Annotated in this window: 53 protein-coding genes and 1 riboswitch (1 of these 54 only partly in view); of the genes, 44 read left to right on the forward strand and 9 right to left on the reverse strand. The window is 33.2% G+C overall.

The window, feature by feature from the left end; all coding sequences use genetic code 11:
• The 3 genes in view from LJ207_RS03430 to LJ207_RS03440 are tightly spaced (at most 33 nt apart) and all read left to right on the forward strand, a layout consistent with a single transcriptional unit that may run on beyond the window.
• Positions 1-280, forward strand: partial view of a lysylphosphatidylglycerol synthase transmembrane domain-containing protein gene (locus LJ207_RS03430; protein ID WP_229344095.1) — the 3' portion only. 680 nt of this gene lie to the left of the window's left edge; the window shows 280 of its 960 coding nt (coding positions 681-960); its start codon lies beyond the left edge, outside the window; its stop codon occupies positions 278-280.
• Positions 281-313: 33 nt separating this feature from the next.
• Entirely contained in the window at positions 314-565 is a 252-nt protein-coding gene (locus LJ207_RS03435; protein WP_229344097.1) for a FeoA family protein, read from the forward strand.
• Positions 552-2,276, forward strand: coding sequence for a ferrous iron transporter B (locus LJ207_RS03440; protein WP_229344098.1), 1,725 nt, complete (start codon positions 552-554; stop codon positions 2,274-2,276). The genes LJ207_RS03435 and LJ207_RS03440 overlap by 14 nt, the downstream gene beginning before the upstream one ends.
• Before the next feature lie 93 nt (positions 2,277-2,369).
• Here the strand turns inward: LJ207_RS03440 and LJ207_RS03445 are convergent, their stop codons facing one another.
• The 4 genes from LJ207_RS03445 to LJ207_RS03460 are packed head-to-tail and all read right to left on the reverse strand — an operon-like array spanning position 2,370 to position 5,162.
• Entirely contained in the window at positions 2,370-2,609 is a 240-nt protein-coding gene (locus tag LJ207_RS03445) for a thioredoxin family protein (RefSeq protein WP_229344100.1), read from the reverse strand.
• A 34-nt stretch (positions 2,610-2,643) separates the two neighbouring features.
• A complete protein-coding gene (locus tag LJ207_RS03450) occupies positions 2,644-3,813 on the reverse strand; it encodes a permease (RefSeq protein ID WP_229344102.1) in 1,170 nt (389 codons plus the stop codon).
• Between the two features lie 24 nt (positions 3,814-3,837).
• Positions 3,838-4,794 (reverse strand): permease, encoded by a 957-nt coding sequence (locus LJ207_RS03455; protein WP_229344104.1) that lies wholly within the window; start codon positions 4,792-4,794, stop codon positions 3,838-3,840.
• Positions 4,791-5,162, reverse strand: a complete 372-nt coding sequence (locus tag LJ207_RS03460) for an ArsR/SmtB family transcription factor (protein ID WP_229344106.1) — start codon at positions 5,160-5,162, stop codon at positions 4,791-4,793. The genes LJ207_RS03455 and LJ207_RS03460 overlap by 4 nt, the downstream gene beginning before the upstream one ends.
• A gap of 302 nt (positions 5,163-5,464) precedes the next feature.
• Positions 5,465-5,574: riboswitch (SAM riboswitch) on the forward strand.
• Positions 5,575-5,659: 85 nt separating this feature from the next.
• Here LJ207_RS03460 and LJ207_RS03465 point away from each other — a divergent pair.
• The 9 genes from LJ207_RS03465 to LJ207_RS03505 all read left to right on the forward strand — a co-directional run bounded on the left by LJ207_RS03465 (position 5,660) and on the right by LJ207_RS03505 (position 14,403).
• Positions 5,660-6,682 (forward strand): methionine ABC transporter ATP-binding protein, encoded by a 1,023-nt coding sequence (locus tag LJ207_RS03465; RefSeq protein ID WP_229344107.1) that lies wholly within the window; start codon positions 5,660-5,662, stop codon positions 6,680-6,682.
• Positions 6,675-7,346 (forward strand): methionine ABC transporter permease, encoded by a 672-nt coding sequence (locus tag LJ207_RS03470; RefSeq protein WP_229344109.1) that lies wholly within the window; start codon positions 6,675-6,677, stop codon positions 7,344-7,346. The genes LJ207_RS03465 and LJ207_RS03470 overlap by 8 nt, the downstream gene beginning before the upstream one ends.
• Positions 7,347-7,402: 56 nt before the next feature.
• On the forward strand, positions 7,403-8,257 hold the full coding sequence (locus LJ207_RS03475; RefSeq protein WP_229344111.1) for a MetQ/NlpA family ABC transporter substrate-binding protein: 855 nt from the start codon (positions 7,403-7,405) through the stop codon (positions 8,255-8,257).
• A 161-nt stretch (positions 8,258-8,418) separates the two neighbouring features.
• The gene (locus tag LJ207_RS03480) at positions 8,419-8,721 is read left to right on the forward strand and encodes a YkvA family protein (protein ID WP_229344113.1); all 303 of its coding nucleotides are present in this window, start codon (positions 8,419-8,421) and stop codon (positions 8,719-8,721) included.
• A gap of 108 nt (positions 8,722-8,829) precedes the next feature.
• Positions 8,830-10,452 (forward strand): alkaline phosphatase family protein, encoded by a 1,623-nt coding sequence (locus tag LJ207_RS03485; protein ID WP_229344115.1) that lies wholly within the window; start codon positions 8,830-8,832, stop codon positions 10,450-10,452.
• 548 nt (positions 10,453-11,000) lie between these two features.
• Positions 11,001-12,884 (forward strand): S-layer homology domain-containing protein, encoded by a 1,884-nt coding sequence (locus LJ207_RS03490; RefSeq protein WP_229344116.1) that lies wholly within the window; start codon positions 11,001-11,003, stop codon positions 12,882-12,884.
• 161 nt (positions 12,885-13,045) lie between these two features.
• Positions 13,046-13,627: a TetR/AcrR family transcriptional regulator gene (locus LJ207_RS03495; protein WP_229344118.1), complete on the forward strand. Its 582-nt coding sequence runs from the start codon at positions 13,046-13,048 to the stop codon at positions 13,625-13,627.
• Between the two features lie 34 nt (positions 13,628-13,661).
• The gene (locus tag LJ207_RS03500; RefSeq protein WP_229344119.1) at positions 13,662-14,150 is read left to right on the forward strand and encodes a ferritin family protein; all 489 of its coding nucleotides are present in this window, start codon (positions 13,662-13,664) and stop codon (positions 14,148-14,150) included.
• A complete protein-coding gene (locus tag LJ207_RS03505) occupies positions 14,137-14,403 on the forward strand; it encodes a GIY-YIG nuclease family protein (RefSeq protein WP_229344121.1) in 267 nt (88 codons plus the stop codon). The genes LJ207_RS03500 and LJ207_RS03505 overlap by 14 nt, the downstream gene beginning before the upstream one ends.
• Here the strand turns inward: LJ207_RS03505 and murB are convergent.
• A complete protein-coding gene (gene murB, locus LJ207_RS03510; protein WP_229344122.1) occupies positions 14,400-15,326 on the reverse strand; it encodes a UDP-N-acetylmuramate dehydrogenase in 927 nt (308 codons plus the stop codon). The genes LJ207_RS03505 and murB overlap by 4 nt on opposite strands.
• Before the next feature lie 140 nt (positions 15,327-15,466).
• Between murB and LJ207_RS03515 the strand changes: the two genes are divergently transcribed.
• Positions 15,467-16,396 (forward strand): ParB/RepB/Spo0J family partition protein, encoded by a 930-nt coding sequence (locus LJ207_RS03515; RefSeq protein WP_229344125.1) that lies wholly within the window; start codon positions 15,467-15,469, stop codon positions 16,394-16,396.
• A gap of 65 nt (positions 16,397-16,461) precedes the next feature.
• On the opposite strand, the gene LJ207_RS03520 is transcribed toward LJ207_RS03515, so the two are convergent.
• On the reverse strand, positions 16,462-17,340 hold the full coding sequence (locus LJ207_RS03520) for a LysR family transcriptional regulator (protein WP_229344127.1): 879 nt from the start codon (positions 17,338-17,340) through the stop codon (positions 16,462-16,464).
• A gap of 182 nt (positions 17,341-17,522) precedes the next feature.
• Here LJ207_RS03520 and LJ207_RS03525 point away from each other — a divergent pair, with 182 nt between their 5' ends.
• A complete protein-coding gene (locus LJ207_RS03525; protein ID WP_229344128.1) occupies positions 17,523-21,332 on the forward strand; it encodes a phosphoribosylformylglycinamidine synthase in 3,810 nt (1,269 codons plus the stop codon).
• 71 nt (positions 21,333-21,403) lie between these two features.
• Here the strand turns inward: LJ207_RS03525 and thiI are convergent, their stop codons facing one another.
• Positions 21,404-22,612 carry a tRNA uracil 4-sulfurtransferase ThiI gene (gene thiI, locus LJ207_RS03530; RefSeq protein WP_229344130.1) on the reverse strand — a complete coding sequence of 403 codons (1,209 nt, stop codon included), beginning with the start codon at positions 22,610-22,612 and terminating at the stop codon, positions 21,404-21,406.
• 34 nt (positions 22,613-22,646) lie between these two features.
• Positions 22,647-23,795, reverse strand: a complete 1,149-nt coding sequence (locus tag LJ207_RS03535) for a cysteine desulfurase family protein (protein WP_229344131.1) — start codon at positions 23,793-23,795, stop codon at positions 22,647-22,649.
• A 150-nt stretch (positions 23,796-23,945) separates the two neighbouring features.
• Here LJ207_RS03535 and LJ207_RS03540 point away from each other — a divergent pair, with 150 nt between their 5' ends.
• From LJ207_RS03540 to LJ207_RS03615, 16 genes are all read left to right on the forward strand, one after another.
• Positions 23,946-24,713 (forward strand): TatD family hydrolase, encoded by a 768-nt coding sequence (locus LJ207_RS03540; RefSeq protein ID WP_229344133.1) that lies wholly within the window; start codon positions 23,946-23,948, stop codon positions 24,711-24,713.
• A 26-nt stretch (positions 24,714-24,739) separates the two neighbouring features.
• Positions 24,740-25,636 (forward strand): Gfo/Idh/MocA family protein, encoded by an 897-nt coding sequence (locus tag LJ207_RS03545; RefSeq protein WP_229344134.1) that lies wholly within the window; start codon positions 24,740-24,742, stop codon positions 25,634-25,636.
• Between the two features lie 74 nt (positions 25,637-25,710).
• A complete protein-coding gene (gene rsmA, locus LJ207_RS03550; RefSeq protein WP_229344136.1) occupies positions 25,711-26,592 on the forward strand; it encodes a 16S rRNA (adenine(1518)-N(6)/adenine(1519)-N(6))-dimethyltransferase RsmA in 882 nt (293 codons plus the stop codon).
• Between the two features lie 22 nt (positions 26,593-26,614).
• Positions 26,615-27,091 (forward strand): ribonuclease H-like YkuK family protein, encoded by a 477-nt coding sequence (locus LJ207_RS03555; RefSeq protein WP_229344138.1) that lies wholly within the window; start codon positions 26,615-26,617, stop codon positions 27,089-27,091.
• 96 nt (positions 27,092-27,187) lie between these two features.
• On the forward strand, positions 27,188-27,442 hold the full coding sequence (locus LJ207_RS03560) for a Veg family protein (RefSeq protein ID WP_013406501.1): 255 nt from the start codon (positions 27,188-27,190) through the stop codon (positions 27,440-27,442).
• Positions 27,443-27,627: 185 nt separating this feature from the next.
• Positions 27,628-29,331, forward strand: a complete 1,704-nt coding sequence (locus LJ207_RS03565) for a Na/Pi cotransporter family protein (RefSeq protein WP_229344139.1) — start codon at positions 27,628-27,630, stop codon at positions 29,329-29,331.
• Positions 29,332-29,465: 134 nt separating this feature from the next.
• On the forward strand, positions 29,466-30,167 hold the full coding sequence (locus LJ207_RS03570; protein WP_255666706.1) for a response regulator transcription factor: 702 nt from the start codon (positions 29,466-29,468) through the stop codon (positions 30,165-30,167).
• Positions 30,139-31,920: a two-component system histidine kinase PnpS gene (gene pnpS / locus LJ207_RS03575; protein ID WP_229344141.1), complete on the forward strand. Its 1,782-nt coding sequence runs from the start codon at positions 30,139-30,141 to the stop codon at positions 31,918-31,920. Before LJ207_RS03570 ends, pnpS begins: the two co-directional genes overlap by 29 nt.
• Before the next feature lie 143 nt (positions 31,921-32,063).
• On the forward strand, positions 32,064-32,957 hold the full coding sequence (locus tag LJ207_RS03580) for a PstS family phosphate ABC transporter substrate-binding protein (RefSeq protein WP_229344143.1): 894 nt from the start codon (positions 32,064-32,066) through the stop codon (positions 32,955-32,957).
• 111 nt (positions 32,958-33,068) lie between these two features.
• Entirely contained in the window at positions 33,069-33,947 is an 879-nt protein-coding gene (pstC, locus tag LJ207_RS03585; protein ID WP_229344144.1) for a phosphate ABC transporter permease subunit PstC, read from the forward strand.
• Positions 33,948-34,799 carry a phosphate ABC transporter permease PstA gene (pstA, locus tag LJ207_RS03590; RefSeq protein ID WP_229344146.1) on the forward strand — a complete coding sequence of 284 codons (852 nt, stop codon included), beginning with the start codon at positions 33,948-33,950 and terminating at the stop codon, positions 34,797-34,799. It begins immediately after the preceding gene.
• Positions 34,800-34,814: 15 nt separating this feature from the next.
• Positions 34,815-35,576, forward strand: coding sequence for a phosphate ABC transporter ATP-binding protein PstB (gene pstB, locus LJ207_RS03595; RefSeq protein WP_229344147.1), 762 nt, complete (start codon positions 34,815-34,817; stop codon positions 35,574-35,576).
• Positions 35,577-35,608: 32 nt separating this feature from the next.
• A complete protein-coding gene (gene phoU, locus LJ207_RS03600) occupies positions 35,609-36,259 on the forward strand; it encodes a phosphate signaling complex protein PhoU (RefSeq protein WP_229344149.1) in 651 nt (216 codons plus the stop codon).
• Between the two features lie 143 nt (positions 36,260-36,402).
• The gene (locus LJ207_RS03605; RefSeq protein WP_229344151.1) at positions 36,403-38,130 is read left to right on the forward strand and encodes an ABC transporter ATP-binding protein; all 1,728 of its coding nucleotides are present in this window, start codon (positions 36,403-36,405) and stop codon (positions 38,128-38,130) included.
• Between the two features lie 24 nt (positions 38,131-38,154).
• Positions 38,155-38,580 (forward strand): PspC domain-containing protein, encoded by a 426-nt coding sequence (locus tag LJ207_RS03610; protein WP_229344152.1) that lies wholly within the window; start codon positions 38,155-38,157, stop codon positions 38,578-38,580.
• Positions 38,570-38,881: a LiaI-LiaF-like domain-containing protein gene (locus tag LJ207_RS03615; RefSeq protein ID WP_229344154.1), complete on the forward strand. Its 312-nt coding sequence runs from the start codon at positions 38,570-38,572 to the stop codon at positions 38,879-38,881. Before LJ207_RS03610 ends, LJ207_RS03615 begins: the two co-directional genes overlap by 11 nt.
• Before the next feature lies 1 nt (position 38,882).
• Here the strand turns inward: LJ207_RS03615 and LJ207_RS03620 are convergent, their stop codons facing one another.
• On the reverse strand, positions 38,883-39,398 hold the full coding sequence (locus LJ207_RS03620) for a biotin transporter BioY (RefSeq protein WP_229344156.1): 516 nt from the start codon (positions 39,396-39,398) through the stop codon (positions 38,883-38,885).
• A gap of 171 nt (positions 39,399-39,569) precedes the next feature.
• Here LJ207_RS03620 and ispE point away from each other — a divergent pair, with 171 nt between their 5' ends.
• From ispE to LJ207_RS03690, 14 genes are all read left to right on the forward strand, one after another.
• The gene (gene ispE, locus LJ207_RS03625) at positions 39,570-40,430 is read left to right on the forward strand and encodes a 4-(cytidine 5'-diphospho)-2-C-methyl-D-erythritol kinase (protein ID WP_229344158.1); all 861 of its coding nucleotides are present in this window, start codon (positions 39,570-39,572) and stop codon (positions 40,428-40,430) included.
• A 98-nt stretch (positions 40,431-40,528) separates the two neighbouring features.
• Positions 40,529-40,945, forward strand: coding sequence for a MerR family transcriptional regulator (locus tag LJ207_RS03630; RefSeq protein WP_229344159.1), 417 nt, complete (start codon positions 40,529-40,531; stop codon positions 40,943-40,945).
• Positions 40,929-42,260: a type I glutamate--ammonia ligase gene (gene glnA, locus LJ207_RS03635; RefSeq protein WP_229344161.1), complete on the forward strand. Its 1,332-nt coding sequence runs from the start codon at positions 40,929-40,931 to the stop codon at positions 42,258-42,260. Before LJ207_RS03630 ends, glnA begins: the two co-directional genes overlap by 17 nt.
• Positions 42,261-42,283: 23 nt before the next feature.
• Positions 42,284-42,820 (forward strand): ECF transporter S component, encoded by a 537-nt coding sequence (locus LJ207_RS03640; protein ID WP_229344162.1) that lies wholly within the window; start codon positions 42,284-42,286, stop codon positions 42,818-42,820.
• Positions 42,821-42,824: 4 nt separating this feature from the next.
• Positions 42,825-43,817 carry an AIR synthase family protein gene (locus tag LJ207_RS03645; RefSeq protein WP_229344164.1) on the forward strand — a complete coding sequence of 331 codons (993 nt, stop codon included), beginning with the start codon at positions 42,825-42,827 and terminating at the stop codon, positions 43,815-43,817.
• Between the two features lie 59 nt (positions 43,818-43,876).
• Complete coding sequence (locus tag LJ207_RS03650) at positions 43,877-44,152, forward strand: SpoVG family protein (protein WP_229344165.1); 276 nt, start codon at positions 43,877-43,879, stop codon at positions 44,150-44,152.
• Between the two features lie 235 nt (positions 44,153-44,387).
• Positions 44,388-45,758, forward strand: coding sequence for a bifunctional UDP-N-acetylglucosamine diphosphorylase/glucosamine-1-phosphate N-acetyltransferase GlmU (gene glmU / locus LJ207_RS03655; protein ID WP_229344167.1), 1,371 nt, complete (start codon positions 44,388-44,390; stop codon positions 45,756-45,758).
• 22 nt (positions 45,759-45,780) lie between these two features.
• Entirely contained in the window at positions 45,781-46,722 is a 942-nt protein-coding gene (locus LJ207_RS03660) for a ribose-phosphate diphosphokinase (RefSeq protein ID WP_229344169.1), read from the forward strand.
• A 150-nt stretch (positions 46,723-46,872) separates the two neighbouring features.
• Positions 46,873-47,553 carry a 50S ribosomal protein L25 gene (locus LJ207_RS03665; RefSeq protein WP_229344170.1) on the forward strand — a complete coding sequence of 227 codons (681 nt, stop codon included), beginning with the start codon at positions 46,873-46,875 and terminating at the stop codon, positions 47,551-47,553.
• Positions 47,554-47,616: 63 nt separating this feature from the next.
• Positions 47,617-48,174, forward strand: coding sequence for an aminoacyl-tRNA hydrolase (pth, locus tag LJ207_RS03670; RefSeq protein ID WP_229344172.1), 558 nt, complete (start codon positions 47,617-47,619; stop codon positions 48,172-48,174).
• Positions 48,175-48,240: 66 nt separating this feature from the next.
• Complete coding sequence (gene mfd / locus LJ207_RS03675) at positions 48,241-51,735, forward strand: transcription-repair coupling factor (protein WP_229344174.1); 3,495 nt, start codon at positions 48,241-48,243, stop codon at positions 51,733-51,735.
• Positions 51,736-51,811: 76 nt separating this feature from the next.
• Entirely contained in the window at positions 51,812-53,437 is a 1,626-nt protein-coding gene (locus LJ207_RS03680; RefSeq protein WP_229344176.1) for a putative polysaccharide biosynthesis protein, read from the forward strand.
• Positions 53,438-53,489: 52 nt separating this feature from the next.
• Positions 53,490-54,335 (forward strand): nucleoside triphosphate pyrophosphohydrolase, encoded by an 846-nt coding sequence (gene mazG / locus LJ207_RS03685; RefSeq protein WP_229344178.1) that lies wholly within the window; start codon positions 53,490-53,492, stop codon positions 54,333-54,335.
• Positions 54,336-54,356: 21 nt separating this feature from the next.
• The gene (locus LJ207_RS03690; RefSeq protein ID WP_229344179.1) at positions 54,357-55,484 is read left to right on the forward strand and encodes a D-alanyl-D-alanine carboxypeptidase family protein; all 1,128 of its coding nucleotides are present in this window, start codon (positions 54,357-54,359) and stop codon (positions 55,482-55,484) included.
• The last annotated feature ends 674 nt before the right edge of the window (positions 55,485-56,158 follow it).

A 56,158-nucleotide genomic window follows, 5' to 3' on the forward strand; every position in this document is an offset into this window, starting at 1 on the left:
TAATTATTTAGCTTATGATATCAGTCCCTTTGTAATTATAACTGCTACCTTTTTAGCTTATTTGATAGCTTTATTACCTGTTTCACCTGGTGGTTTAGGAAGCTTTGAAGCAGTTATGGCTCTGATTTTAACTCAAGCTGATATTTCCTATACAGAAGGACTTACAATTGCTTTAATACTTAGGTTTGCTACCTTTTGGTTTCCCTTATTATTATCAAGCTTAGCTTCAATTAATTTATCCAGGTATCTATTTTTCAATAAAAAAGAATCTTTAATATAAATGACTTAGAAAATATATGGAGGAGTGAATAATATGCCACTTAATAATGATTTATCATTAAAAAATTTCCCCAAAAATTCTGAAGCTGAAATCTTGCATGTTCCCAAACATTCTCTTTTAGCCCCTTTAGGTTTAAGAAAGGGTAAAAAAATTAAGATCTTAAGTTCTCAGGCCTTCAATGGTCCTTTAGTTGTTGAAATTGAGGGAAGACAGATAGCAGTTGCTAAAGATATTGCTGCAAAGATATTGGTTAGACATGAGGTATCAGCACATGCCGCAATTTGAAAATAAAGAGAATAAAGTTTTATTAATGGGACCACCCAATGTGGGGAAAAGTGTGATTTTTAATCACCTTACAGGTCTTGATTCTGCAATAGCAAATTATTCTGGTACAACTGTAGATTATAAGGAAGGTAGGATCACTTATAGAGATGATGATATCTACTTAATTGATGTACCAGGCACCTATACCCTTGATTCGAGTAATGAGGCAGAACAAGTTGCTGTTGATATGCTAAATAAAGGTGCATCATTATTAGTGATTGTGCTTGATGCTAATAATATTGAAAGCAGTATATATTTACTCCTGCAAATTTTAGAAATGGGTATTCCTGCTATCGCAGTATTAAATAGAATTGATTTATTAGAAGAAAAAGGTTATAGTTTTGCTGCAGAAGCTTTTGCAGAAGAATTAAAGATAGATATTATAGAAACCGTAGCTGTTAAGGAATTTGGCTTGGCAGAATTAAAAAATAAGATTAGCGAAAAAATCCAAATTGAAAATCAAAAAAAATTACCAAAAAAGATTAAAGCTAGTTGGAAAAATGCGGAAAGATTAAGCGCTAAATATTTAAAGCAAAAGTCTAAAAAAGCAAAAAACAAAAGAGAAGAATTGGGAGATAAACTTTCTTCACCCTGGCCGGGTATACCCCTGGCTCTATTAATTTTAGCAGTTATCTTTGCTATAGTCGTAGGAATTGGGATGGGATTAAGGCAGTATGTCTTATTACCATTTTTTAGAGGACTGGTTTTCCCTCAGATCTATAGATTAGTTACTATGTTTACCACTGAAGGTATAATCAGAAATATTTTAGTTGGTGAATATGGCTTTTTAATCAAAGGTTTAGAATGGCCTTTTGCCCTTGTGCTTCCTTATGTATTATCATTTTATACTGCTCTTAGTTTATTGGAGGACAGTGGATATATGCCGCGTTTGGCTGTTCTGCTTGATGGGTTGTTTAATAAGATTGGTCTAACAGGAGGCAATATTATTCCTCTGCTTTTAGGCTATGGTTGTGCTATACCTGGTATAGCAGCTACAAGAGCTTTAGCAACCCGCAAGGAGAGAATAACAGTTGCTGCTTTGATTTCTTTAGCTGTTCCCTGTATTTCTCAGACTGGAGCTTTGATTTCACTTTTAGCTGAAGAATCGATTTTGGTTATGTTTTTAGTATTTCTTGTTTCATTTCTTGCTATTATAGGTGCTGCTATCATCATGGATAAAAGTATTGAAGGTAAAAATGAACCTTTGGTCTTGGAAATCCCACCTCTTTTAATACCTGAACCTAAGATGATTTTGAGAAAGGTCTGGCTCAGATTAAAGATGTATATCAGTGATGGAGCATTAATGATGATCTATGCTATTGCTGCAGCAGCTTTACTTTATGAACTTGGTATTTTAGAACAAATAGGACGATTATTTCAACCGATTATAGAACACTGGTTGTTAATGCCTTCTGAAGCTTCTGTGCCCCTCATTTTAGGTGTGGTAAGGCGTGAATTAGCTGTATTACCATTATTGGAGATGGGTTTAAATTCTGTACAGCTTTTTGTTGGTGCAGTAGTTGCTCTTTTTTATGTGCCCTGTATAGCAGTTTTAGCAATGTTAGCCCGTGAATTTTCTTTTATTTTTGCTACAAAAATATTCCTCTTCACCATAGGTTTTTCCTTTTTTATTGGAGGGATATTTGCTAGACTTGGTTTCTTATTCATATAATAAATATAATCATATTAAAGTATAAAGACCTTAGAAGCATTTTTTGCCTCTAAGGTCTTTTAATTCTTTATTTAAATTTAAAGTTTTAGTAATTTAATTATTGGCTTTGATTAAATCTATGATCTCTTCTACATTGGCAACTCTACCTTTGATTTTTACTTCTCCATCAATACCTATAGCAGGTGTTGTCATAATTCCTGCTTCAATGATATCCTGCATATCTTCTACCTTAATGATTTCTGCTTCTACACCTGTTTGCTCTAAAGCTTTTTTGGCGTTTTTAGTTAAGTTAACACAATTTCTACATCCAGGTCCATAAATTCTAATTTCCATTTTTAAACCACTCCTTATAATATATTTTAATTAATTAAAGCACAAGATTACCATATACCATACCGGTAAAAGTAGCCATGACTACAACAATTCCAACAAAGACTAAAGTTTTTTTGGTTCCGATTACACTTCTGATTACAAGCATATTGGGTAAACTTAAAGCAGGTCCAGCTAGTAATAATGCCAGAGCAGGTCCCTGGCCCATACCTGAGTTTAACAAGCCCTGTAAAATAGGAATTTCAGTTAAAGTAGCAAAATACATAAATGCACCTAAAATTGAAGCCGTAAAGTTAGCTAAAAGAGAGTTTCCACCTACTAAGGCAGCTATCCATTCTTGAGGTATTAAACCAGCATCACTGCCTGGTGCACCCATCAAGAATCCAGCAATTAAGACACCTCCAAATAAAAGTGGGGCTATTTGTTCGGCAAAACTCCAGGTCTCATCAAGCCAGCTGTTTAGCTCATCTTTCTCAAACCAAGTATAAAGTTCTAAAGCTAAGATTAGAGATAAAACTGCTACAGCTGGCCATTTTATTTGATAAACTAAATTCCAGAAAGCAGATGCTCCTTCAGGTTGAGTCCAGGTTGCAAAAATTAAAATCAAAATCATAGTAATAAAATAAATGATGTTTTGCAAACCCGAACGGGGAAGATCCTGACCATCTTCTTGAACAAAATCTTCTAATCTTTTTTGGTCTGAGTCTCTAAAGATTGCTGCCATTAAAAGTCCTATAATCAAGGCGAAAAAAACCGCCCCAATTGCTCTAGCCAGACCTAACTGCCAGCCTAAAACGCGGGCCGTTAAAATAATTGCTAAAACATTGATCGCTGGCCCAGAAAAAAGAAAGGCTACTGCAGGCCCAATTCCTGCTCCTCTTTTATAAATTCCAGCAAATAAAGGTAATACAGTACAGGAACAGACAGCTAATATCGCACCTGAAACCGAAGCAACAGAATAAGAAATCCACTTTTTAGTTTTACCACCAAAATATTTAATTATGGAATCTTTAGAGATAAAATTTGCTATTGCACCTGCGATAAAAAAAGCTGGTATTAAACAAAATAAAACATGTTCACGAGCATAATACTGCAGCATTTCTATAGCTTCGATTACTGCCCTCTGCAGCTGCTCGGTCTGAAAAGGTATTAAATAAATCATCGCGAAAACGCTGATATAGAGAATTATTTTTTTTGATTTAGACATCTATATCCCTCCAAAGCTAATAACTTATATTATATTAACCAAGAAATTAAACATATAACCTACTCCGATTATTGAAACACCAACTACTGTAACAAAAACCGTCAAAAGTTTTGGCTTAATAACTTTACGTAAAATAATCATTGCTGGTATGGATAAAGCTGTGGTAGCCATCATAAAACTGAGAGCAGTACCAATAGCGACTCCCTTTCCAATTAATGCTTGAGCTATAGGGATAGTACCTACCACATTTGCATAAAGAGGTATCCCTATTCCCACAGCTGCAATTACAGCTAATGGATTATCTGCTCCTGCATATTGGCTTAATAAATCTGCAGGGGCATAGCCATGAATAAAGGCTCCAATACCTATTCCAATAATTACATACTTCCAGACCCTACTCACTATTTCTGTAACCTGTGCTTTAGCATAACTGATTCTTTTTTCCCAGCTTAATTCTTCAACTTTAGTTTCACCTGCCTGAATTTGATAAACATATTCTTCAACTTGATCCTCCAGGCCGAGCTTTCCAATCACTAGTCCACCAATAATTCCGACTAAAATACCACTAAGCAGATAAATAGAAGCTATTTGCCAGCCGAAAAGCGAAAACAGCATTACCAATGCTACCTGATTTACTATTGGTGAGGTGATTAGAAAAGAAAAAGTTATTCCCAGTGGTATACCTGATTCAACAAAACCAATAAAAATTGGAACTGAAGAACAGGAACAAAATGGGGTAACAACTCCTAACAAAGAAGCTAATATATTACCTGTAACTTTTTTGCGCTTACTTAATAATAGCTTAGTTTTTTCTGGTGGAAAATAACTGCGGATTATAGATATAACAAAAATCATTACACTAAGCAAGAAAATTATCTTGATAGTATCATAGAAGAAAAAATGAACTGAGCTACCAAGTCTTGTTGCAGAATCAAGTCCCATGAGGTTATAAACAAGCAATTCAGCAAATCTATTTATCAATTACAACAACTCCCTTTTTCACCATTCGTATTAGCAATTACTTCAGCAGCTGAAAGGTTATTGAGCTTTTCTTCTAGCTCTGTTAACTTTAATTCTTTAAGTGAGCTTGAATTTAAAGCTATTAACTCAGCAAGATATTGATCATATTTTTTTCTATTTATAGAATAATATGTCCATTTGCTGCTCTGTCGTTCATTTAATAAGTCTAATTCTTTAAAGTATGATAAATGTTGTGAAATACTAGATTGAGATTTAGACAATAGTTCCTGGAGCTGACAGACACAATAAGGATCTCCCAGCAGCAATTTTAAAATTTTAAGTCTATTTTCATCAGCTATACATTTTAAAAAAAGCAGTAAATTTTTCATTTTTGATCACCTTTTATATTTATTGATATTATTATTGGCTAATATTAGTATATAGTTATATATTTCTCATGTCAAGCTTATAAATAAATTTTTCTATCAATATAATTAAATCATTACCATTATAGCTGATATAACAAAGATATCTACTTTTAATATATTGTAATTTAAAACGAATTATATTTTTTTATTCCATAAGTATTAATTAATATATTTTAATATACAAATAGATTTTAATAAAAAGAAACTTGACAGAATTAAAATTGAGTGATAAACTTCTAATTAAATTAATAAAAAATAATATTTATTCATCAAGAGTGGCGGAGGGAATGGCCCTGTGATGCCCGGCAACCTACTTAAAGACTGAAGTAAGGTGCTAATTCCAGCATTCCAAATAGGGAATGATAGATGAGAGGCAAATCTAATCCTCTCATGAGGATTTTTTTAATGTAAACTGCTCTTGATAATGAGCAGTTATTATTATTTTAAGGGTGATAGATGTGATTAAAATAGAAAACTTGAGCAAACATTATTATACAGAACAGGGAAACATAGAAGCAATCAATGAACTAAATTTAGAAGTTAGTGATGGGGAGATATTCGGTATAATTGGTCCCAGTGGAGCTGGTAAAAGCACCTTGATCAGAATGCTGAATCTCTTAGAAGATCCCACAGCTGGCTCAATTATGGTTAATGATGTTAATTTAACAGATTTAAGTTCTTTGAATTTGAGACAGGCCAGACAAAAAATTGGAATGATCTTTCAGCATTTTAATTTGTTATCTTCCCGGACAGTTTTAAAAAATGTAAGCTTTCCTTTAGAAATCGCTGGAGTTTCGAAAAAGAAAAGAATTAAAAAGGCCAAAGAATTAATTGATTTAGTAGGCCTGGCTGATAGAGCTGATCATTATCCAGCTCAACTTTCTGGTGGACAAAAGCAGAGGGTAGGTATTGCCAGAGCTCTGGCCAATGATCCCGACCTTTTATTATCTGATGAGGCTACTTCTTCTTTAGATCCGGAAAGCACCAAATCTATTTTAGATTTATTAGCTAAAATAAGGGAAGAATTAAATTTAACTATTATTTTAATTACTCATGAGATGGGTGTTATAAAAGATATATGTGACCGGGTTGCTGTAATAGAAGAGGGAAGAATTATAGAACAGGGTTCAGTGCTTGATATTTTTGCCAGACCTAAAACCGCATTAACCAAAAAGTTTATTAGTGCTGTAATAGATTATAATTTACCTCCCCGAATAGTTAAATATGTTAAAGCAAAAAGGCCGGGAGAATTAGTAAGAATTACCTTTGTAGGTGAAAAGACTCATAAGCCTTATATTTCTGACCTGGTTAAACATTATTCTGTTGATGCAAATATTTTATATGGTAACATAGATGAAATACAGGGTGTTCCCTTTGGAACTCTGATTTTAGATTTAGAAGGGGACTTAGAAAATGTGGAACAGAGCATATCATATCTGCAGAGTGAAGGTCTAAATGTGGAGGTGCTTAACGATGTTTGATCTAATATCAGAATTAGCTAGATATAATGATTTGATGATAAGTGGTACTTTAGAGACATTATATATGGTAGCTATGTCACTGCTTTTTGCAATAATTTTAGGTATTCCCCTGGGAGTATTTACAACTATCACAAGGGAAGATCATATTTTACCAAATAGATTTGTTAATTTCATACTTGATGGGATTATTAATATTGGCCGTTCAATCCCCTTTATAATTTTGATGGTTGCCGTTATTCCCTTTACCAGAATGATTGTTGGAACTTCTATTGGTACTAATGCAGCTGTTGTTCCACTTTCACTGGCAGCTATCCCTTTTATGGGTAGGGTAACAGATAATGCGATTTTAGAAATACAGGATGGTGTTATAGAGTCTGCCCAATCAATGGGAGCAAGTCCAACCCAGATTGTATTTAAAGTATTATTACCAGAGGCTCTTCCTGCAATAATCTTAGGTTTAACTCTAACTTCAATCAGCCTAGTAAGTTATTCAGCGATGGCAGGAGCAGTTGGAGGGGGTGGTCTCGGCGATATTGCGATTAGATATGGATATCAGCGCTTTCAGCTGCTTATCATGCTTGAGACCATTGTAATCTTAGTCTTAATGGTACAGATTTTACAGCATTCTGGTAATTGGATTGCAAATAAGTTTGATCATAGATAATTTAATTTATCTATAAAAAATACATTACTTTAATAATAAGTAGAAGAGGAGAGATAATGATGATTAAAAAAGGAGTTTTAGTTTTAGTAGTTTTGGCATTTGTGGTAGTTGCGAGTTTTTCAGCAATGGCTGATGATCATGTTTTAAGAGTAGGAGCTACACCTGTACCTCATGCAGAAATTTTAGAGTTTGTTCAGGATGATCTAGCAGAAAGAGGTATAGAGTTAGAAATTATCGAATTTACTGATTATGTAACACCTAATCTATCTTTAGATGATGGCAGTATTGATGCAAATTATTTTCAGCACATTCCTTATTTAGATCAATTTAATGCTGATAGAGGTCTTGATTTAGTCCCAGTAGCTAGGGTTCATGTTGAGCCGATTGCTCTTTATTCTGATAAATATGATAGTTTAGAAGCTATACCAGAAGGAGCATCTATTGCAGTTCCAAATGATCCTTCCAATGAAGGTAGAGCTTTAATATTACTTCATAATAGTGGAGTAATAACCTTAGATGATCCTGAAAACCTAAATGCTACTCCAATCGATATTGTTGATAACCCAAAAAACCTTAGATTTAATGAACTGGAAGCTGCTCAGTTACCAAGAGTATTACCTGATGTAGCAGGTGCTGTTATCAATACAAACTATGCTCTAGAAGCAAATTTAAATCCGCTTGATGATGCCTTAGTGATAGAAGATAGTGATTCACCATATGTAAATGTTGTGGCAGTTAGAAGTGAGGATCAGGATAACGAAAAAATCAAGATTTTAAGAGAAGTTCTTAACAGTCAAAAAGTAGAAGATTTTATTTTAGAAGAGTATCAGGGTGCGGTAGTACCTGCTTTTACACCTGTTGATGCTGAAGATGTTAGTGAAGAAGCAGTAAGATCTAATTATATCTTTTAATTAAATAACTCTTAAATTATCTGCATATAATTAAATATAAAAATAGATAAAAAGCAATTTAGAAATACCCGGCAGTTGAATTTTAACTGTCCGGGTATTTTGTGTTTTAAATTAAGTTGTTATATAATAAAGGTAGAGTTTAAGGAGATTGAGGTGATCTTATGCTGAGGGTTTTTGGCACAATTTCAGATATCTTTAGATTGATGAAAGATCCTGAAGTAAAACTAACTAAAAAATTATTATTTATTTTTCCAATTGCCTATTTTTTATTCCCTTATGATTTGATCTGGGACTTTTTCCCGGTTGTTGGGCAGCTAGATGATATAGCAGTCTTTATAATAATGTGGCCTTTTTTAAAGGATATTTTAGATAAATATAATAGTGATGATAAAGAGCTTAAAAAGAAAAGCAAAGAGGATGCTGAAGCTTATGATCTCAAAAAAAATGATTATAAAGTAGAATAAGCAATTTCAAATACCCTAGGATTAGGGTATTTTTTTTTCTAAAGAGTGGACTTTAAGCTTTTTTTAACTTATAATTATAATAATCATTATCAAATGGAGTGTAAATCAATGAAAAAAAGGATTAGCTTAATTTTAATTATATTGACTATGATATTAATACTATTTAGCTTTAATACTGCTGCTGAAGAGAAGTATTTGTTAATTCATGTTGATGGAATTTCTTCAGAGATGTTTTTTTCTGAATTAGAGCAGGGAAATCTGCCAAATTTAGCTGAGTATTTTGCAGAAGAAAACATGATAGAACATGGGATCACATATTTTCCGCCCTCTACTCAGGTGGTCATCAGCAGAATTAGGGAGTCAAAAAAGATTTCAGAAGGAGAATTGTTGGATTGGGATCGTTATGATGAAGAAACTGAAACAGGAAAAGGGAAGATTTCTGTTTTTAATGAAATGAGATCAAGTGTTGATCGGCGGGCCCGCAGTAATTTTATTTATGGTTATCCCGCATTATCAAATTTAGCACCTGCTGCAATGTTAAACTTAGCTGATCTGATCGATAAATATGGATTGGTAGAATTTTATTATTTTTCTCCAGATACTTATGGTCATATTTGGGGAGAAAGGTCTCAGTTAAATAAATTATATCAATTTGATCGTTCATTTGGAGAAGCAGCAAAAGATTTTCCCGAAGATTTGAATATAATAATTTATTCTGACCATGGAATGGTTTTTGGTGAAAAGGTAAGCTTTAAGGATCAACTGTTAGAAGAACTGGATAGTAAAATTGCAAACTATTCTTATCCAAATATTTATTTAAATAATAATAATGATCAAATAGATAAAGATCAGTTAAGCAGAGAAATTGCCAAAAATACTCCCCTTGATTATGTTTTTTATCAAAAAAATGAGACTGAAATCATCGGTTATCATCCTCGGTCAAAAATAACTTTTAAAAGCAAAGAGGATAAAATAGCATATTTATATGAGGGAGCAGATACTTTTAATTATTATAATAAAGGCTATCAAGGTGAATTTTTAAATGAAGATCAATGGCTTGAATTAACATATGACAGCTATTTTCCTTTTGCTCCCTATAATATTACAGCTATGTTTAAAAATGAATTTGTTGGTGACCTTTTAACTGTTTTAAATTCTCCGAAGTTTATGGGAGGAGGCTATGTAAGAGAAGGCAGCCATTTGGGTCTAACAGCTGATAGTATGACAGTACCAGTTTTGGTAAGAGGACCGGAGCTTGAAAAGTTTTACGGACGAGATTTTCTCCGTTTAGATAGTCTCTTTGAAGAATTAGCGATAAAAAATTATGAAAGCAATACTCCTAACAAAGATGATAATCATTTGAGTCTAGCTTTTAATGCTTTAAGTGATGGTGATTGGATATTAAATTATGATCTATCACCTAAATACAGAATTAAATTTAGTGGAGAATTAAATAGCTTTAATGAGCAGAGTTTATGGGCCAGCTATGATGTTTACAGTGGTTATCTAAGCAGGCTTTGGTTGGGAGCAGGGCTCAGCAACCTTAAAAGAGATGATAGTAAAGCAATGGCCAAAATGAGATTGGAGTTAAAAGCAAGAAATATTTTATTAGAATATAAGAACTACAGCAGTCAGGACTCAGAAATAAACTTTCTTTATTCAATAGCTGACAATTTAGCTTTAAAAGCTGATAGAGATTTTGATTTTTTTGGTTTCAGATATAATTTTTAATTTAAAAGCCCCCTTATTTGCTGGAGTAAAAATGTAAATAGGGGGTCTTTTTTATTTGACAAAAGAAATTTTCTATGCTATATTAATGAATGACCGGTCAGTCATAATGTTTAAAAATAAAAATTGATTGGTTTTTTAACCAGGAGAAAGTTGTAAAATTTATTATAACTAATCAATTTCAGCAAGAGACTTGTTACCCCTTGTTGTTCCTGCTGAATTGATTAAATCGGGGGGCACCGATTTTCTCCTGGTTCACATAAAGCCGGTTTAAAAATATAAGATTCTTAATTTTGTTGTTCAACTACCCAAAAATAGGAAAGAGGAAGGGGGAACATAAATTGACTTTGCTGGATGTGGTTTTTAATAGGGTAGTTTGACATAGATGGGTCTGAATATAAACTGAACTTTTAAAGAAATAAATAAGGAAACTAGGCAACTTATTAATTTCTTGCTGGTGAAGTTTAGCTCAGACTCCTGAGTATTAATTGTAGGAATAAAAGTAATATAATTAAAAAGTTAAAAATTAAAAAAAGGAGTGGAAATTTATAATGAAAAAACTAACAATAACAATCTCGTTAATCTTAGTTTTAGCATTAGCAGTTCCAGCATTTGCTGCAGGCCATCATGGTTCATTTACTGATGTACCTGATGATCACTGGGCATATGATGCTATTAATTCTCTTGTTGCTGCTGGTGTAGTTGAAGGTTATCCAGATGGTGAATATAAAGGTCAACAGTCAATGACACGCTACGAAATGGCTGTTATGGTTAGCCGTGCTCTAGATAATATTACGGCTGAACAAGAAGCAATGGCAGAAGGTCTTACAGAAGGTCAGGCTGAAGATGTAACTGCTATAGTTGAATCCTTAATGGAAAGAAATATGCCTGAAAGTCTTACAGAACAGCAGGCAGAAGAAGTAGCAGATATCGTTGAAGCTTTAACCTATGAACTCAGAGAAGAACTTGCTGTTTTAGGGGCAGATGTAGAAGTTCTAGCAGAAGATTTAGAAGATCTAGAAGCTAGAGTAGATGCTATGGATGTACCTGAAGACAATATCGAGTTCTCTGCAACAGTAGATACAATGTTTGAAGTTGCAGATTATCCAGATGCTGATGATGAAATAGTAGCAGCTATGGTTCTCTGGGCTGATGATGATGCTTTAGATTTAGATTTACCTGGAGATATTGAATTTGATAATTTAGATCCATATATAGATGATGGAATTGTTGGTGGTTCAGATGCTGAAGATTATGATTGGGAAGATGCAGATGATCTTCCATCTGAGAAGAGATTCTGGCAGGAATATAACTTCAATATCTATGGTAATGTAGGAGAAGCTAACTTCCTCTTAGATGTTGATGCTATTTCCAATGTTTTCACTGAAGAGAAAAGTGCCTTTGGTTATGAAGAAAGTGATGACCTAGATTTTGAAATGGATGTAGCTACTCTATATTTTGAATATGAAGGTATTCATATGAGAGCTGGAGATCTTGAAGATGAGCACTTAGCTCCTTACTATGTAGATGATGAAGATCTGCAGGGTGTAGAAGTTGCTAAAGACTATCTAGATATTGACTGGACATTCTTAGTAGCCGGTTTCGGTGATGAGGTAACAGATGATATCTATGGTGTTAGTGCTTCAAGTGATATGGACTTTGGTACTTTAGCTGGTAGTTTTTATCAAACAAGATTAGATCATGATCAGTTAAATGTATTTAGTCTGGCTCTAAGTGATGTTGCAGTTGCAGATGCTGTAACCCTTGGTGGAGAAGTTGTCTTTACTGATAGTACTGATGATGAAGACTTAATTGAAGAAGATGATTTCTTAGTTGCCTTAGATGGAGAGTTTGCTGCAACAGAAGATCTAACAGTTAATGCAAGATTTGAAACTGTTGGTGAAGACTTCAATCAGTACAAAGGTGACTTAGAAGAAGCAAGAGACTATGATCTCTTCAATATTGGAGCCGCATTTGATCTAGATGAGAACAATACAATTAGTGGTTCATATACCTTTGTTCAAATCGGTGATGAGCTAATTGCTGATGATGCTAATAATTATAATGACGAAGATAAGCACACTATAGAAGCTAGATTAGATAATGCTTATGGTGACTTCAATAACTATGCAATGGTTGAGTACACCATGAATGATAATTATACAGATGACTATGATACAAGAGTAATCGAACTAGGTACAGAATATGCCTTAGATGAAGTAACTACTCTTGGTGCAGCTTTAGTTAACAAGAATGAAGAAAATGATGATGCTAATGTAATTAACTATAACTATCTGAAAGGTCATATGAATAGAGATCTTTCTGAAAATACCGCTTGGAATGTAGAAGCTAAGTGGATTGATGGTGAAGTTGGATCAGAAGATGTAGAAGCTGAAAGTAGTTCACTTACTACTTCCCTTTCAGTTACATTTTAATTAAATAGCAGCTTAAGTTAAATAAAATGCCTGGAGGAATTATTTCCTCCGGGTTTTTTTAATGCCTAGAGAAATTTTGCTAATTGCTATACTGTAAATATTCTCTAATTTGTGATAAACTAAAAAAAAGAGGAGAAAATTTTAACAAAGAGGGGTTGACATTGAGAGAACGCAGAGAAGAGATAATGGATGCAGCAGTTGAAATTTTTGCCTGCAAGGGCTATTACAATACCAAAATTGCTGATATAGTTGAGGCAGTTGGTATTGCTAAAGGGACTTTTTATCTATATTTTAAAAGCAAAAAGGCATTATTTTTAGCTTTAATAAAAAAACAAAGGAATTTTATTGAAGAGGGTATAAACCTTGAGAAGATAGTAGCTAGGAGTGATGACCTTAAATCATTTGTTAAAATATTAATTAGAGATGCTTTTAATATTTATGCTGGTAATAGGGATTTAACCATAGTTATTTTACGAGAATCTGTATCTGTAAATGAAGATTTTGTAGGAGAATTTGAGATAATGGATCAAGAAAGAACAGAGCGCTTAAAAACAGCTTATGAATATTTAAAAGAAGAGGGTTATATAGATTTAGAAAATGATTTTGAATTTTTTTACTATGTTTTTGTTGGGATTATTGAAAGCATTTTATTAAGGAAGTTAATTATGAAAGAACAAGAACTATTTGATGAAGAAATAGTAGCAAAAACTGCTAATTATATTGAAAAGGCATTAACTATTTGATTTAATAAATTTAATTCCGAAAGGGGTTTTAAAAATGAAAAATCATTTTAATGCTTTAGAAGTTATGGAGATGGCAAAGGATATTGAAAAAAAGGGGAAAAAGTTTTATCTAAACCATGCTAAAGCCACAGATAATCTTGAATTAAAAGAATTATTTAAGAAGTTGGCAGAGACACAAGAAGAGCATTATCAAAAATTTCTTTCTTTAGCCAAAGAATTAAAAGGTAAGTCTGATAAAGCCAATTATCTTTATGATGAAGAGGTTAGTGCTTATTTTGACTATTTAGTGGAATTAAGTATTTTCCCTGCCTATGATAGTGAAAAGTCTAAAGAGGCTTTAAATGATGCAAAAAAAGCATTGGATTTAGCAATTAGAGCTGAAAAAGATGCCATATTATTTTATAGGGAACTTTGTGCTAATAATAGTGGAGAAACCATAGAAGCTGTAGAAAAATTAATCAAAGAAAAAAAACGCCATTTAAGAGAATTAGGAAAGTATATTGAAGAGTATGTCAAAAAATAGTCTTAAAAAAGAAAAAAATCATTTTGTTTATATTGTTGAATGTAGTGATGGTACTTTTTATACTGGATATACCAAAGATCTTAAGCGAAGGTTAGCAGAACACAATAATGGAGAAGGTGCTAAATATACCAGAGGTCGTTATCCAGTTAAGCTGCGTTATCAGGAGAGTTTTACTTCCCGCAGTCAGGCTCAAAAAAAAGAATACAAAATAAAACAGCTCCCCCGTTTTAAAAAGGAGGAACTGTTTAGTTAAAAATCACCTAAAAAGCGGGGTTCGACTTCAAGTTGGACACCGCTCATTTTATATACTTCTTTTTTTATTTTTTCAATCAATTTTATTATATCTTTAGCGGTGGCATCACCCTTATTAACAATAAAGCCAGCGTGTTTTTTTGAAACCTGAGCACCACCGATTTGATAGCCTTTAAGACCTGCTTTTTCTATTAATGCACCAGTATAATGGCCTTTAGGACGTTTAAAGATACTGCCAGCACTTGGAAGTTCCATCGGCTGTTTAGACCATCTTTTTTGATGTAATTCATCCATTCTAGCTTTAATATTTTCTTTTTTATCTTTTTTAAGCTTAAGATTAATTTTTAAAGCTAAATAATTGAGAGATTTATTTTGTAAAATACTACTTCTGTAATCAAGTTCAAGTTCTTTTTTTGAGAGTTTTAGTAATTCCCCTTTTGGATTAACAAAAAGGGCGCTTGTAATTATATCTTTCATTTCCCCATCATAGGCACCTGCATTCATGTAAAGTGCTCCTCCTAGTGAGCCGGGAATACCACTGGCAAATTCAAGGCCGCTTAAAGAATTTTCTAAGGCTATTTCGGAAATTCTTTCTAGTTCTATACCACTTTCAGCAGAGATACTTTCTCCCTTGATTATATAATCATCAAGATCTCCCGTATAGATTATACAGCCTCTGAAACCTTTATCAGAGACGATTAAATTACTGCCCTGGCCCAAAATGAAAAAAGGAAGTTCAGATTGAACTATTAAAGGGATCAATTTTTGGGCTGCCTCTATTTTTTGTGGTCTAACAAGTAGATCAGCTGGACCACCAACTTTGAAACTTGTAAACTCAGCCAGCTTTTTATTTTTTTCTAGCTGCAGATAGTTTATTTTTTCCAGTTTCTTTGATAGAATATTAATAGCGGATTCATAATTCATATTTTTACTCCTTTATCTACTAAAAATTATAATATTATTTACCCTCCATTTAATATAATATGTTAAAATGACTGGAAAATCAATTTTATCTGGGATATTTTATTTTGAATTCAATAAAAACATAAACAGGGGGATTTAGAGTGGAATATAAAGAAATATCATTGAGAAATATTGAAAGTCGCTCAGAACAGATAAGACAGGAATTTTGTGAAGAGAGAATAGCCAGCCTGGCCAGGTCAATAGCTGAAGTTGGACAGCTGCAGCCGGTTGTTGTGCAAAAAAAGAACAGCCACTATCTATTAATTGCAGGTGAAAGAAGGTTGAGAGCTTTAAAAAAGGATGGCAGCGAAAAAGTAGCAGCGGTTATTTTAGAAGGTGAGATTTCTCCAGAAAAATTTCGGCAGATCCAACTGATAGAAAACTTACAGAGGCAGGATTTAAATCCTTTGGAAAGAGCTATTTCTATCAATAAATTTATGGAAGATAATAATTTAACCAAAAAAGATGCAGCTGAACGCTTAGGTATAGCAAGAACCACCCTAACACTCTGGTTAAATATCCTTGAATTCAAAGAAAAATATCAGCAAGAGGTTTTAAAAGCAGATTCTGCAGTCACACTTTCTCATCTTAGTTTGGCCCATGCCTTAGCTTCAAAAACAGGTGATCCAAACAAAATGAATGAGTTATTAGATGCAGTTATCAGACATAATTTAAGCAGAAAGGAGACCCAGGCAGTTTTAGATATTTTCCATAAATATCTCCATCTGCCCATGGAAGAGGCTGTGGCTGCAGTATTATTAAAAAGAGAAAGATTGAAAATGAAAGATTACTGGGCTGCTGATAAAGAGAAAAGCAATCACAATCCTGTTCGAAAATTACTGAGATCTTTTAATAATATTAACGATAATTTAGAAGAATATATGGAAAAAGAGGGCAACTTATCTGAAGAAGCACAGGAAGATCTTTTAGATGAATTTCTTTACCTATATCAGATAATGGGGATTTTAATTCCCGATTTAAAAAATAGTTCTATTGAAGATCTTCTGGCAGAAATGAAAAATAATAACTAACAATTTATTTGGCAAGAGATTAAAATCCGGGCTGTTTTAAAAACTGATAACCCGGATTTTATTGATTAAGCTAAGACATTTAAAAATCTTTCTGCAGCTTTAGATAATGGATATTCTTTATTTCTGACAACTGCTAATTTTCTTTGCGGCAGTTTTTCTTTTAACTTTATTTTAAAGAGTTCTTTTTGGGAAAGATTCAAACTATATTGAGGTACATGAGCAATCCCAAGTCCTATCCTGGTCATTTCGATTAATAAATCGACACTTCCTAGTTCTACTTCAGGTTTGAGCTCTATATTATATTTTTTTAATAAGTCATCAAAAAATTTTCGGGTACTGGTTTTGGCTTCAAGCATTAAAAGAGGATAGTTTTTTAGATCCTTTAAAGTTACTTCTTTATTTTTTAAATTTTTAAAGTTATTTGAACAGATAAATATATCTTCAAATTCAAATATTTCCTTAACCAGCATATCAGAACTTATTTTTGGATTTGGTAAATTGCTGATAATCAAATCAACGGCATTTTGTTTAAGCAGTTCAACACAGGTGCTTGAAGTTCGATTAGTAATTTGAATATGGATTTGAGGATAGAGTTTATGAAATTCATTTAAATAAGGCAGCAAATAGTCTTTGGCAATTGTATCATTAGCCCCAATATGAATCTCACCTCTTTTTAAAGCATTGAGTTCTTTGATATTTTTTTCTCCGGTTTTAATCAGGTTAAATGCAGGCTCAATGTGGTCAAATAATACTTTTCCAGCCTGGGTTAAACTCACTTCTTTGGTGTTTCTAATAAAAAGCTTTGTATTTAATTCTTTTTCTAGATTTTTAATATTTTGACTGACAGCTGATTGAGAAATATAGAGTTCTGCGGCTGCTTTAGAAAAACTTAAATTTGTGGCCACAAAGTAAAAGACCTTATATAATTCGTAGTTCAAAGGCATTAATAAGCACTCCTTATTAATATTATTAGTATTATTAATTTTACTACTTAATTATAACAGATTATAATTAACTTAGAAAGTTTAAATACTTTTTAATTGTAGAGATTATTAGCATTCTATTTTGGCAGAAATATTAAATAAACTTTAAATTATTAGCAAAAAAATTAAAGGAGCGCTAAATTATGACTAAGATCAGAAGATTATTTGTTGAAAAAAAGGATGAATACAAAGTTGAATCTGAACAGCTTTTAAGTGATTTTAGAGAAAGCTTGGGACTGGATAATTTAAAGGACTTAAGGATAGTAAATAGATATGATATCACTAATATTTCTGATAAGGCCTATCAAGAAGCCTGTAAAACTATTTTTGCTGAAATTCCGCTTGATAAGATTTATCAGGAAGAGCTTACTATTGCCTCTGATGAAAAGGCATTTGCTGTAGAATATCTGCCAGGTCAGTATGATCAAAGAGCTGATTCTGCAGAACAGTGTATACAGATTTTAAATAATGATGAAAATCCTAAGGTTAGAACAGCCAGGGTAATAATTTTAAAAGGTGATTTAAGTCAGGCTGATCTAGAAAAGATAAAAGACTATTATATTAATCCGGTTGATTCTAGAGAAGCTTCTTTAGAAAAACTAACTAGTCTTGAAATGGACTATAAGGTGCCGGAACAGGTAGAAAGATTGAATGGTTTTATAAACCTGGATGAACAGGGCCTAAAAGATTTTAGAGAAGATTTGGGTTTAGCAATGAGTATGGCCGATCTTTTTCATACTCAAAAATATTTTAGAGATGATGAAGAAAGAGACCCAACAATTACTGAAATCAGGGTTTTAGATACTTATTGGTCAGACCACTGTCGTCACACAACCTTTTTAACTGAAATAGAAGCAGTTGAAATAGAGAAAAGTGAATTTACTAAAACAATCGAAGCTGCCTACCAAGAATATTTGGCAGCCAGACAAAAAATATATAAAACAGAGTCTAAAGATATCTGTTTGATGGATATTGCTTTAATGGCAATGAAAGAATTGAGAGCAGCTGGCAAATTAGATGACCTTGAAATTTCCAATGAAGTAAATGCAGCCAGTATAGAAATAACAGTTGATGTTGATGGTAAAGATGAAGAATGGCTTTTAATGTTCAAAAATGAAACCCATAATCATCCCACAGAAATTGAGCCATTTGGTGGAGCAGCAACCTGTTTAGGTGGAGCTATCCGTGATCCGCTGGCAGGAAGATCCTATGTTTATCAAGCGATGCGGGTAAGTGGAGCCGGTGATCCTCGCACTCCAATCGAAGAAACTTTAGAAGGTAAATTACCTCAGAAAAAAATTGTTCAGGAAGCTTCAGATGGTTATAGTTCTTATGGTAATCAAATTGGACTTGCCACAGGACTGGTAAGCGAAATATATAATGAAAGATATATTGCCAAACATATGGAAATCGGGGCAGTAATTGCAGCTACCCCTAAAGAAGATGTCTACCGCGGCGAAGCCCTAGCAGGAGATAAAGTTATATTAGTTGGTGGTAGAACAGGTAGAGATGGTTGTGGTGGAGCAACTGGTTCTTCAAAGGTTCATACTGAAGAGTCAATAGAAGAAAGCAGTGCAGAAGTTCAAAAAGGTAACCCACCGACCGAAAGAAAGATCCAGCGTTTATTTAGAAACCCAGAAGTCAGCAGAAAAATTAAGGTCTGTAATGATTTTGGAGCAGGTGGAGTATCGGTAGCTATCGGTGAGCTGGCTGATGCTTTAGAAATTAATTTAGATGCAGTACCAAAAAAATATGAGGGTTTAGATGGAACAGAACTTGCTATTTCAGAATCTCAAGAAAGAATGGCGGTTGTGATTGATGAAAATGATGTAGAAGCTTTTATCGATTTAGCAGGAGAGGAAAACTTAGAAGCTACAGTTGTAGCAGAGGTAAAAGATCATAATCGTTTAATTATGAACTGGAATGGCAATAATATTGTAGATTTGAGCAGAACTTTTTTAGATACAAATGGTGCTTCACAGCAAACAGAAGTTAAGGTTAGGAAACCTGCAGCTGAAAATAACTATTTTGAAAATGTAACAGCAAATAGGCTGGGGGAAGAAAAAACTTTAAAAGAAAAATGGCTTGCTAACCTAGCAGATATTAATATTGCCAGCCAAAAAGGGCTCAAAGAAAAGTTTGATAGTACTGTTGGAGCAGGCAGTGTTTTAATGCCCTATGGTGGTAAATACCAATTAACTCCTACTCAGGCAATGGCAGCAAAGATACCATTATTAAAAGGAGAAACAAATACTGCTTCTTTAATGAGCTATGGTTTTGATTCAAAGCTCAGTACCTGGAGTCCTTTTCATGGAGCATATTATGCTGTAATTGAATCTATAGCTAAAATTGTGGCAGCGGGAGGATATTATCAAAAGATTAGATTCTCTTTTCAGGAATATTTTGAGCGTTTACGTAATGACCCAGAGCGCTGGGGCAAACCATTTAGTGCCCTATTGGGAGGATATTATGCTCAAAAAAGATTTGACTTAGCTGCAATCGGTGGTAAAGACAGTATGTCAGGTTCATTTCATGAACTGGATGTTCCTCCAACCCTGGTTTCTTTTGCAGTTGATACAGTAGATGCAAGAAATGTTATTTCACCAGAATTTAAAGAAAGTGCTTCTAAGCTTGTCTATATAAATGCAGAAAGGGCTTCAGATGAGCTAGTAGATATTGAGCAATTAAAAAAAGCTTATAGTAGGGTGAATAAATTAATAGAGGCTGGAGAGATTATTTCCGCTTCAGCAATTAGCTTAGGTGGTATTGCAGAAGCTCTCAGCAAGATGAGTTTTGGTAATAAGATTGGGGTAGAAATTGAAGCAGATATCAGAGAGCAAAAATTATTTTCGCCAGAATATGGGGCTTTACTCTTAGAGTTAAAAGCAGATAGTGATTTAGAAAAATTATTTGAGGGCATAGATTATCAGCTGATAGGTAAAACAAGCAAAGAAGAAGTGATTAAGGTAAATGAGGTGGAAATCCCACTTGAAGAAGCAATTACAAGCTGGCAGAATCCCCTGGAAAAAATATATCAAACTAAGGTAAAAACTATCAAAACAGATTCTGAAAAAGAAAATAATTCAGAGCAAAAAATGGAATTTAAGCCTTATGAAAGTAAAGATCAAATCTCAGCAAAGATTAAAGTTGCTAAACCAAAGGTAGTAATTCCCGTTTTCCCGGGCACAAATTGTGAGTATGATACGGCCAGACAATTTAGAGAAGCCGGGGCAGAAGTAGAAACTATTATTTTTAAAAACCTGGCTGCAAAACAGATCGAAGAGTCGATTAATAATATAGCAAGGGCTATTAATAGTTCTCAGATTGTAGTTATTCCGGGAGGATTTAGTGCTGGTGATGAGCCAGATGGCTCAGGAAAGTTTATTGCAGCAGTATTTAGGAATCCAAAGATCAAAGAATCAGTAATGGACCTTTTAAATAATAGAGATGGTTTGATGCTGGGAATATGTAATGGCTTTCAGGCTTTAATCAAATTAGGTTTAGTCCCTTATGGAGAAATCAGAGAATTAAAAGATAATTCTCCAACCCTAACTTATAATACAATCGGCCGTCATGTATCTTGTTCTGTATCAACCAGGATTACTTCTAATAAATCACCCTGGTTAGCTAATGTAAAAACTGGTGATATTCACTCGATTCCAGTTTCCCATGGAGAAGGACGTTTTGTAGCAGAAGGAAAAATGATAGAAAAACTGCATAAAAATGGCCAGATAGCAACCCAATATGTTAATTTTGCAGGCCAGCCCACAATGGATATAGAGTTTAATCCCAATGGCTCAATGGCAGCTGTAGAAGGGATAACAAGTCCAGATGGTAGAGTATTTGGTAAAATGGGACATTCAGAAAGAATAGGCAGTAATATTTCAAAAAACATCAGCGGCAAAAAAGATCAAAAGCTCTTTAAAGCCGGAGTCGATTATTTCAAAAAATAAATACAGATATAATTAAGAGCATCTCCTTTAGTAGGTTTTCAAGGGAGATGCTCTTTCAATTTAAAAGTCTTTTATTTAAGGTTTAGAATTTCCATCTTCTCAAGAGAATTTTCTATTAAACTTTCTATCTTTAAAGCCTCTTCTTTTGCCCTTACTATTTTTAAAATTGGTTTTGTGACAGGTTCTTCAGGAATAAAAACAGTACAGCAGTCTTCATATGGACGAATTGAGATCTCATAACTACCTATTTTTTTAGCTAATTTAATAATTTCATTTTTATCAGCGGTGATTAGAGGTCTTAAAATGGGTAGTGTAGAAACATCATCTGTAGCTTGAATACCCTCTAAGGTTTGGCTTGCAACCTGGCCCAAACTTTCCCCGGTGATTAAAGCTTTTTGACCATTATTTTCAGCCAAATGATTGGCTATTCTGACCATCATTCTTCTCATAATTGTAATAGTATACTTTTCCGGACATTTTTTAACTATTTGCTGCTGTATTTCTGTAAAATATGGAATCTGTACTTTGATTTCGCCCCCATATTGACTTAATACTTTAGCTAGCTCTTTAACTTTTTCTTTGGCTCTTTCTGAGGTATAGGGAGGTGAATGAAAATAAACAGCTCCAATTTTTAAACCTCTTTTTAAAGCATACCAACCAGCCACAGGACTATCAATTCCTCCCGAGAGCATTAATAAAGCCTGCCCCGATGATTTTACGGGTAATCCACCTGGTCCACTTTCTCTTCTTAAAAAAAGATATATTTTGCCTCTTGTTATTTCGATTTCAAATAAATGATCAGGATTGTGAACATCAACCTGAAGAGCTTTCTCCTCACTTTCAATATTTGTTAAAATGGCACTACCAATCTCTGCGTTTAACTTAGGGCTTTTAATAGGAAAAGATTTATCAGCCCGATTAGTTTCAACTTTAAAACTGCAGGGATAGTTTTTTACTTCTGTTTTGAAGAGTTTAAGAGCTTTTTCTTTTAATTTCTTATAATCCTCATCAGAAAAATCTGAGACTGCTTTATTAAGTTTAAAATCTACTGCTGGACTTGCAGACACTATTCCCGGCAGTTTGACAATTCTTCTTAAAAGTTCTTCTATAACTGAGCTTTCAGCATGGAGAAAGATTCTACCATATACAGTAGTGATTTCAAAATCACCCAGATCAGCAATGGCATGATCAATATTTTTAATTAATTGGCCGATAAAATCATGTTTATTATCACCTTTTAGATTTATTTCTCCATAACGAATTATTATTAAATTATACAATTATTTCACCCCAATGAAATTTGAAATATTAATTTTAAATTATTTTTAAAAAGTCGATTTTTTCTTTGATTTTACTTATTACCTTGTCTATATCACTCTGCTTAATTTGCTCAGAGAGGGAAATTCTTAATGCACCTTGATTGCGCTGCTCAGAGAAGCCACAGGCTTTTAAAACTCGACTGTACTTGTTTTTAGAAGTACAGGCAGATGAAGTTGAAAGATAAATCCCTTCTTCAGCTAAGGCATGAACCATTGTTTCTCCCTTAATATTTTTTAAAGAAAAATTTATGATATGAGGAGCAGAATTTTTTGGTGAGTTTATTTTAATCTCTTTAATTGTTTTTAGTTTTTTTAAAAAATAGTTTTTCTTTTTATTTAATTTAGCATTAAAGGGATTATCTTTATTTAAAGCAGTTATTTCAGCTAGAGCCCTGTTTAATCCGGCGATAGCTGCAGTGTTTTCAGTTCCAGGCCTTAAAGCCCTTTCCTGACCACCCCCATAAAAAAGAGGTTTCAAAGCTATCCCCTTTTTCAAAAAAAGAGCACCTATTCCTTTAGGTGCATGAAATTTATGACCGCTTATCGAGTATAGATCGACTTTTAGTTCAGTTAAATCGGCAAAGATCTTGCCAAAGGCCTGAACACCATCTACATGAAAAAAAGTTAAAGGATTATTCTGCTTTATAATTTCAGAAATTTTCTTAATCGGCTGGATACTTCCTAATTCATTGTTGACATGCATAATACTGACTAAGACCGTATCTTCTCTAATTAAATTTTTTAAATCATTTATCTTAACAATTCCTTTTTTGTTGACTTCAAGGTAATCAACTTCCCAGCCTTCATCTTCTAACTGCAGCATTAGCTCATAAACAGATGAATGCTCTATCTGAGAAGTTATTAGATGTTTACCCCGCTGGCTGTGCTGATTTATGATCCCTCTTAAAGCCAGGTTGTTGCTTTCTGTACCTCCAGATGTAAAGATTATTTCTTCAGCTTTGATCTTTAATCTTTCTGCTAAATTTGCCCTGCATTTTTTTAAAATCTTTTCTGCGGCCAAACCTTTACTGTGGAGAGAAGAAGGGTTTGCATAGTTATTCTGCATAGCTTTGCTTAGAGCTTCTATAACTGAAGCTGAAACTTTGCTTGTAGCTGCATTATCTAGATATATTTCTTTTGGCATTGTTTTCACTCCTGCTTAAAATCTATAACTAATTATAGCATAAATAAATTTACATGTGAAAAATAAATTGCAGCAATGATTTAATTTATAAATCTAAAGTGTTATAATAAAAAGTAATAGTAAAAAAATCATTTTTAGGAGGAATAAATTTTGTATTTAATAGACACTCATGCTCATTTAGATTTCAATGACTATGATAAAGATAGAGAAGAAGTATTTAGTAGAGCTAAGGAGGCTGGAGTTGAGGAAATAATCAATATTGGAGCTGATCTTGACTCAAGCCGAAGAGCAGTTAAATTAGCGGAAAATTATGATAAGCTTTATGCAACTGTTGGAATTCATCCCCATGAAGCGGTTACAGTAAATGAAGACAGTTTAAATAAAATCAAAGAATTGAGTTCTTCACCAAAAGTAAAAGCGATTGGAGAAAGCGGCTTAGATTTTTATTATGATAATTCTCCGCGTGACACTCAAATTTCTGCCTTTAAAGCTCAGCTTGAACTTGCCGATCAGTTGAATTTACCGGTTGTGGTTCATTCAAGAGCTGCAGGGGAAGAAACACTTAAAGTTTTAGATCAAAGTGCAGATTTTGCAGCTAATTTAATTTTTCACTGTTATGCTTATGGAACAGAGTTAATTGAAAAAATAATTGCCAGAGATTTTTATGTAGCTTTTGGAGGTTTAATTACCTTTAAAAATGCCTCTGAAATTCGTCAGGCTCTTAAAAAAATGCCGCTTGAGAGAATTCTTTTAGAAACCGATTCTCCTTATTTAACCCCATCACCAAACAGAGGCAAAAGAAATGAGCCGGCAAATTTAAAATACATTCTCAAAAAAGCTGCTGAAATAAAAGGGATATCAGCAGAAGAAATGGCTGAGATTACAAGTGAAAATGCAAAAAGGGTTTATAGATTATAACTAAAAAAAGTGGGAGGTAGATTAAGATGAAAATTGGGATTATTGGGCTGGGAGATATAGCAAAAAAAGCTTATCTACCAATCGTGACTCAAATTGCAGAATTAGATCCATATTTCTGCACAAGAAATGAAGATGTTTTAAAAGATTTAGGAGCTAAATATCATGTTGACAAGCTATATTCTTCATTAGACAGTTTATTAGAAGAAGATATTGAGGCTGCTTTTGTTCATGCAGCTTCCAAGGCACATTATAAAATAGTTAAAAAGCTGCTTGAAAATGATATCCATGTTTATGTTGATAAACCAATAACATATCATTTAGAACAAAGTAAAGAGTTGATAAATATTGCCCGGAAAAAAGATCTGCTTTTGATGACCGGTTTTAATAGAAGATATGTTCCCACATATCGTTCTTTATTGGAAATTAATAGTCCAAAAATAATAATCATGCAGAAAAACAGAAAATTAAATCCCGGTAATCTAAGAAAAGTAATAATGGATGACTTTATCCATGTGGTTGATACTATTCGTTATCTTTATGGAGATGAAGATATTGAATCTATTGAAATAGATAAAATAGAAGAAAATAATAGCTTGAAGCGAGTTATGATTACCATTAAGGGCTCAAAAAACACGGCCATTGGAATCATGAATAGAGATAATGCAATTACAGAAGAAACTGTAGAGGTAATGGGTTTTAAGAAAAAAAGAAAAATTGTTAATTTAACAGAAGTAATAAATTATGAAGATCAGGGAAAAAACAGCTCTAAAGTTCACGGCTGGAATAAAATGGAGTATAACAGAGGCTTTGTTGATATTATCGATAGATTTATTGAATTAGTAAAAAAAGATGAGTCAAAACAAAGTATTATGATGGCTGATATCAATACCCATAAGTTGTGTGAAAGAATTATCGCTGAATAATTTTGCTTGACTAAAATTGATATGATAGAATAATTAGATAGAATAATAAAAATATAAGGATGATTTATAATAAAATGCTAAATAAAATAGCAACACCAAGTGAGACAAAGAAAATTTTAAAAGAATATGGTTTGAGATTAAAAAAAGGCTTAGGGCAAAACTTTTTAATTGATGCCAATATAATAGATATTATCATAGATGCAGCTGAGATCAAGGGAGATGAACTATTAATTGAAATTGGTCCTGGGATTGGCTCATTAACCCAGGCTCTATTAGAGGAATTGGAAAATGGTCAATTAATTGCAGTTGAAAAAGATTCAGAAATGGTTGCTGTTTTGAAGGAGATATTTGCCGAAGAAAATAAGCTGGAAGTCTTAAATGAAGATGCTTTAGAGATTGATTGGGCAAAAATAGGGGAGGAAAATAAAGCAAAGGCGATAAAAGTAATTGCAAACTTACCTTATTATGTAACAACCCCAATTATTATGGGTATCTTAGAAAGTGATATAGACTTAGAAAAAATGATATTCATGGTTCAAAAAGAGGTAGGAGAGAGGATCTGTTCTGGTCCGGGAACAAAAAAGTTTGGTTCTTTAAGTGTGGCTGTTCAATACCACATGCAGCCAGAAATAGTGCATCAAGTACCTTCATCTGTATTTTTACCCCAACCAGATGTTGATTCAGTGATTGTTAGTCTGACTCCTTACAGTGAAAACCCTTATCAGGAAGAGGTTATTGACAAAGATTTTTTCTTTCAGATTGTTAAATCTATTTTTCAGCAGCGGAGGAAAACTTTGCGCAACAGTCTCAGCAAATCAGCTGTTATTAATCTGGATAGAGATTTAGTTACTGAAGCACTTGAGTTAGAAGGTATTGGTCTTAAAAAAAGAGGGGAAAAATTAGAAATATCAGAAATGATATCAATTTCTAACCGAATTTATAAAATGAGAAATTAAAATTAAGAAAGCAGGTGTTAAAATGCAGTTTATCAGTCCTACAGATGGCCGTTTAAGTGCAGAAGAAACATTTCAGACAATAATGGATTTTGTTAAAGAAGAAGAAAATAAATATAGGTTAATTGTGGGGACTGATTCACAGCCTGGATTTGACGAAGCTGTGTTCGTAACTGCAATAGTTATCTATAGAGTTGGCAGGGGTGGTAGGTATTTTTATCATAAAAGTTCAATAAATTTTAAAGCAGGTATGAAACAGAGAATTTTCTATGAGGTATCCAGAAGTTTAAAAGTAGCTGGAGAGCTAACATCATTACTAGCATCTGAAGAAGTCTTAGCTGAAAATGTTGAGCTTGAGGTTCATATTGATGTTGGAGAAAATGGTCCAACAAATCAGATAATCAAGGAAGTTGTTGGAATGGTAGTTGGAAGTGGCTTTGAAGCCTATATTAAACCAGATGCTTATGCAGCTTCAACCGTTGCTGACAAATTCACTAAATGATTTTACTGCTGCTCATAGTCCTTCTTTTGCCAAAATAAAATTCTTGTGATATAATCTAATTTAGAGCGTCTTTTTCTACAAATGGGGTGAAATTTGATGGATAATGTATTAGATCAAATAAAAAAAGAGGTAAAATCTTTTGTTGGTCACCGGGTTAGTGTAAAAGCTAATAGAGGCAGAAGAAAAGCTGTTGAAAAAGAGGGAGTTTTAGAAAAAACTCATAAAAATGTTTTTGTAGTTAGAATTAAGGATCATAATCAGATTAGGCGCCTATCTTATACTTATGCTGATCTATTGACAGATGATGTAGTAATTAAGTCAAAAGATGATGAGGTTAAAATAGGTGTATAAGCCAAAGATATATATTAATATAAGATGCAGCCAGGGAGGCTGCTTTTTTCCTGCATAATTTATTTTGCAAATATTTATTTTTAAGTTAAAAGTATCCAGGTATAATTCGATTTTATTATTTGCCTAAGCTTGAGCATTAAAATTTTTTTAGATTAAGCTGGATTGAATGGGAAGGGGAGATTTGCTTGGAATTTAGTATGATATTTGGTTTGCTTGGGGGACTTGGTCTCTTTATATATGGTATGAAACAGATGAGTGAAGGACTGCAGAAAACAGCAGGAAAAAAATTGCGTCATATTTTAGCAAAGATGACTTCGAAACCAATTATGGGAGTAGGGGTTGGAGCTCTAGTTACCTCTATAATTCAGAGCAGTAGTGCTACAACTGTAATGGTTGTTGGTTTTGTTAATGCCGGAATTATGACCTTGATTCAGTCTGTAGGAGTTATTATGGGTGCTAATATTGGTACAACAATAACTGCTCAGCTGGTAGCTTTTAAATTGGGAGATTATGCATTTCATGCGATAGCTTTGGGAGCATTTGCTTATTTATTTACAAAACGAAAAAAAACTCAGTATATCGGGCAGGTATTATTAGGTTTTGGTCTTCTATTTTTAGGTATGGAAACAATGGGCGATACAATGCAACCTTTAAGAGACTCAGTAGTTTTTATAGAATTAATGGAGAGTTTTGCTCATTATCCAATTTTAGGTGTACTAACCGGCCTTCTTGTTACAGTAGCTGTTCAGAGTAGTACTGCATCATTTGGTATTTTATTAGGTTTGGTCTCAGCTGGTGCTATTAATTACTATTCTGCAATTCCAATTCTTTTAGGTAATAATATCGGTACTACAGTAACAACTATTTTATCTGCTATTGGTGCAAATCTTACAGCTAAAAGAGCAGCTGCAGCTCACTTTTTATTCAATGCTTTAGGTGCAGCTATTATGATTTCTTTCCTTTATATTGTTCCAGATTTTTCAATTTTTATCGAAAATATTTTGTTGACTTTAAGCCGATTATTTGGCCAGGAAACATTATCAACAGAACGCTTAATTGCTAATACACATACATTCTTCAATGTTTTAAACACTTTAATCTGGCTTCCTTTTACAGGTTTTTTAGTTTATTTAGTTAAAAAAATTATTCCCGGAGAAGATACCACTTTAAAGCATGGTACTACCTTTATTGATGATAGAATGTTGAGCACACCTTATGTAGCAATTGAGCAGGTTAAAAAAGAAATAGTTTATATGCATGAAATAGCTAGAGACATGGTTTGTGAGTCGGTACAGGCATTTTTAGATGGTGATGGCGATATTATTAAAAAAATACGCAGACATGAAAATATCATTAATGAACTTGAAGAGGAACTTCTGCATTTCATTCAAAAGATTCCACAAGCTCAGTTAAATGATGTTGATATTAGAACTTTGGATAAATATTTTGCAGTAGTTGATGATATTGAAAGTATTGCAGATGATGCAGATGATATTACTGATTTCTTAGAAAACAGAGTAGATAATAAAATTAATATTTCTGAAGATGGAAAAAAGACCATTGAAAAGGTATCTAATATTGTCTGTGATGTTCTAGATAAATCTGTTAAGTTAATCGAAACTCATGATTTAGAGATTGCGAAAGAAATTATTGCAGTGGAAGAAAGATTAGATGATATGCAGATAAAAGTTAGGGGAGAAAGTATAAGTAGAATTAAAAGAGCAGATAAAGAAATTATTGACCCTAATGCTGGTATCCTCTTATTAGAAACTCTTGATACACTAGAACATATTACTGATCAAATGGCAGATATTGCGCACAGTATTATCGAAATTTATGATGGAGAACATAAGGTAAAAGCAAAAGAAACTGATGCAAAAGCAGTATAATTTACAAAGATTTAACATTATAATAGCTTTATTTGACAGAGGCTCCTTTTTTAAGGGGCCTCTTTTTGATACAATATAGATAAATAAGCTGATAATTATTATCTTTAAAATATAAAATCAGGGAGATTTTGATAATGAAAACAATTTTAGTAGTTGAAGATGAAAAAAATATTAGGGAATTAATTAAATTCAATCTTGAAGGAGCAGGATTTAATGTTTTAACAGCTTCTGATGGTAAAGAAGCCTTAGAAAAAATTTCAAATGATATTGATCTAATTGTTTTGGATTTGATGCTGCCGAAAATTGATGGTATGGAAGTTTGCCGTAAAATTAGAGCAAATGAAAAATTAAAACAAATTGCAATTATTATGTTAACTGCTAAAGGTGAGGAACTCGAAAGGATTTTAGGCTTAGAAATGGGTGCAGATGATTATATGACAAAGCCGTTTAGTCCCCGAGAATTAATTGCAAGAATTAAAGCAATATTTAGAAGAACAGCAGAGCTTAAAGATGATAAAAATAAAATTGAAGATGAAATTATAGTTTTTGGTGATTTTAAAATTGATGTTTCTAGACATGAGGTTAAATTTAAAGATAAAAAGATTTCTTTAACCTTAAAAGAATTTGAACTGCTGCGTTATTTGATTTTAAATAAAGGTCGGGTATTAAGTAGAGATTTACTTTTAGAAAAAATATGGGGCTATGAATATGCCGGGGATACGAGAACAGTAGATGTTCATATTCGAAGATTAAGGAAAAAAAGCAGTTCTGAATATATAGAAACTGTAAGAGGGGTGGGCTATAAATTTGTTAAAATGGAAAGAGATGGGGATTAAAAATCGGCTGATCTTTATTTTTATTATTATACAGATTTTAGTATTAGGCTTAAGTTTTTATTATGTTAGTAATAAACATCGCGAATTATATTTAGAAAAAGAAAGAATGAATTTAGAACATTATTCTAATTTAATTTTAAATGAAATTAAAGATAATTTTGGAACTGAGCTATCCCTGTTAACTGAAAAGACAGAACAATGGTCTCAAGATACAGGCACTAGAATAACGATTATAGATAGAACTGGCAATGTTTTAGCAGATTCTGATTATAATATTGAAGATATGGATAATCATATTAACAGAGAAGAGATTGCAGCAGCAATTAGAACTACAGAAAGTGCAGACTCTATTCGTTACAGTAGTACAATAGATGAAGATATGCTTTATCTTGCTCAGGTTATTATTATAGATGGTGAATTAATAGGAGTTATTAGAACTGCAAGATCTTTAGAATTTATTAATAGTATTTTACTTGAAGATATAAAAAATTACTTGTTATTTTTTGCTATTTTAAGTTTATTTATTTTCTTTTTAGTCTGGCAGCTGACCTCAAATATAGTAAAGCCACTTGAAAAAATAACTGAGGCCAGCGAAAAGATAGCTCAGGGAGATTTAAGTCAGAGAATATCTATCCGAAAATATAATAGTGAAATAGAAAAATTAGCCAGGATGTTTAACCACATGGCAGCAAAGCTTGAAGGGAAAATCTCAGAAATATCTCAAGAAAAAAATAGAATCGAAGCAATTTTAAAAAGCATGGTAGATGGAGTTATAGCAACTGATTCAGAGGGAGAGGTTTCTTTAATTAATCCAGCTGCTCAAAAAATATTTAATATTGCTGAGCAAGATATTAAAGGTAAAGATTTAATAAGTTCTTTATTTAACCATCGTCTGGATATGTATTTACAGAGGGCTTTAAAGGAAAAAGAAAGTATCAGCAGGGAAATTATTTACCACAATCCTGACAAAAAAATTATTCAGGCAACCTTTATTCCCCTTTTAGGAGAAAAAAGGGATATTAATGGTGGGGTAATAGTATTAACTGATATAACTGAACTCAGAAAATTAGAAACGGTGCGTAATGATTTTGTTGCAAATGTTTCACATGAATTAAGAACACCTTTAACTTCTATTCTAGGTTATTTAGATACCCTGATCGAAAGTGATATTGAAGATCAACAAACCCGAGAAAAATTTTTAAGTATAATTAAAGAAGAAACTAACCGGCTTTCTTTGTTGATAACCGATTTATTAAATCTTTCTAAAATAGAATCACAATCTTTTGAGCTTTCTCCTGGTGATTTTGTAAAAACTCTACAAAAAGTTTATAATTTACTAGAAAAGAATGCTCAATTAAAAGATATTGAAGTTAATATGGAAGTCGAAGAAAACCCACCTCAGGTTTATATGGTTAAAGAACAGATAGAACAGGTCTTAATTAATTTAATTGATAATGCCATTAAATATTCTCCAGCTGGAGAAGAGATCAATATTAGAGTTGAAAAAAAAGCTGATAAGCTGTATTTTTCAATTGCAGATAATGGGATAGGAATTCCTCAAGAAGATCAGGCAAGAATTTTCGAAAGATTTTATAGGGTAGATAAAGCACGGTCAAGATCGCTTGGTGGTACAGGGATCGGACTTTCTATCGTGAGGAATATTATTAAACAGCATGGGAGTGAAATAAAAGTAGAGAGTGAAGAAGGAAAAGGGAGTATTTTTACTTTTTATTTAAATATTGTTAAAGAATAAGAGAACACTGTATTTAAACCGTCCTTAGAGGCGGTTTTTTTCTTTTTTACATTAAATTAACATAAGCGCAATCTTTACTTAACAATGACATGTTAAATTAAGATTAGTGAAAAACAAAAAATATTTAAGGGGGAAGTTAATTAATGAAAAAAGTATTGTTGATGAGTTTTATAATGTTTTTAATAGTTTCTGTTTTTGTACTACCTGTTCAGGCAAGGACTGCGTTTGAGATCAGAGGTTCAGACACCCAAGTTAACCTTACAGCTAATTTGGCAGAGGTATTTATGGAGATGAATAAAGATGCTGTTATATCTGTTACAGGTGGTGGTTCAGGTACAGGAATAGCTGCTATAATTAATAATCAGGTAAGTCTGGCCAATTCATCTCGAGAAATATCAGCAGCTGAGCTTGCTCAAGCACAAGAAAGAGGAGTTGAACCGGTAAGAATAGTAATTGCTTTAGACGGATTATCAGTAATAGTAAATGAAGATAATCCGCTCGAAGAGTTGACCGTTGATCAGATCGGTGCTATTTTTAGAGGTGAAATTACCAATTGGGCAGAACTGGGAGGAAATGACCAAGAAATTAGTCTTTATGGTCGCCAGAGTAATTCAGGAACTTATGTATTCTTCCGTGAGTATGTAGTTAAAGCTGATTATAGTGAAGATAAAATGAGAATGAATGGTAATGCGCAGATAGTTGAAGGAGTACTCAATGATAAATCTGCCATAGGCTATGTTGGGGTTGGTTATACTGCAGAAGATGGTAAAGTAAGAGATGGACTTAAAATAGTTAAGGTGGCCAAAGATGCTGATTCACCTTATGTAACACCATTAGATCCTACAAATGTTGCAGATGGTAGTTATCCAGTGGCTAGACCTCTCCACCACTATAGTAATGGTCTTCCAGAAGGAATGGTAAGAGAATATATAGAATTTGTTTTAAGTGAAGAAGGTCAGCAGGTTGCTGTAGATTCTGGATTTTATCCTATCACTGAAGAATATAGAGAAATAAACAGAAAAAATCTAGCTTGGTAAGAAAGAAACAATATAATATAGAGATTTATTGTTAAGAGGGAGGCTCTGCCTTCCTCATTGACATGTAATATTTATTTTATAAAATAAGAATTTATCTAAGGGGGTTGCAAAGTGAGAAGAGAAATTAGGGAAAAAGCAATTGAATTATTTTTTTTACTCAATAGTTTGGTTGTGATCATAGTTTTAATCGGAATATTTTATATACTTTTAAGTAATAGTATACCGGCTTTTAGAGAAATTGGTCTGAATGAATTTTTTACTTCAGCTCGCTGGAATCCAACTTCTTTTTCTAAAATAGAGTATGGAATCTTAAGTAAAATTGTCAGCACTTTAATGATAACCTTTGGAGCAATGATTTTTGCTGTGCCTCTAGGTGTAGCTACTGCTGCTTATTTATCAGAAATAGCTGATCCCAAAGTGAGACAAATTTTAAAACCAGTAATTGAAATTTTAGCTGGAATTCCTTCGGTTGTAATAGGTTTTTTAGGTATTGTTTTATTAGGACCTTATATTGCCAGAACTTTTAATTTGTCAAATGGTTTAAATGCTTTAAATGGTGCGATTTTACTTGCAATTATGTCACTACCAACAATTATTAGTTTATCAGAAGATGCTATTTCAGCAGTGCCTAAATCATATAAAAACGCCTCTCTTGCTTTAGGGGCAAGCCGCTGGCAGACTCTGGTCAAAGTAACAATTCCTTCGGCATTATCGGGGATAATTGCTGCAATTATGCTGGGGATGGGCCGGGCAATAGGAGAAACCATGACTGTATTGATGGCTACCGGAAATGCTCCAAGGATGCCTTCAAGTATATTTTCTTCACTACAAACGATGACTGCTACAATAGCAATTGAGCTGGGGGAAGTACCACATCATACAACTCATTATTATGCTTTATTTGCTATAGGTTTAGTCTTATTTGTGATGACATTTATTGTTAATTTGGTCTCAGATATAATACTTCATAAATATCAGGAGGTGGAGTAATTGGCTAAAGATTTAAAAGAAAAAATTGGTTTTTTTACTTTAAGATTATCTGCTTTATTAGTATTATTGATTCTTTTTATTATACTTTTCGATATTATTACTAAAGGTATATCTGTTATCAGCTGGGAATTTCTCTCTACTGCACCAAGAAGGAATATGACTGAAGGGGGTATATTTCCAGCAATTTATGGGACATTTCTTGTAACAATCATTACTGCTTTTGTTTCAGTTCCTTTAGGAGCTTTTGGAGCGATTTATTTAAATGAATATGCTAAAAAAGGCTGGATTACCAGATTAATTAGAATGGCAATAAGAAATTTAGCCGGGGTTCCCTCAATAGTTTTTGGACTCTTTGGGGTGGGAATATTTGTTGTTTTATTTGATTTTGGGCCTTCGATATTAAGTGCTGGCTTAACTTTAGCTTTGATGACTCTGCCGATAACTATAACTTCTAGTGAAGAAGCATTAAAAACCGTACCTCGTTCTTATAGAGATGGCTCTTTAGCTTTAGGGGCTACTAAATGGCAGACAATTAAAAATAATGTCTTACCAGTTGCTTTACCAGGGATGTTAACCGGTTCAATTTTAGGGCTGGCCCGAGCTGCTGGAGAAACAGCACCAATCTTATTTACCGGAGCTGCTTTTTTCCTTCCTTATCTACCGGATTCAATATTCAGTCAGTTCATGGCACTGCCTTATCATTTATATATATTGGCAACTCAACACCATTCAATCTCAACTGTAAGGCCAATTGCATATGGAACTGCACTTGTTTTAATCACTTTAGTTTTAATAGTTAATATGGCAGCTATAATTGTGAGAAATAAATTAAGGAATAAATATAAAAGATAAATGGAGGGATAAAAGATGGAGAATCAATACAAGCTAGAAGTAAAAAACCTGGATTTTTATTATGATAAATTTCAGGCTTTAAATGATATAAATATGAAAGTTCCTGCTAAAAAAATTACCGCTCTAATTGGGCCTTCAGGTTGTGGAAAATCAACTTTTTTAAGAACAATAAACAGAATGAATGATCTGATTGAAAATACCCATTTGACAGGAGAAGTTCTTTTTGATGGAAATAATATTTACGCGGAAAAAGTAGATGTTGTAGAATTAAGGAAAAAAATCGGGATGGTTTTTCAGCAGCCCAATCCATTTCCTAAATCTATTTATGATAATATAGCCTATGGGCCTAGGATGCATGGCCTTAAAAATAAGGAAAAATTAGAAGAGCTGGTTGTAGAAAGCTTAAAAAAAGCTGCTCTTTTTGATGAAGTAAAAGATCGGCTTGATAAATCAGCTTTAAGTTTATCAGGTGGTCAACAACAGAGGCTCTGTATAGCCAGAGCTTTAGCAGTAAAACCGGATATATTATTAATGGATGAGCCGGCTTCTGCCTTAGATCCAGTTGCAACAGCCAAAATAGAAGATTTGATTGCAGACTTAAAAAATAATTATTCAATAGTAATTGTAACCCACAGTATGCAGCAGGCAGCTCGAGTTTCTGATAATACAGCTTTTTTTCTAATGGGAGAATTGATAGAATATGATACTACTGAAACAATCTTTGAAAATCCAAGTGATCAAAGAACCGAAGATTATATTACTGGACGTTTTGGCTAAAAAAATCATTTAAATATTAGGAGGTATTTAATGTGAATGATTCTAGAAAATCTTTTCATAAAGAATTAAAAGAACTTGAAAATGAGATGTTAAAAATGGGCAGTATAGTTGGTGAAAGCATTCAAAATAGCATAGAGGCTCTGATTAAAAAAGATCTTAAATTAGCTGAACAAATTATTAAAGAAGATGATATTATAGATGATTATGAAGTTCTTTTAGAAGAGAAATGCACAAGATTAATTGCGCTTCAGCAGCCTGTAGCCATAGATTTGCGAAAAATAATTGTTATCTCTAAACTTGCTACTGATTTAGAGAGAATAGGTGATAATGCTTCTAATATAGCCTATAGGGTAAAAGAAATAGCAGCTGATCAACACATTATAGAGATGTCTCAACTTTCAGAGATGAGCAGTCTTGTGGTTAAACAGTTAAAAGACAGCCTTAAATCTTTTGTTGATATGGATATAGAATTAGCTAAAAATGTAGTTGAGAATGATTTAAAAGTTAATAAATATGATAAAGAGTTTAAAGCTGAATTGATCAAAAAAATGAGTAAAAATTGTAAGCAGATAGCTCAAGGGACTTCTTTAATGTTTATCAGCCGTTTTTTAGAAAGAATTGGTGACCATTCTACCAATATATGTGAACGTACTATTTATATGAAAACAGGTAAAAGGCTATAATATGATTTTGGATTCTCTCCAGTCTGGATAAAAATTAAAAAGATTAATTTTTTTAGATGTCAAGTTTTTTGGCATCTTTTCTTTTGCAAAATTATATCTACTGTGATAAAATTTTTATTTAGACAATAAAGGAGGATTCTCTAATGTTAAGGCAGTTTGCAGCTTATTATAAAAATCACTGGAAGCTATTTTTAGTGGATATTGTCTGTGCATTTTTGATGTCCAGTCTGGATTTAGTTTTTCCAGTTTTTATACAGCGGTTGATTGATAACCACTTTCCTAATCGGGATCTTAATATGATTTTTAGAATAGCTCTGATTTTATTAGGGCTATATATACTGAGATATATCTTTCAATATATAGTTCATTATTGGGGGCATGTGGTGGGGATTAGAATGGAAACAGATATGCGCTCAGAAATTTTCACCCATCTGCAAAAATTATCTTTTAAATTTTATGATAACAATAAAGTAGGTTATTTAATGTCAAGGGTGGTAAATGATTTAAATAATATGTCTGAGCTTGCTCATCATGGGCCAGAAGATATTTTCATTTCTTCAATGCTTTTAATTGGTTCTTTCATTATTTTAATCAACATGCACTGGCAGCTAGCCTTAATTACTTTTGCTTTAATCCCTGTAATGTTTATTTTTTCAGTTAAACTTGGAGAAAAAATGTATGAAGCACTAAAGGTTATTAGAGAAAAAATGGCGGAAGTTAATGCAATTGTAGAAGATAGTTTAAGTGGGATCAGGGTTGTAAAGTCTTTTACCAATGAGGAGTATGAAAACGAAAAATTTTGTGAGGGTAATCATAATTACCGCCGTTCACGCGAATATGCCATGAAGAATATGGCCAAATTTCATTCTGGAATGAATCTATTTATTAATTTAATTAGATTACTTACTTTATCTGCAGGTGGTTATTTTATTTATCTTGGTTCTTTAACTACCGGGCAAATGGTTGCTTTTCTCTTTTATGTAAACATGTTTATGGATCCGATCAAAAGGCTGGTTAATTTTAATGAACAGTTTCAAAGAGGAATGTCTGGTTTTAGCCGCTTTAGAGAACTATTAGCTGTTGATCCGGAAATTGTTGATAAAAAGGATGCTCTTGAATTAAAAGATGTAGATGGTAGAATTGAATATAAAGACTTAACTTTTGCTTATGATAATCAGGAAAAAGTACTGGAAAATATAAATATAAATATAGAACCAGGCAAAACTGTAGCCTTTGTTGGTCCATCAGGGTCAGGAAAATCAACTTTAACAAAGCTTTTGCCCAGGTTTTATGAAATAGATTCGGGAAGTCTTTCTATAGATGGAACAGATATCAGAGAATTTAAATTGGCTTCTCTGCGTAAAAAGATTGGTATTGTTCAGCAGGATGTATTCTTATTTAATGGTACAGTTAGAGAAAACATAGCTTATGGGAGTCAAAATGCAAGTGATGAAGAAATCACAAAGGCTGCCAAAAAAGCTAATGCAGATCAATTTATAATTAATTTGACTAATGGATATGAGACTAATATTGGTGAAAGAGGAGTTAAGTTATCAGGTGGGCAAAAACAGAGAATTTCTATTGCCAGATCTTTTCTTAAAAATCCGCCAATTTTGATCTTAGATGAGGCAACTTCGTCACTTGATAATGAAAGTGAAAGAATTATTCAAGAATCATTAGAAAAACTCGCAGAGGGTAGAACTACCCTGGTCATTGCTCACCGGCTTTCAACTGTTATTAATGCTGATCAGATCATTGTTCTGACTGATGATGGTATTGTTGAACGGGGTCGACACCAAGAGTTGATTAAAGAAGGCGGCACATATGCTAAATTATATAATGAGGAATTTAGAACAGATTTAGCTGGATAATTATATTAAGAAAGGAAGTTTCTAATGGCTAAAAATTTATACCGTTCTCGTGATGATAGGATGATTGCTGGAGTTTGTGGGGGAATAGCCGAATATTTTAATGTAGATTCTTCACTTATTAGATTAGCATTAGTCTTTATTTTTCTTTTCCGGGGGATTGGTTTGATTGCTTATTTGATCGCCTGGTTGGTTATTTCAGAAGAGCCCAGATATGAAAAAAGTGAAGAGGTTGAAGCAGACTATTATCTTGAAGAAGATGAAGAAAAAGCAGCAGAAGCAGAAGAAAAAAGCAATAAAAGGCAAAAACTTTTTGCTCTTCTTTTAATAATAATCGGTTCTTTGTTTTTAGTTGATATCTGGCTGCCTAATATATATTGGCAGAGATACTGGCCTATAATTTTGATCGCAGCTGGATTTATGCTTTTAAAGGGGGATAATAATGACAGATAATAGAAGCCAAAACATCCTTGGTCTGGTATTGATTATAACTGGGATTATATTTTTAGGAGAAACACTTGGTATCTATCGATTTAATTTAGCTCTTTTTATCAGAAGTTATTGGCCGGTTATCTTAATTATCTATGGACTGCATGTCCTGCTTCAGAATAGTTCTTTTTGGTTTTTAGTGCCGCTGTTGATTATTATTGCTGCCGGGTTTTTAATCTATCTATTAATTAATCAGGGGCCTGTACCAGAAATGCCTATGTTTAGGCACAGAATGTTTAATTTTAGTACTTTACCTTTTATTTAATTTAATAATTTCTGAGCCTTTTTTCTAGGATTGGAGCCAGAATCATTACAAGAATTATTTTGAATATATCACCTGGGATAAAAGGTATTACTGTCATACTTAAAGCTGCCGGGATTTCTGTACCTGTAATTAAAATAAAATAAGTGCTTCCAATTATGTAATTGCTTAAAACTGCAGCTGCATAAATAAAAAAGTTTTTCTTTTCCTGATTGTAATAATGTCCTGCTATCCAGGCTGCTGTAATAAAACTAATTAAAAAACCTCCGGTTGGTCCTGCAAGTACACCAAGACCACCCCGTCCACCAGAAAAAATAGGTAGTCCAGCAGCTCCCAGGAGTAAATAAGTGATCTGTGAGAGTGCTCCATATTTTTTGCCCAATAAACGACCTGACAAGATCACAAAAAATGTTTGCAGGGTTATTGGAACAGGGGAAAAGGGGAGTGGAATTATTAAATAAGCTCCAACTGCGGTTAATGCTGTCATTAAGGCAGCTTTAATCATTTTATTTGTTTGCATTTTTAATCTCTCTCCTTTAAAATTATTAATTTATCTGACTAATGGTCAGATTATTAAAAATAATGTTATCATAAAAAAATAAAGTTTTAAAGCAGAAATTAGCTTTGCTTTTTAATTATAATCTTTAGTATAATAAATTTAAAGTTTAATTATTGGATTGGGGGAGATAAATTGAAGGAATTATATGTTAATGCTCCAGCAAAAATTAATTTAGCCTTAAAAGTAGCAGGTTTGAGAGATGATGGTTATCATGAAATCAAAACTATTTTTCAGAGTATATCACTTGCAGATAGAATTAAATTAAAGAAAAGAAGTGGGGGAATTGTAGTAAAAAATTCAACGGTTGAACTTCCCACTGATGAAGAAAACTTAGCTTATCAGGCTGCTGAGATTTTTTTTGCAGAAAATGATATAGCTGGTGGGGTGGAAGTTTATATTCAAAAAAACATCCCAATAGCGGCTGGCCTAGCTGGTGGAAGTACAGATGCTGCAGCTGTGATGAGAGCACTTTATGATCTCTATGAGCTTGAATATGATTGTTCTGAACTTAGAACTCTTTTAGCTCAAATAGGTTCAGATGTGCCTTATTGTCTTGAAGGTGGAACCGTATATGCTCAGGGTAGGGGAGAAAAGCTTGAATTTTTACCCTTTATTGGAGAAAAAGATATTTTAATTGTTACTCCTCAATTTTGCATACCTACTCCTGAAATCTATAGTCTTTATGACCAAATGAAGATTAAAAATAACTTTGATTTTGATAAATTACTGCAAAATATTAAAGCAGATGAAAAAATAAACTGGGATTTAGATTACAAAAACGATCTGGAAGCTCCGGCTAAAAAAATCTGTCAAGATATTAAAGATATAAAAGATATAATCAAGAAAACAGCAGCCGAATTTTATTTAATGTCTGGTAGTGGGCCAACTGTATTTGCAGTTTACAAAGATAGATCTAGGGCAGAAAAAGTTGCAGCTCGCTGGCCCCGAAAAAATGATTTCATAAGAGTTGTTAAAACCATCGACAGATACTAGAAATATATCTCTGCGAAAAGCTGACATATAATTGACATAAGATATTATTAATGTTATAATTTCTGCGACAAATAATAAATCTGGGAGAAGTGTTAATTATGAAAAGCGATAAAAATATTACAATGAAAGAGGCAAAAAGAAGAACCGGATTGAGCTCAAGACAAATTCGTTACTATGATGAGCAAGATTTGATTTTTCCTGAACGCAGCAGCGGTAATCAAAGGCTTTTTTCGGAAAGTGATATCAAAGTACTTGAAAAAATAAAGGAGCTTTTAGCTCAGGGTAACAGTATAGAAACAATAAGGTCTAAAATAACTGCTCCGGAAATTGAGGAAGATCTGAGTGAAGATGATTATCAGGCTCTAGATTATGATGATTCTTTTAATAAATATGGAGGTGCAGATTTAGATTCACTGTACCCTGTTTCCAATCGCTCAGCTTTACTTAAAAAACTTTCTTTAATTAACAAAACGAAATCTCCTGAGGGGGAAAGCAAAGATGGCAAAAAAGACTAAAGATGAAATATTAAGATTAGCCGAAGAAAAAGATGTAGAATTTATTAGATTACAGTTCGTAGATATTTTGGGGATTTTAAAAAATGTTGCAATCACAATTGAACAGCTTCCTGCAGCATTAGATGGTAAAATAATGTTTGATGGTTCTTCGATCGAGGGTTTTACTCGTATCCATGAATCCGATATGTATTTGAGGCCTGATTATGACACTTTTGTAATATTTCCCTGGACAACAAATGGTGGCCATACTGCGAGAATGATGTGTGATATTTATACACCTGATGGTGAGCCTTTTGCAGGCTGTCCTAGAGGAACTTTAAAAAATGTAATGGCTGAAGCTGCAGAAATGGGTTTTGAAATGTTCGCAGGTCCTGAACCAGAATTCTTTTTATTTGAAAAAGATAAGGCAGGAAACCCTACTACTAAAACCCATGATAAGGGAGGCTATTTCGATCTTTCACCGGTAGATCTTGGTGGTGATGCTCGTCGGGACACTGTATTAGCTTTAAAAGATATGGGCTTTGAAGTAGAGGCTGCTCACCATGAGGTTGCTCCTGGTCAGCATGAAATTGATTTTAAATATACTGATGTTTTAAGAACAGCAGATAACATAGCAACATTTAAATTCGTTACCAAAATAATTGCTATGCAGCATAACCTACATGCTACTTTTATGCCAAAACCTATTCATGCAGAAGCAGGTTCTGGTATGCATGTTAACCAATCTCTATTTAAAGAGGGAGAAAATGCTTTTTATGATCCACAAGGAGAAATGGGCTTAAGTAAAATTGCTTATCACTATATTGGAGGGCTTTTAAAACATGCTAAAGCAACTACAGCAGTTTTAAATCCTACCATAAACTCTTATAAACGCCTTGTACCTGGTTATGAAGCACCGGTATATATTTCCTGGTCAGGTCAGAATAGAAGTGCTCTGGTTAGAGTACCATCTGCGAGAGGAAATGCAACCAGGGTAGAATTAAGAAATCCTGATCCAACTGCAAATCCATATCTTGCCTTAGCAGTAATGTTAAAAGCTGGTCTGGATGGCATTAAAAATGAGATAGATCCTGGTGAACAGACCCTTGATAATATTTATGATATGAATTATCAGCAGAGGAAAAAACGTGGTATTGTTAGTTTGCCTAACAATATTATGGAAGCTGTTAATTATCTGCAAAAAAGTCAGTTGATGCGGGAAACACTAGGTGAACATATTTTTGAGCATTTAATTGAAGCTAAAAAAATAGAGTGGTCTGTTTATAAAAAGCAGGTCCATAAGTGGGAGATAGATCAATATCTTACAACTTATTAGAGATTGTTTAGGAGGTAATTGTTTTGGAAAATAGAGAAAACATCCAGCAAAAGCTTAAAAAATTGGATTTTAAAAATATGGATACCAGAATCATTTCTTTTCTGGCTCTATTTATAGCTTTTACTGCTGTAGCAACTTATCTGCATATTCCTGGACCCAGCAGCTCTTATTTTAACCTTGGGGAAGTAGCAATTTATACAATCGCCCTTACCTTTGGCCCTAAAGCAGGTGGAATAGCTGGAGGAGTTGGCTCAGCTTTAATGGATTTAATATTAGGTTATTCTATTTGGGCACCTTTTACTTTTGTGATTAAAGGTCTGGAAGGTTATGTTGTGGGGAAAATAGCACATAAAGAAGGCGAGACAAAATTTAACAGAAATATCTTAGCTATAGCTGCTGGTGGAAGCATTATGATTATTGGTTATGCTCTAACAAAGGCTTATTTATTAAGCTGGGCATTTGTACCACCAGAAATTGTTATTGATTTAGCTCAAATGATAACAGGTGGTGTTGTAGCAATACCTCTTTCTCATCATTTGAATAATTATTTTAGGAAGTGATAACTTGAAAATTGGAAAATTGGCAGGAAATGAATTAAAAGAAATAATTTTAGATAAAATAGATCATTTTAGAGCAGATGTACTACTTGGAGCTGGCCCTGGGGAAGATAGTGCGGTTGTAGATTTAGGAGATTTTATGCTGGTAGTTAGTTCTGATCCGATTACAGGAGCAGAAAAAAATGCCGGGTTTTTAGCTGTCAATGTAGCTTGTAATGATCTTGCGGCTGCTGGAGCAGAACCATTTGGAGTACAGGTCGTACTATTATTTCCACCTTATTTGAATAAAAAAGCTACCGAAGAAATAATGGAAGAGATAGTGGTTACAGCCAAAAAGATGAATATAGAGGTTTTGGGTGGACATACAGAAATAACTGATTTAGTCAAAAAGCCAATAATTACTGTAACAGCACTAGGTAAAGCTGATAAAAATGAACTTACTTCAAGTGCTAATGCCAAAGCTGGTGATGACTTATATATTTCAAAAGGAATGGGAATCGAAGGAAGTTATATTTTAGCCAATGATTATCAGGATTATTTACTTGAACAGGGTGTCAGCCAAAAAGCCATTGATACCGTTTGTGCTTACTTAAATAGAATTAGTGTTATGGATGAAAGTAGAATTGCCAGGAAAAACGGAATCCGGGCTATGCATGATGTTACAGAAGGTGGTGTCTATGGTGCTATTGCAGAGATGGCAGCTGCCTCCGATTTGGGTTATATTATAGATAAGGATAATTTTTATGTTGAAGCAGCAGTAGATGAGATCTGCAGCAAATTAAAGATGGATCCTGCAGCTTTAATTTCTTCAGGTACAATGTTAATGGCTGTTCCTGAAACTTTAGATATCAAAAAGATTTTTAAAGATAGTTCTATCGAGGTATATAAAGTAGGCAAGCTGATCGAAAAGGGTAGATATATTATTGAAAATGGAGAAAAAAAGAGTTTTGAAAGACCCCCTAAAGATGAACTGTGGAAATTTATAGAAAAAATTACATAAAAGCCTTGACAAATGAAATAAATGGTAATATACTGTAATTACTAAAATATTCCAAAGGGGTGTATCAATTGCAAATTACAGATGTCAGGGTATTTCCGGTTGAGATTAATGGAAGTTTGGTGCAGGCTTATGCAACTGTAACTTTTGATGATTCTTTTGTAGTCAGGGACCTGAGGATTATAGAGGGGAAAAACGGAGTTTTTGTTTCAATGCCGGCACGGAGGAAAAGAAATGGGGAATACTCAGATATCTGTTTTCCTATTTCAGCTACTTTAAGGGAGACATTAGATAAGGCTGTTTTGACTAAATATGATGAGGATTTGCTTGAAGCATAATTAAATAAATTTTGGTATCGCAAAAGCACTATTCTTTTCTGGGGGGGAATAGTGCTTTCTGCATCTTGACAATAATTACTTTCTCTGTTATACTTCAAGCGATTAAAGAACTATCATGGCATATTAATGTCCATATTTACTAAAAAGCTATAATTTTGAGCTTAATTAAATTTAAAAAAACTTAAATTAATGATATAATTTATTTATACTAATAAATCGATTTTGGAGGGATTTTATGGCTGAACTATTAACTATCATTTTAGCTGCAGGTAAAGGAACACGAATGAAGTCTGATAAAATTAAAGTTTTACATAAAGTGGCCGGTAAGGAAATCATTAAACATGTTATTACAACTCTTGATGATTTTGACGGTCAAATAGTTAATGTTATTGGTTATCAAAAAGATATTGTGCAAAAAGAATTAGAAAAAATAGATAATGAGAATTTAGAATTTGTAGTCCAGTCTAAACAACTTGGTACTGGTCATGCTGTTAAACAGGCAGAAAAATATATAGATGCTCATTCTGGTCCGGTTTTAATCTTATATGGAGATACTCCTTTATTAAGAAAAGAAAGTATTTCTGATTTTGTTAAAGCACATAAAAATAGGGATTCAGATTTAAGTGTTTTAACTGCTTCAGTTTCCGATCCCCATGGTTATGGAAGAATAGTTAAAGACAAATTCGGCAATTTAACTGCCATAGTGGAAGAAAAAGATGCAGATCCTGAACAGAAAATGATTAAAGAAATAAATAGTGGTGTTTATTGTGTTGACAGCAAATTATTGAGTTCTTTCTTGAAAAATTTAGATAATGACAATGCTCAGCAGGAATATTATTTAACCGATATTATTTCCTATTCTGTGCAAAAAGGGAAAAATATTAATACTTATCAATTAGCTGATTCTGATGAAATTATAGGAATAAATACCAGAAGACAGCAGGCCGAAGCTGAAAAAATATTAAGACAGCGGATTATAGATAAGCACCTAGATAATGGTGTGACTATTATTGATCCTCAAACAAGCTATATTGATGCTGAAGTTGAGATCGAAAAAGATGTGATTATTTATCCTTTCAATTATATAGAAGGTAAAAGTAAAATTGCTAAAAATACGGTTATAAATCCACATTGCAGATTAAAAAATGCAGAGATAGCTTCTGATGTAGAAATACTTTCAAATACAATAATTAAAGATAGTAAAATTGGTCAGAAGACAAGAGTTGGACCTTTTGCTTATATTAGACCCGGGTCTAAAGTAGCAGATAATTGCAAAATTGGAGATTTTGTAGAACTTAAAAAAGCAGAAGTTAAAAGTGGGGCTAAAGTTCCTCATTTATGTTATGCAGGAGATGCAGAAATTGGAGAAAGAACTAATATTGGTGCTGGTACAATTTTTGCTAATTATGATGGAGTTAATAAACACAAAACAGTAATTGGTAAGGATGTTTTTATAGGCAGTGATTCGATTTTGATTGCTCCACTTAAAATTGGAGATAATGCCAAAACAGCAGCAGCTTCTGTGGTTACCAAAGACATAAGTGCCAATACAACTGTGATGGGAGTACCTGCTCGTATATATAAAAGCAAAAGAGAAGATGAATAACTAAAAAATGGGGGGCTTGAAGATGTCAAGTTACAGTGAACAGCTAAAAATCTTTTCTGGAAATGCTCATCCTAAATTAGCAGAAGATCTTTGTGATTATTTAGGAACAGAATTAGTTAATGCAGAAGTTAGTCGTTTTAAAGATGGGGAAATTAAAAGCAGGATTTTTGAAACAGTCAGAGGGGCAGATATTTTTGTAATTCAACCTACAGCACCACCTGTGAATGAGAATTTAATGGAATTACTTGTTATTATTGATGCTTTAAGAAGAGCATCAGCCAGAAGAATTACAGCTGTAATGCCTTATTATGGTTATGCCAGGCAGGATAGAAAAGCAAATCCCAGAGATCCTATTACTTCAAAACTGGTTGCTAACTTATTAACCCAAGCTGGAGCTAGAAGAGTACTGTCGATTGATTTTCATGCTCCACAAATCCAGGGTTTTTTCGATATCCCTGTTGATCATCTTTATGCTTCACCAATAATGGTAGATTATTTTAAAGATTATGATCGTTCTGATCTGATTGCGGTTGCTCCAGATGTTGGTTCAGTAAAAAGGGTAAGGTCTTTTGCTGAAAGTTTAAATATACCTATGGCGATTATTGATAAACGCAGACCTAAAGCTAATGTCGCTGAGGTTATGAATATAATTGGAGAAGTTGAAGCTAAAAATGTGATTTTGCTGGATGATATTATTGATACAGCTGGCACAATTACTGAGGCTGCAAAAGTATTAAAAGAAAAAGGAGCAAAAGAGGTTTATGCTTGTTGTACACATGCACTTTTTTCTGGACCTGCAGTTGAGCGCTTAAAAAATGCTCCAATCAATAAAATTGTAGTTACTAATACAATTGATCAAAAAGAGAATGGACTTGACAATGTAGAAGTTTTATCAGTTGCACCCTTAGTTGGAGAGGCTATAGACCGTATTTTTAAAGATTTATCAGTAAGTGTATTATTCTAATTAAGATTTTAAGCAAACAATTCAATAAAAAGCTTGCTCATAATAATCTTTAATGTTATAATAAAATTTGTTATGTCTTATTTAACGTAAACCTGTCAGTTTAAAGTATAGACTGGCTTACAATTTAATTTATGCAAGGAGAGGATAGTCATGGAGAGACATTCTATTGAAGTTGAACTTAGGACGGAAAGTGGAAAAGGAGTTGCCCGTAAAATAAGAAGAGACGGCAAAATTCCTGGTGTTGTTTATGGAAGAGGAAAAGAAGCGAAATCTATTAAATTAGACCCATCAGATATCGAGAAATTATTATTTTCAAATGCAATTATCGATTTAACAATTGCTGAAGATGATGGAGAAGAATCAACTGTAATTATAAAAGACTTTCAAAAAAGTGTTATTAAAAGAGAGTTGCTTCATGTTGATTTTCAGTATATTTCTATGGATGAAAAAATCACTGTTTCTGTACCATTACATCTAGAAGGTACAGCAGCTGGAGTACATGATGGTGGAGTATTACAGCAGCTATTACGTAATGTTGATATTGATGCATTGCCTGCTGAAATCCCATCTGAAGTTACTATTGATATTTCAGAATTAGGAATAGGAGATTCTTTATCAGCTGCTGATCTTGATTTACCTGAAGGTATTGATTTAATAACTGATAGTGATGAAGTAATTGTAACAGTTGTTACACCTACTGAACTAAGCGAAGAAGATGAAGAAGAAGAGGAAGAAGAATTCTTAGAGCCAGAAGTTATCGGTGAAGAGGATGAAGAAGAAGGCGAAGAAGCAGCAGAAGAAGAGGAAGAAAAAGATTATCAAGAATATTAAAAGCAAATAAGATGAGTGCGGTCAGCTGACTGCGCTCAGATTTGTTTTATGGAGGTTTAATGGTTGAAGGTAATAGCTGGCCTGGGTAATCCAGGCGAAAAATATGCCCGGACTAGACATAATATTGGCTTTATGATTACTGCTGAACTTGCCAAAAAATATTCTGTAAACAGCAGCTATAAATTCGATGGTCTCTATGGAGATTATTTTTTTGCTGGGGAAAAAATCATAATTTTCCAACCTATGAAATATATGAATAGAAGCGGCCAACCTATAGCAAAATTGTTAAGGTATTTTGACATTGATATCGAGGACCTTTTGGTGATTCACGATGACCTTGATTTAGATCTGGGGAAAATCAGGTTTAAAAGAAATGGTAGTAGTGGAGGCCATAATGGAATTAATTCTATTATAAATCGACTTGAGACCAGGGAATTTAAAAGGTTAAAAGTTGGTGTGGGAAGACCTCCTGAAAATATAGCTGTAAGAGATTATGTTTTAACAACTTTTCAGGGTGAAGAGAAAAAAATTCTCAGTGAGGTAATTGATAAATCAGTTTCAGCAGTTGAATTAATGTTAAAAGAGGATATAGTTAGAGCTATGAATATGTATAATGGATAATTAGGCCCGTACATTTTATGTAGGGGCTCTTTTGCCATTATATATATATTAAGGAGACATTTGTAAATGGATTTTAAAAGTCTATTATTAAAAGATAAAAAATTTAAAAAGCTTGTAAAAAATCTTGACTCACCTGACTATGACATTTCAGGTCTAAAAGGGAGTAGTCTGTCTTTTTTTGCAGCTAATATTCTGGAAAAAGCAGAAAGTAATATTGTTTTTTTTCTGCCTGATAATTACTATTTGCAGCAGATGCAGGAAGATTTGTTAAGATTGCTGCCAGAAAAAGGCTTTTTAGTTTTTCCAGAAGAAGAAATATTGCCTCATGAGCAGTTGATGTCTGATTTGACTACAATTAGTGAGAGAACTAAGGTTTTAACAGAATTAGTTTTTGCCGATAACTTAGATAAAAAAATAATTTTAACAACACCAGCTGCAGTATTTAAAAAATTAACCCCGCAGGCAACTTATAAAACTAAAAGTATTTATCTTGAAGAAGGAAGCGAAGTAGATTTAAAAAATATAAAAAGCCGCTTATTTTCATTGGGATATAAGAGAGAAGAAATGGTTGAGGCACCAGGTCAATACAGTATCCGAGGTGGAATCATTGATGTTTTCACCTTATTAGATGAACAACCTTTTAGAATAGAACTCTTTGGAGATGAGGTTGATTCAATTAGAAAAATTGATCTTTCTGCCCAAAGATCTAAGGAAGAGGTTAAAAGTATTATCATCCCTCCTTTTGCCAATATTATTGTCGATGATGAGGTTGTTGACAGAGCATATCCTCGTCTAGAAAAATCATATGAGCAGGCAGTAAAAAATCTAAAGCAAAAAGGACTTTCTGAAGAAGCTAAATATTTGCATGAGAAATCAAAAAAGTTACTGGAAAAATTTAAAGAACAGCACCGTTTCCCCGGTTTTGAGCAATTTCTCCATTATTATTATCCAGAAGCAGATAGTTTTTTTGATTATTTATCTGAGACAACAATTTTTAGACTAAGACCGGATAAAATAAAAAAAGTGAGCCGCAATAATTATCAAGAGATTCTTGATAGTTACAAAAATTTATTAAAACAGGGGATAATTTTACCAGACTATATTGATAATTTTCTTTCTCCCGAAAAAATTAAGCAAAAAATTGAAGCAAATAAAGTTATTGATATTAAAACTGATTTTGATGAAAAATCAGCTGCTAAAAAAGATATTCATTTTAATGTTAAATCTTTAGAATCTTTTCACGGCCAGCTGGAATTATTTGCGGAAAAAGTTCATGATCTACTTAAGAAGAAATATAAAATTGCAGTTACATTAAATTCTGCTGCTAAAAAAAGACGCTTAAAAATGTTTTTAGAAGACAAAGGCTATGCTGTTGCAGATGATTTTTCTGAGGCTAGAATCAGAATATTTGCTGATAGTTTAGGAGAAAGCTTTATATTTAGTGATATTAAGCTGGCAGTTTTTAGTGATAAAGAAGTTTTTGGCAGTGAACAAAAAAGAAAAAGAAAAATCGGTGACTTTGAAGAAGGTATAGAAATATCCAGTGTTAATGATCTTATCTCTGGAGACTATGTTGTTCATGAAAACCATGGTATAGGTAAATACCTTGGAGTTAAAACTTTAGAAATACAGGGCCAGCACAAAGATTATCTTGTTTTAAAATATGCTGGAGAAGATAAATTATATGTACCAACTGACAAAATAAATCTAGTTCAAAAATATATCGGTTCAGATTCTGCTGCTCCCAAATTATATAAACTGGGTAGTAGTGACTGGAAAAAAGTTAAGCAAAAAGTAGAAGAATCAGTAAAAGAGATGGCAATTGGACTACTGGAGCTTTATGCAGAGCGGGAAACCCTTAAAGGATATCAATTCTCTGAAGATGATGTCTGGCAGAAAGAGTTTGAAGATGCTTTTCCTTATGAAGAAACTCCAGATCAAAAAGAAGCAATAAAAGAAGTTAAATCTGATATGGAGTCAAAACAGCCAATGGACCGATTACTCTGTGGAGATGTGGGATATGGGAAAACAGAAGTTGCCATTAGAGCAGCTTTTAAAGCAGCTTTAGATGGAAAACAAACTGCTGTCTTAGTACCCACAACTATTTTAGCCCAACAACATTTCAATACTTTTGAAGAGAGAATTGCAGATTTTCCAATTAGAATTTCTATGTTAAGTCGTTTTAAAACCAAGGCAGAACAGAGAAAAACCTTAAAAGAGCTGATCAAAGGAGAGGTGGACATAGTTATTGGAACTCACCGCCTTTTATCTAAAGATGTAATATTTGATGATTTAGGTTTATTAATTATTGATGAAGAACAGCGTTTTGGGGTAAGTCATAAGGAAAAGCTTAAAGATATTAAAAGAAATGTTGATGTTTTAACTTTAACGGCTACTCCTATTCCAAGAACCCTCCATATGGCATTAGTTGGGGTTAGAGATATGAGCTTAATTGAAACCCCACCAGAAAATCGTTACCCTATTAGAACTTTTATTAAAGAAAAAAATCATGAACTAATTGCTGGAGCTGTTAGAAGAGAATTGGCTCGTCAAGGACAAATATATTTTGTTCATAATAGAGTAGAAGATATCGAAAAAACTGCCGGCAAATTACAAAAAATTGTCCCTGAAGCTAAGATTGCTGTAGCTCATGGTCAAATGAGAGAAAAAAGATTAGAAAAGATAATGTATGATTTTTATCATCATAAATTTGACCTTCTGGTTTGTACAACAATTATTGAAACAGGTCTTGATATCCCAAATGTTAATACTATAATAATTAATCATGCTGATAAAATGGGCTTATCTCAGCTATATCAATTAAGAGGTCGAGTTGGAAGAACCAATAGAATTGCTTATGCTTATTTGCTTTATCAAAGAAATAGAATTTTAGCAGAAGTAGCTGAAAAACGGCTTGAGGCAATTAAGGAGTTTACTTCACTTGGCTCAGGATTTAAAATAGCAATGAGAGATTTAGAAATAAGAGGTGCTGGTAACCTGTTAGGGCCAGAACAGAGTGGTCACATTGCAGCAGTTGGTTTTTCACTTTATACCAAACTTTTAGAAGGTACTATCGAAGAATTAAAAGGTGAAAAGAAAGCCAATAAAATTACAGTTGAAGTTGATCTTAGTCTTGATGCATATATTCCAGATGATTATATTAACTATGAAGCTCGCAAGATAGAGATTTATAAAAAAATCAGAGATATTAATTCTGCAGCAGATGCGGTAGATGTTATTGATGAACTTATCGATCGTTTTGGTGAACCTCCTCAAGAGGTTATGCGGTTGATTAATACAGCTCGCTTGAAGATTTTGGCCCAGAACTTAAAAATGAATTTAATCAGACAGGAAGGAAAAAATATTCGCTGTCAGTTCATTAATTCTAAGGTTGTTAAAGGAAGAGATTTAGTTGAGTTAAGTAATGAATATCGCAAAAAAATCAAAATAAAATCTGCTAAAAAACCACAAATTATAATAAAGACTACTCAGTCAGAAGAAGTTGATAAGGAATTATTAAAAATACTGCAGGATTATAAAAATATTGTTGACAATAATTAATTGGATCAACTTTAGGGTTGGAATTCTACCTGTAAATATAAATTGTTATTAAAATGATTACTAAAGGGTGAAGTCTATGCAAGAAAAAAATAAAAATAGCTTCATTAAAGGGGCCGCTATTTTAACTGCTGCTGGTATGGCTGCTCGGGTAATGGGTTTTGTCTATAGAGTTGTATTAACCAGAATTATAGGTGCAGAGGGAATGGGACTATATCAAATGGCCTATCCTATCTATACAATTTTGCTGGTTGTTTCTAGATCAGGGATCCCAATTGCTCTAGCTAAACTGATCGCAGATAGAATTGCTTCTGACAAAAAGAAAGAAGCCTATAAAACTTTTATTGTTGCTCGTCGGATGAGCATTATAATCGGCTTATCGGTTTCATTAATCATGGCTGTTTCTGCAAAACCTTTAATAAATCTTCTTTCTTTAGATCCTAGATCATATTATGCAGTTCTGGCAATTTCACCTGCCATTTTTGTAGTTTCTATTATGGCTGCCTATAGAGGTTTTTTTCAGGGTTTACAGGATATGGTTCCTACTGCTATTTCTCAAATTATAGAGCAATTTGTTAGAATGTTTACTATGATTTTGCTGGTAGTATTATTAGCTCCCCATGGCTTGGAATTTGCAGCAGCTGGGGCTAGCTTTGGTGCTGTTACAGGTGCTGGAGGTGGACTATTGATTCTTTTGTTTATTTATCACAAAAGGAGAGAAAAAATATTTCAATTTTTATCCACCGGAAAAGATTCTTTAGATATCAAATCAGTGAGAATAGCCAAAAAAATTGCTTCTTTGGGGGTCCCGATAACTTTAGGTGCTTTAGTCTTACCACTAATGAGTTTAGTAGACCTAATATTTGTTCCCAATCGCTTGCAGACAGCTGGTTATCTTGTTAATGAAGCAACAGCTTTATATGGGATGTTTTCTGCAGTGGCAATGCCTTTAGTTAATTTCCCGACAATAATAACCGTTTCCTTATCAGCCAGTCTTGTTCCTGCTATTGCCGAAGCATTTGCAAAAGAAAAAAATGAACTAATTAAACATCGGGTTCAAACTGCACTGAGGTTAACAATCTTAATCGGCTTGCCTGCTGCAGTTGGTTTATATTTATTAGCTTTACCGATTACCGATATTATATTTTCTGAACCTGGTGCAGCAGTTCCCTTAAGGTTTGTTGCCTGGGGAGTATTATTCATCGCCCTCCAGCAAACAAGTACAGGGATTCTAAATGGAGTAGGAAAAACTGCTATTCCTGCCCGTAATTTGATGATCGGAGCTGTGTTTAATGGTTTTATCAATTATACCTTAACTGCCATACCTAGATTTGGCATCAGGGGTGCTGCCTTAGGAACTACAACCGGCTTTGCAATTGCCGCTTTTTTAAATCTATATCATGTTAAAAAGGAAAGTGGCTTTAAAATTCAAGTTAAGGCAATGATTATTAAACCATTAACTGCCATAATTGTGATGTCAGTTTTTGTTAAAGCAGCCTATTATTTTGGTTTGAACTTTTTAAATAGATATAATGTTGCTTATGCTTATCAGATAAATACTTTTGCAGTAATTATTTTTGCCTCTTTTATTTATTTTATAACTCTGTTATTATTAAAGGAGATAAAGTATAATGATTTAGCTGTTTTGCCTGTATTTGGCAAAAAATTAGCTGATTTCTTAAAAAAGGTAGCTTTAATTGATTAAATTATGAATTCAAACAAGCTTTTTGCAAATAAGCTGAAGGAGGCTTTATTAGATGAGCAAGGCAAATATTGATAATAAAACTAAAAATAAAATTTTAAGTGAATTAGATAAATTGATTGATGTCATGGCTTTATTAAGGGGTCCAAATGGATGTCCCTGGGATAAAAAGCAGGATTATCACTCAATTAAAGAGAATATAATAGAAGAGGCCTATGAAGTAGTAGAAGCTCTAGAAAAAAATGATATTAAAGCTTTTAAAGAAGAATTAGGTGACTTATTATTACAGGTCGTTTTTGAGGCTCAAATGGCTTATGAAGAAGGTGATTTTGATTTAGGTGATGTAAGCAAAACACTGAGGGAGAAATTGATCCGTAGACATCCCCATGTATTTGAAGGTCTTGAGGTAAGTGGTTCTGAAGAAGTACTTCATAATTGGGAGGAAATTAAAAAAGAAGAAAAAAAAGATATAGTTAAATCTTTAATGGACAATTCCAGTCAGGGTCAATCTGCTTTAAATCAGGCTTATGAAGTTCAAGCAATAGCTGCTGAAGTAGGTTTTGATTGGGATGATTTAGAGCCAGTTTTAAATAAAATTGAGGAAGAATTAAATGAAAGTAAAGAAATTATTTACTCAGAAAGAGATAAGCAAAAATCTTTGCCAAAAAAAGAACAATTGGAATCAGAAATTGGAGATTTGCTATTTGCAGTTGTAAATTTGGCTAGGTTTGAGAATATTAATCCGGAATTAGCATTACTTAAAACTGTTTTAAAATTTAAAAGAAGATTTAAATTTATTGAAGAGTCAATTGAAGCCAATAACTTAAGTTTTGATAACTATAGCTTAGATGAATTAGATGAATTTTGGCAGCAGGCAAAAGAAAAAGAAAAGCAAATTTAAACTATTCACAGGAGGAAAAAAATGAACAAAAAACATATAGTATTTATACTGATATTTACAATGATATTTTCAATAGCTGGGACTTATGTTTCTGCTTTTGATGTTGATATGGAATCAGCTATTTTGATTGAGGCAGAAACTGGTCAGGTTTTATTTGAAAAAAATGCTGATCGCGAGCTCCCACCAGCAAGTATGACAAAAATAATGCCGCTATTAATTGCGATGGAAAAACTTGAAGAAGGAGCTATTTCTTTAGATGATAAAGTAACTATAAGTAGATATGCTGCTTCAATGGGTGGATCGCAAATATTTTTAGCTGCTAATACCCAGGTAGAATTAGAAAAATTACTTAAAGCTGTAACTATTGCTTCTGGAAATGATGCCAGTGTGGCAATCGGAGAATATATAGCAGGTACCTACAGTAATTTTATTGCGATGATGAATCATAGGGCAGAAGAATTAGGCATGGAAAACACTAATTTTTCCAATTCAACTGGTTTACCAGATCCCAATAATTATTCTACAGCCAGAGATATTGCAATTATGTCGAGAGAACTGGCTAAATATCCTTTGGTTTTACAGTGGGGATCAATCTGGACTGAAAACATCCAACTACCTGGACGGGAAGCTATGTTAGTTAATACCAATCGCTTAATCAATGTATATCCAAGTATGGATGGTTTAAAAACTGGTCATACTAGAGAAGCAGGTTTTTGTTTATCTGCAACAGCCCAGAAAGGTAATACTAGATTAATATCAGTTGTGATGCAGGGAGATACATTAGCCCAAAGAGAAGATAATACAATCAGATTATTAGATTATGGTTTTAATGCATTTTCAAAAAGAGAGGTTGCTACTGCAGGAGATCAAATACAAAATATACCTGTAAACCAATCAGCTAATCAAGTTGCTGCAGGAGAAATAGAAGAATCTTTTTATGTGATGGTTCAAAAAGGTTCTGAAAGAGATATTACTCAAGAAATTAAAATCGATGATAATTTAGAAGCACCATTATTAAAAGGAGATAGAATTGGAAGACTGGTTGTTTATCGTGGAGAGAACGAAATTGGGTCGGTTAATATTTTAGCCTCTGAAGATATTGATAGAGCAAATATTTTTGTTAGACTTTGGAGATCTGTTTTCAACTAAAACAACTTATACTTTTAGGAGCACAAGCTAAATTAGCTCAAAAGCGAGGAGCAGGACTTTCTTTTGAGATGATTTAGCTTTTTTCTTGCCTTTTGATTGACATAAGACTTAGTTCATGTTAAGCTATTAAAGGTTGTAATACAAGTGGAAAAAACTTAAATTTTCTTTTTGTAAATCTGCTCTAAACCCTTGACAAAAGAGGGGATAAGTGTTAAGATAATATATGTCGCTGAAAAGCCTTTTTGCTTTTTTGAAGAGACAAAAAATTATTTAAAAATACTCCTTGACAAAGCTAGAGAGTATTGATAAGATAATAAACGTCGCATAGAAAAAGCACAAAAAAACAAGTTCTTTTGAGCAGTAAAAATAATCAATTTTTTTGCAAAAAGTTCTTGACAAACAACAGTAGCATTGATAAGATATTAAATGTCGCTGTTAAAAGCAGAAGCGACAAATCTTCACGAAAAAAGAAGATTAGAGCGCTGCCCTCGATGGGCAAGTACAGAGCCAACAATGCGCAATATAAATAAGGCTCAGTGCGACGGCCTCAATGGCCTAGCAAGGCGCCATCCTTTTGTATATAGAAGAAGGCGCGTATGAACCTTGAAAATTAAACAGCAAGCCAACGTTAATATACTTTGAGTGTTAAAACTTAAAAGTAATTATTAGTTTAA

Source organism: Halanaerobium polyolivorans (assembly GCF_020711195.1).
GTDB classification, from domain to species: Bacteria; Bacillota; Halanaerobiia; order Halanaerobiales; family Halanaerobiaceae; genus Halanaerobium; species Halanaerobium polyolivorans.

What these genes read in the sequence shown, in the direction of transcription:
- LJ207_RS03435 (WP_229344097.1), top strand. Translation starts at nt 314, where the DNA reads ATGCCACTTAATAATGATTTATCATTAAAAAATTTCCCCAAAAATTCT.
- LJ207_RS03440 (WP_229344098.1), top strand. Translation starts at nt 552, where the DNA reads ATGCCGCAATTTGAAAATAAAGAGAATAAAGTTTTATTAATGGGACCA.
- LJ207_RS03445 (WP_229344100.1), bottom strand. Translation starts at nt 2,609, where the DNA reads ATGGAAATTAGAATTTATGGACCTGGATGTAGAAATTGTGTTAACTTA.
- LJ207_RS03450 (WP_229344102.1), bottom strand. Translation starts at nt 3,813, where the DNA reads ATGTCTAAATCAAAAAAAATAATTCTCTATATCAGCGTTTTCGCGATG.
- LJ207_RS03460 (WP_229344106.1), bottom strand. Translation starts at nt 5,162, where the DNA reads ATGAAAAATTTACTGCTTTTTTTAAAATGTATAGCTGATGAAAATAGA.
- LJ207_RS03470 (WP_229344109.1), top strand. Translation starts at nt 6,675, where the DNA reads ATGTTTGATCTAATATCAGAATTAGCTAGATATAATGATTTGATGATA.
- LJ207_RS03475 (WP_229344111.1), top strand. Translation starts at nt 7,403, where the DNA reads ATGATGATTAAAAAAGGAGTTTTAGTTTTAGTAGTTTTGGCATTTGTG.
- LJ207_RS03480 (WP_229344113.1), top strand. Translation starts at nt 8,419, where the DNA reads ATGCTGAGGGTTTTTGGCACAATTTCAGATATCTTTAGATTGATGAAA.
- LJ207_RS03485 (WP_229344115.1), top strand. Translation starts at nt 8,830, where the DNA reads ATGAAAAAAAGGATTAGCTTAATTTTAATTATATTGACTATGATATTA.
- LJ207_RS03490 (WP_229344116.1), top strand. Translation starts at nt 11,001, where the DNA reads ATGAAAAAACTAACAATAACAATCTCGTTAATCTTAGTTTTAGCATTA.
- LJ207_RS03500 (WP_229344119.1), top strand. Translation starts at nt 13,662, where the DNA reads ATGAAAAATCATTTTAATGCTTTAGAAGTTATGGAGATGGCAAAGGAT.
- LJ207_RS03505 (WP_229344121.1), top strand. Translation starts at nt 14,137, where the DNA reads ATGTCAAAAAATAGTCTTAAAAAAGAAAAAAATCATTTTGTTTATATT.
- murB (WP_229344122.1), bottom strand. Translation starts at nt 15,326, where the DNA reads ATGAATTATGAATCCGCTATTAATATTCTATCAAAGAAACTGGAAAAA.
- LJ207_RS03520 (WP_229344127.1), bottom strand. Translation starts at nt 17,340, where the DNA reads ATGCCTTTGAACTACGAATTATATAAGGTCTTTTACTTTGTGGCCACA.
- LJ207_RS03525 (WP_229344128.1), top strand. Translation starts at nt 17,523, where the DNA reads ATGACTAAGATCAGAAGATTATTTGTTGAAAAAAAGGATGAATACAAA.
- LJ207_RS03535 (WP_229344131.1), bottom strand. Translation starts at nt 23,795, where the DNA reads ATGCCAAAAGAAATATATCTAGATAATGCAGCTACAAGCAAAGTTTCA.
- LJ207_RS03545 (WP_229344134.1), top strand. Translation starts at nt 24,740, where the DNA reads ATGAAAATTGGGATTATTGGGCTGGGAGATATAGCAAAAAAAGCTTAT.
- rsmA (WP_229344136.1), top strand. Translation starts at nt 25,711, where the DNA reads ATGCTAAATAAAATAGCAACACCAAGTGAGACAAAGAAAATTTTAAAA.
- LJ207_RS03555 (WP_229344138.1), top strand. Translation starts at nt 26,615, where the DNA reads ATGCAGTTTATCAGTCCTACAGATGGCCGTTTAAGTGCAGAAGAAACA.
- LJ207_RS03560 (WP_013406501.1), top strand. Translation starts at nt 27,188, where the DNA reads ATGGATAATGTATTAGATCAAATAAAAAAAGAGGTAAAATCTTTTGTT.
- LJ207_RS03570 (WP_255666706.1), top strand. Translation starts at nt 29,466, where the DNA reads ATGAAAACAATTTTAGTAGTTGAAGATGAAAAAAATATTAGGGAATTA.
- LJ207_RS03580 (WP_229344143.1), top strand. Translation starts at nt 32,064, where the DNA reads ATGAAAAAAGTATTGTTGATGAGTTTTATAATGTTTTTAATAGTTTCT.
- pstB (WP_229344147.1), top strand. Translation starts at nt 34,815, where the DNA reads ATGGAGAATCAATACAAGCTAGAAGTAAAAAACCTGGATTTTTATTAT.
- LJ207_RS03605 (WP_229344151.1), top strand. Translation starts at nt 36,403, where the DNA reads ATGTTAAGGCAGTTTGCAGCTTATTATAAAAATCACTGGAAGCTATTT.
- LJ207_RS03610 (WP_229344152.1), top strand. Translation starts at nt 38,155, where the DNA reads ATGGCTAAAAATTTATACCGTTCTCGTGATGATAGGATGATTGCTGGA.
- LJ207_RS03615 (WP_229344154.1), top strand. Translation starts at nt 38,570, where the DNA reads ATGACAGATAATAGAAGCCAAAACATCCTTGGTCTGGTATTGATTATA.
- LJ207_RS03620 (WP_229344156.1), bottom strand. Translation starts at nt 39,398, where the DNA reads ATGCAAACAAATAAAATGATTAAAGCTGCCTTAATGACAGCATTAACC.
- LJ207_RS03630 (WP_229344159.1), top strand. Translation starts at nt 40,529, where the DNA reads ATGAAAAGCGATAAAAATATTACAATGAAAGAGGCAAAAAGAAGAACC.
- glnA (WP_229344161.1), top strand. Translation starts at nt 40,929, where the DNA reads ATGGCAAAAAAGACTAAAGATGAAATATTAAGATTAGCCGAAGAAAAA.
- glmU (WP_229344167.1), top strand. Translation starts at nt 44,388, where the DNA reads ATGGCTGAACTATTAACTATCATTTTAGCTGCAGGTAAAGGAACACGA.
- LJ207_RS03660 (WP_229344169.1), top strand. Translation starts at nt 45,781, where the DNA reads ATGTCAAGTTACAGTGAACAGCTAAAAATCTTTTCTGGAAATGCTCAT.
- LJ207_RS03665 (WP_229344170.1), top strand. Translation starts at nt 46,873, where the DNA reads ATGGAGAGACATTCTATTGAAGTTGAACTTAGGACGGAAAGTGGAAAA.
- mfd (WP_229344174.1), top strand. Translation starts at nt 48,241, where the DNA reads ATGGATTTTAAAAGTCTATTATTAAAAGATAAAAAATTTAAAAAGCTT.
- LJ207_RS03680 (WP_229344176.1), top strand. Translation starts at nt 51,812, where the DNA reads ATGCAAGAAAAAAATAAAAATAGCTTCATTAAAGGGGCCGCTATTTTA.
- mazG (WP_229344178.1), top strand. Translation starts at nt 53,490, where the DNA reads ATGAGCAAGGCAAATATTGATAATAAAACTAAAAATAAAATTTTAAGT.
- LJ207_RS03690 (WP_229344179.1), top strand. Translation starts at nt 54,357, where the DNA reads ATGAACAAAAAACATATAGTATTTATACTGATATTTACAATGATATTT.